Consider the following 57,671-nt stretch of genomic DNA (forward strand, 5'->3'; position numbering starts at 1 on the left):
CGTGATCACGATCATCGTGTTGTGCAGTGGACTCTATCTGTGGGCCGCCAAGCGCTGGGGCTTCCGCAGGAAGGCGTCAGGTGTCGTGGCATCGGCCGCGCCGGCAGTGGTGTCGACATGAGCTCCTCCGCTGCCTCGGCGACGCCGTCCTCCCGCGTCGCGCAACTCTCGACCTGGCAGGTGTTTCGTGCGCCGCTGCTGATCGGCCTCGTCGCCGCAGCCGGGCTCGCCTTCGGACTGTTCGGCGACGGCCTGTGGGATGGCCTGTGCTGGCTCGGGCTGTCGATTCCGATCCTGTTGTCGCTCGCCTACGGCACGAGACGGAGCCGCGGCGCGAAGGCCGGAACGCAGGGCGCTCAGGCCGGAACGCAGGATGGGCCGCTCTGAGCGCTGACGTCCGCCGCCGGTCGGCGGAAGACGCCCCGCATCATTGACCTCGATCCGGGCCGCGGGACTACGCGCTCGGCCGGCCAACGATCCCACGCATCTCTTCTCTTACGCGTCTTCTCTCGCGCGCCGCGTCATCGCGATGGCCGCACGCTGCGTCGGCGGCGCGTGATCGGTCTCGCGCAGTGAGCGCCGCCGCGAGCGGCGTCTCTCCGCCCCGGAAACAAACAGATACAACGGTCACGATGCTCTCTCCGATCTGCGCGCGGCGCGGCGGAGATGCGGCGCATTTGAACGCAAAGATTGATTCAAAAGTGGCAATGTGATTAGTTATCATCGTACGATTGATCGAAATGATTTCGATGAGTTCGAGACGATTGGTGTCCTGAGTTGTATCAGCCGACACGATCACGTCGGCCTTCCGCGCGACATGCGCTTCTTTGGAAGGCTTCAAAGAAGCGGCGGGAAAAAAATCTCGTAGTAGCGGCAATCTGTTGAGCTGACCGATTCGGCGAGACTGTCGCTCGTTAGACGGGTTCTACGTCGCGCGACGCCATCCTCAAATACCTGTGTGTTAGGACCACCGACGAGCCGAGTTGGAACTTGGAATGATCGGGGTGTCAGGATGGTTTGTCGCATTTTGGATAAAGACGTTGGATTGACGATGTCGTTGGGACTTGTGAGCTCATTGGCGCTCACGCTGAATGTCGGAGGCGTTCAACCGGCCTTCGCGCAGACCAAGCTCCCCGACGTGACCGTCGACGCGCCGAAGCCGAAAGTCCGGCAGACCGCCTCGAGACCGCAGGCGACCGCGACGCGAACCGCTCAGCAGCGCCGCGTCGCGCCGCGCAACCTGCCGCCGACCGCCCCGGTGGCCTACGTGACGCCGTCGACGGGAACAGTCGGCGCGCCGCCGTCGCCCTATGCCGGCGGCCAGGTCGCCAGCGGCGGCGGCCTCGGACTCCTCGGCAACCGCGGCATCATGAACACGCCCTTCAACCAGACGAGCTTCACCTCGCAGCTCATCCAGAACCAGCAGGCCCGCACGATTCGCGACGTGCTGATCAATGATCCCTCGGTGCGGACGATCCAGGCGGCCGGCGGCGGCGCCGACAGCCTGTTCATCCGCGGCTTCTACTATGACAGCGGCGACTACGCCTTGAACGGCCTCGCCGGCATTGCGCCGTATTATTCGACGGGCGCCAATTTCATCGAGCGGGTCGAGCTGCTCAAGGGGCCGGCGGCTCTGCTCAACGGCATGACGGTCGGCGGCACCGGCGCCTCGAGCGGCGGTGCGGTCGGTGGCAGCGTTAATCTCATCACCAAGCACGCGCCCGACACCGACATCACGCAACTCACGGCGACCTTCGCGTCGCGATCGCAGTTCGGCGAGGAGGTCGATGTCAGCCGCCGCTACGGCGAGCACAAGGAGTGGGGCGTCCGTCTCAACAGCAAGTATTCCAACGGCAATACGCCGTGGGACCGCCAGACCGACGAGTTCGGAAATGCTCACCTCGCGGTCGACTATCACGGCGAGAACGTTCGCATCGACGCCGATATCGGATATCAGGCGGACAAGCTGAATCCGCCGCTTCGCTTCTTCACGGTCGGCCCGACCACGACCAGCATCGCGTCGCCGCCGCCGTCCGGCACCAACTTCCAGATGCCGTGGGCCTATTATGCGCCGACCGATTTCTTCTCGACGGTCAAGGGCGAGGTCGATCTCAGCGATCACATCACGGCCTACGCAGGGTTCGGCTATCACGACAGCAACATCAACTATCGCTATACGTCGCCGGTTCTCGGCAATAACGGCGTTCTCACCGGAACCCCGCTTACGGGGAGCGAGACCTATGAGACGTTGGCGGGCGAAGCCGGCCTTCGGCTGACCGCCGACACCGGGCCCGTCAACCACGCCATCAATGTCGGCTACTCCGTCACCGATCGCACCTATACCCAGCGTGTGGTCACGGGGACGCTGTCGGCGGCGACGCCTTGGAATCTCTATCGTGATCCCTCGAACATCGCGCTGCCGGGATTCTCGTCGACGCTGGCAGCCAATCAGATCGTCGGCGCGAATCTCTGGAGCGTCGGCGTCTCCGACACGATGTCCATTCTCGACAAGAGGATCCAGCTGACCGTCGGTGCGCGCCGCCAGACCGCGGGGACCGAGATAACGAATTTCGTCGCGCCGGGGTCGAGCAGGCCGTTCGCGGACACCTCGGTTTGGACGCCGGCCTATGCGCTCGTCGTCAAGCCGGTCCAGCAGGTCGCGCTCTACGCCAACTATATCGAGGGTTTGCAGACCCCGGCCGTCGTCACCGGCAATTTCAGCAATGTCGGCACGGTGTTTCCACCCGGGCAGACCAAGCAGGTGGAGACCGGAATCAAGGTCGATTTCGGCCGCATCACGACGACGCTCAGCGCCTTCGACATCTCGCGCCCGAGCATCATCAGCGTCGCAACGGCAGGGGTGGCATTGCCCGCCCAGGTGCTCAACGGCTTGCAGCGAAACACCGGAGCTGAGTTCAACGTGTTCGGCGAGATCACGCCGGAGCTGCGCCTGCTCGGAGGCGCGGCCTACACCCACGGCGTGCAGGAGAAGACGCAAGGCGGCACGACGGACGGCAAGCGCGCCATCGGTGTGCCCGAACTGACGGTCAATCTCGGCGCCGAATGGGACACGCCGTTCGCACGCGACCTGACCCTGACGGGCCGGGTCGTCTACACGGCCGCGCAATATGTCAACGCAACCAATACGCTCTCGTTGCCAGATTGGACGCGAGTGGACCTGGGCGCGCGCTACAAGTTCACCTCGCCGTGGAACGGCAAGCCGATCATCGTTCGCGCCAGCGTCGAGAACGTGTTCGACAAGACCTATTGGGCGTCCGCCTATAGTGGCGTGATCACGCTGGGCGCGCCGCGCACCTACCTCGTTTCCACGACGTTCAACTTCTGAAGCGTCGACGTACATGAGGGCGACCAGGCCGCCGCACGGCAGATGTGCGGCGGCTTGGTTAGTTGGAGCGACGCGTAGAGTTGCATGTCCATTCGACGGAGAGCGTGCGGTCCGTGGCGCGCATGCCAAGGCGGGCAAGCGAATGGAGCGTGATTCAACACCGAACTACACGGCAATTGCTGTAGAGCCGCCGGAATCACCGACTTGAAGCCGATGCATCCAGATGTTGAGTCGTCACCTGCGTGTCACCTTGGAGAGATTAAAAACTTCGATCGGCGGTATCCTTTTGACTGTCATTATCAACTGCATTACTCGTAGTTCATCAACGTCGCTTGTTAGTAGGGAGTAGCCGCTCATGATGGTCTTCGACAGGGACGACGTCACCTTCACCGTCGTCGTGAATCACGAAGAGCAATATTCAATCTGGCCGACATTCAAGGACATTCCGAACGGGTGGACGGCCATAGGCGTCACCGGGAACAAGAAGGAGTGTCTGGACCATATCGAACAGGTGTGGACCGACATGCGGCCGCTCTCGCTGCGGAAATTCATGCAGGAGAACACGCAGGCCTCTGCCGAATCCTGAAGCGAGGGAGGATGGCTGCCATGCGGCTGATCTGTTTGCCCCATGCCGGCGGCAGCGCCATGGTCTACGCGCGCTGGAGGAGAGGTCTTCCGTCCTGGATCGAGGTCCTGCCGCTGGAGCTGCCAGGACGCGGGGCGCGGATGGACGAGCCGCTGCAGACGGATGCGGCCGTGCTGGCCGATCAGCTCGCGTCCGAACTGATCGGGGCGCCGTTGGCGCAGCCCTACGCTCTGTTCGGGCACAGTCTTGGCGGCTTGCTCGCCTTCGAGCTCGCGCACCGGCTGCTCGCGCGCGGTGCGCCGCGGCCGCAGATGTTGCTCGTGTCCGGAACGGAAGCGCCGGCCGTGCGCGACGGCAGCCGCTGGCGCGAGCCGCTCGGCGACGACGCGTTGCGCGACGAGCTTCTCAGGCTGAACGGCACACCGCCGGAGGCGTTCGAAAGCATGGAGATCATGCGCAGCGCGCTGCCGATCCTGCGGGCCGACTTCCTGATATGCGGGACCTACGTCTATCAGCGGCGCCAGCCGTTGCCCTGTCCGCTGCACGTGTTCGGCGGCGATCTCGACGAGACGCGCGCCGAGGCGCTGGAGGCGTGGCGGGCCGAGACCTCCGGCGCGTTCGGCCGCGACACGTTGCCGGGCGACCATTTCTTCATCCATAGCCGGCAGGCGGATCTGCTGAATCTCCTTGCCGCATTGCTGGCACGCGCGGCCCGGCCGGAGCTCGCCGTTGCTCGCGTGGGGCCTTGAGCGGCGTGCCGAAAGCGTGGCCCAGCCGGCGAGCCGGCTGGTGATGAGACTTTGATGCTGAAATCGACGGGAGACGGGGAGAGGTCATGTTCGCAACACAATCTAAAGTAGATCAAGATTCGTTGCCGTTCCTTCTGCGGGCCAGCCGCGAGCAGCAGCCGCTGATGGAGGCCGTCAGCGACGTCCGCGACATGATCGAGCGTCAGCTCTACGCCTGCGGCGGAATTCTCTTCCGTGGCTTCCATCTCGATGGCGCCGAGGCGTTCAGGAGCTTTGCCGCGAGCTTCGGCCATCCGCTGCTGTCCTACGAATTCGGCTCGACGCCGCGATCGAAGGTCAGCGCCGGCGTCTACACATCGACCGAATATCCGCCGCACCAGAGCATCCCGCTGCACAACGAGCAGGCCTATACGCGCGACTGGCCGATGAAGATCTGGTTCTATTGCGAGCAGGCGGCGCAGCAGGGTGGCGAAACGCCGGTCGCCGACAGCCGGCTCATCCACCGCGACATGCCTGCCGCGATCCGCAACCGTTTCGCCGAGCGCGGCGTCATGTATGTCCGCAACTATGGCAGCGGTCTCGACGTCGACTGGCGGCAGGTGTTCGGCACGGAGTCGAAGGCCGAGGTCGAGGCCTATTGCGCCGCGCATGCCATCGCCTGCGAATGGAAGGATGGCGACGAATTGCGGACACGGCAGGTCTGCCAGGGGACCGCGGTGCATCCCGTGACCGGGGACATGGTGTGGTTCAATCAGGCGCATCTGTTCCACGTCTCCAGCCTCGCGCCCGAGGTTCGGGAGAGTCTTCTCGACATCGTCGGCGATCCGCTCGAGTTGCCGCGCAATGCGTTCTACGGCGATGGTGCGCCGATCGAGGATGAGACGCTGGCCACGGTCCGCCGCGTGCTCGACCGGCACAAGATCGTCTTCCCGTGGCAGACCGGCGACGTCGTCATGCTCGACAACATGCTGACTGCGCACGCGCGCGAGCCGTTCAAGGGGCCGCGCAGGGTGATCGTCGCGATGGCGCAGGCCCATCGCGTGAACTGAATCCGCGCAATCGACCACCAGCCGCGATCGGACCTTCGCAAGATGCCGCCACAGACCCTCGTCGAACGACTCCGTGAGCATGCCGCCTCGCGTGCCGATCATCCGGCGCTGCGCTTCATCGAAGGCGACGACGTCGTCGACGAGCTGTCATTCGCGGCGCTGGACCGGCGCATCCGTGCCCTTGCCGCGCATTTGCAGGAGATCGCGCGTGCCGGCGAACGTGCCGTGATCCTGCTGCCGAACGGGCCCGACTATGCGGTTGCGTTCTACGCCTGTCTCTATGCCGGGGTCATTGCCGTGCCGGCCTATCCGCCGGAGGCCGGTAAGGAGCGCTACGCCAGCCGCCTCGACGGCATCCTGCGCGATGCGGCGCCACGGCTCATTCTCACCCAGGCGCGGCTTCGCGACGCCGTCACGGCCTGTGTGGGCCAGACCCGGGCCGATGTTGTTGCCGTCGACGAGGTGCCGGTCGGCGCGGCCGTCTCCTGGCGCGAGACGGAGCTGAACGGCGATGCGATCGCGTTCCTCCAATATACGTCGGGTTCGACGTCGCAGCCGAAGGGCGTCTGCGTCACCCACCGAAACCTCGTCGCCAATGAGATTGCGATGGAGGCGGTGCTCGGCGGCACCCGGGATGACGTGTTCGTCAGCTGGCTGCCGCTCTATCACGACATGGGATTGATGGGCGGATTGCTCAATCCGCTGTTCACGGGTTTCACCGCGGTGCTGATGACGCCGCGCAATTTCCTCGAGCAGCCGCGGCGATGGCTCGAGGCCATCGATCGCCACGGCGGCACCTGCAGCGGCGGGCCGGACTTCGCATTCGCGCTCTGCGCGGACCGGATCTCGGATGCGGCGATCGCGCACCTGGACCTTAGCCGCTGGCGCTTCGCGTTCTCCGGCTCGGAGTTCGTGCGGCGCGCGACGCTGGATCGCTTTGCCGCGCGCTTCCGGCCCGCGGGCCTCGATCCTCGCGTTCTGACGCCTTGCTACGGCCTTGCCGAGGCGACCTTGCTGGTGACCGCAGGCGACAGCGCGAGCCTGGCGGCTTGTCATATGCTCGATTCCGCAGCACTCGCTGGCGGCCGTGTTGCCGATACCGACGCAGGGACGGACCTGATGGTCTGCGGCACCGTGGCCGACGGTCACGCCGTCCGCATCATGAGAACCGATGCGTCCGCCCAGGCCGAGGCGAACGAAGTCGGAGAGATCTGGGTCGCGGGTCCGAGCGTCGCGCAGGGCTATTGGAACAATCCCGAGGCGACGCAGCAGACGTTCGTCCTTCGCGACGGCGCGCGCTGGTTGCGGACCGGCGACCTCGGATTCGTCCGTGACGGCGAGCTCGTCGTCACCGGGAGGCTCAAGGATCTGCTGATCGTTCGCGGCCAGAACATCTATCCATTCGACCTGGAGCAGGCTGTCGAGTCCGACGTGGCCTCGGTCCGGAAGGGGCGCGTCGCGGCCTTCCCGGTCGAGATCGATGGCGCCGAAGGCATCGGCGTGGCGGCCGAGTTCAGCAGGGCGGTGCTGCGGCGGACGCCGGCCGATGTGCTGATCAAGGCGATCGGCGATGCGGTCATGCGGCAGACGCAAGATTATCCGGCGGTGGTCGTGCTGCTGAACCCGCAGGGCATGCCGTTGACCACCAGCGGCAAGCTGCAGCGCTCCGCCTGCCGCGCCGGGTGGGCGCACGGCACGCTCGACAGTTTCAGGGTGTTCGAGCGGCGGCGTGAGGCGGCGGACCGGTCGCCGTCCTCGGAGCTTGCAACGGAAACCGAACGCCGTCTTGCGCTGATCTGGCGGGATGTGCTCCGGGTCACGGCCGTCGGCTGCGGCGACGACTTCTTCATGCTCGGCGGCAATTCGGTCGCAGCCGCCCAGGTCGCGGCGATGGTGCGCGAGCAGTTCGGAATCGAGCTCGCGCTGCGCAGCTTCTTCGATGCGCCGACGCTCGCAGCGCTTGCGGCGCTGGTCGATGCGGCCGGCACCGATGCAAGAGCGCTGGCGCCGCTGCAGCCGGCCCCGGCGGGCGTGCGCGAACTGCTGTCGCCCGCGCAAGAGCGGCTGTGGTTCCTCTGGAGCATGGACCCGGCCAGCACGGCCTACACCATCGCCTGCACGCTCCGCTTCGACGGCGCGCTCGATCAGGCGCTGCTGGTGCAGGCGCTGACCGAGATCATTGCGCGGCACGAGACGCTGCGCACCAGCTTTGCCGCGCCGGACGGTCGTGTCGTGCAGGTGATCCATGCGGCAACCGAGATTCCCGTCGCGGTCGAGGATCTACGGCGCAGGCCGGCAGCGGAGCGCGCGTCGCGGGCCGCGGCGCGGACACGCGAGGAGCTGGCGCGGCCGTTCGATCTCGTCGATGGCCCGCTGCTGCGCGCGGTGCTGATGCAGCTCGCGGACGATCGCCACGAACTGCTTTTGTCGGCGCATCACATCGTCGCCGATGGCCTCTCGCTCGACGTGCTGCTGGCTGAGATCGCTACGCTTTATGACGGGCTCCGGCGCGGAGCAGTCGCGCTGCCGCCGCCATCCGCCATCCAATATGCCGACTACGCCGCCTGGCAGCGGGAGTGGCTCGCCGGCCCCGAGGCCGCGCAGCAGCTCGCCTATTGGCGCGGGCGGCTCGGCGATGCGGATGCGCCGCTCGCCTTGCCGTTCGACCGGCCGCGACCGGCGGTGCCGAGCTATCGCGGCGACACCATCCACCTCGCGATCCCGCCCGATCTGGCGCTGAAGCTGCGCATGCTCGCCAGGGAGCATCGCGTCAGCATGTTCATGCTTTTGCTCGCCGCCTATCAGTTGCTGCTGTTCCGCTACTCCGGCCGCTCCGACCTGCGCGTCGGGGTGCCCGTCGCCGGCCGCCGGCAGGCCGAGCTGGCATCGTTGATCGGCTGCTTCGTCAATACGCTGGTGTTGCGGGCCGACGTGGCCGACGGCATGAGCTTCGCCGAACTGCTGGCGCAGGCGAAAGAGGAGGTCATCACCGGGCTCGCGCATCAGGATCTGCCGTTCGACCGTCTCGTCGATGCGCTCAAGCCGGCCCGCTCCGGCGGCCACAATCCGCTGTTCCAGGTCAAGTTCAACTACATGGCCGCGCCGGCCGGACTTGCGCTCGGCGACGGCCTGCGCGCCGAGACGCGCATCGTCGATCTCGCCGGCTCGCATTTCGATCTCGCGCTCGATATCGTCGACGGCCCGGCGGGCATGGATGCGAGCCTGAATTTTGCGACGGATCTGTTCGATGCGGCCACGGTCGAGCGGATCGGCGGCCAGCTCGTCGATTTTCTGCGGCAGATCGCGGCCGGTCCCGACCGGCCGCTGCGCGACTTCGCGATCGCGCGGGAAGTCAGGCAGACCGTCGCAGCGGAGGCGAAGAGCTTCCCCGCGACGGATATCCTCGATCTGATCGGCACTGCGTTTGCGGGCCGCGACGACCGGGTCGCGCTGCGTCAGGGACAGGACACTGTCAGCGCAGCCGGGCTGGCGCGCTGGTCGGACCACATCGCGGGCGCGCTCGTCGCGGCCGGCGTCACGCGCGAGACGCCGGTGGCGTTGTGGATCGAGCGGTCGCCGGCCTTCGTCGCGGCGCTGCTCGGCGTCCTCAAGGCGGGCGGCGCCGTCGTGCCGCTCGATCCGGCGTGGCCGGTGGCGCGCGTTGCGCGCATCCTTCGGGACGGCGAGATTGGCATCCTGATCGCAACCGGCGAGCATCTGGCTGCGGCGAGGGCGCTGGCCTGTCGTACACTCGACGGCACTGAGCGCGGCGATGCGTCCGCGTTCGATGCCCCGCGGCCCCGTCCGGCGCAGACCGCCTACATCATCTACACCTCGGGTTCGACCGGCGCGCCCAAGGGAGTTGCCGTCTCGCACGGCGCGCTCGCCAACTACGTGCAGGCGCTGCTGTCCCGACTGCAGCCGCCTGCCGGCGGCGGCATGGCGATGGTCTCGACGGTCGCCGCCGATCTCGGCCACACCGTGCTGTTCGGCGCGCTCGCGAGCGGTGTGACCTTGAACCTGCTGCCGGCCGATGCTGCGTTCGATGCGGATGCGTTTTCGCAAGCGATGCGCGATGGCGAGATCGGCGTCCTCAAGATCGTGCCGAGCCATCTGCGCGGCCTGTTGCGGGCGCGGCGCTCGGCCGACATCCTGCCACGCGACGTGCTGATCCTCGGCGGCGAGGCCTGCGATCCCGGCCTGATCGCAGAGGTCCGTCGGCTGCGGCCGCACTGCCGGATCGTCAATCACTACGGCCCGACCGAGACGACGGTCGGCGTGATGACCCATGAGTGGACGGACGCCGACGCCGAAGGTGTGGTGCCGGTCGGATTGCCGCTTGCGAACCTGCGCGCCTACGTTCTCGACGATGCGTTGAATATCGTGCCGGCCGGGGTCGCTGGTGAGCTCTACATCGGTGGCGCCGGGCTGGCGCGCGGCTATCGCGGCGCGCCTGGACAGACGGCCGAGCGCTTCGTCCCCGATCCGTTCGGAGTCTCAGGCGAACGCCTCTACCGCACCGGCGATTTGGTGCGCTGTGATCAGGCGGGTCGGGTCGTGTTCGTGGGCCGGCGCGACGATCAGGTGAAGCTGCGCGGCTACCGCGTCGAGCCCGCCGAGATCGGCCGCGCCGTCTGCTCGTTGAATGGCGTCGCCGATGCCGCCGTCGTGGTCCGCGCCGTCGACGCGGAGCGGGAACGCCAGGAGCTCGTGGCCTATTGTGTTGCCGCGACAAACGTCGTGTTGCAGCCGGAGGCGCTGCGGCACCAGCTCTCGGCGATGCTGCCGGACTACATGGTGCCCTCGCGCTTCGTCGTGCTTGAGCGGCTGCCGCTGACCGCCAACGGCAAGCTCGACCGAGCGGCGCTGCCGCAGCCGGACGAGGACGTCGTGCTGTCCTATGCCGCCCCTGTCGGCGCGGTGGAGCAGGCGATCGCGGAGGTCTGGCAGGACGTGCTCGGCCGCGAGCGGATCGGCCGCAATGACAATTTCTTCGAGCTCGGCGGCGACTCCATTCTGAGCCTCCAGATCATCGCGCGGCTGCGCAAGCGCGGCGTCAGGCTGACGCCGAAGCAGATGTTCGCGCAGCAGACGATAGCGGCGCTGGCCGGTGTGGTTGCGACCACCTCCGCACCGGCCATGACGCCGCCGGCAGCAGCACGCAACGCAATGAACGCCTGCGCTGCGGAGCTGCTGCCGATCCAATTGCGCTTCTTTGCCGACGACATTCCCAACCGCGATCACTTCAACCAGGCGGTGCTTCTGATCCCGCGGGACCGCATCGACTGGAGCGTGCTGCAGCGGGCGCTCGATGCCGTGGTGAGGCATCACGACGCGCTTCGCATGACGTACCGTCAGGTCGCGGGCGAATGGCAGGCGGCGCCGGCCGATCTGCCTGCCGAGGCTGAGCTGCTTTGGATCCGCACGGCGGCCGAGCCGGCCGACATCGGTGCGATCGCGGCGGCGGCACAGGCGAGCCTGTCATTGGCAGCGGGATCGCTGCTGCGCGCGGTCGGGTTAGACATGGCCGACGGCAGCCAGCGGCTGCTGATCGCGGTTCATCACCTCGCCGTCGACGGCGTGTCATGGCGGATCCTGCTCGAAGACATCACGATGGCCTATGAGCAACTGGCAGGGCGGGCGGCCGCCGTCACCCTGCCGTCCACGAGCTCCGCGCCGTCGTCATGGGCGCAGCGGCTGCGCGCGCATGCGGCGTCCGATCGGCTGGCTGGCGAGATGGCCTTCTGGCTGGCGTCCTCGCGCGGCCGCGCGCTGCCCTGTGACGACGATCATGGCGGCGCCGATGTCGAGGCCGAGGCCGAGGAGGTCGTGCTCAACGTCGAGGCGGAGCTGACCGAACAGCTGCTCGATGCCGCGCCTGCGGCCTATCGCACGCAGGTCAATGACCTGCTGCTGGCGGCGCTGGCGCGTGCGCTCTGGAATTGGAGCGGGATCGATGGCGTCGCGATCGAGCTCGAGGGCCACGGCCGCGAGGATGTCTTTGCGGACGTCGATCTCACGCGGACGGTGGGCTGGTTCACCACCGCATTTCCGGTCTGTCTCGACGGCGGCAGCGAGACCGACCGTGCGCTCATCGCCCGCGTCAAGGAGAGCTTGCGCGCCGTGCCCGACCGTGGGCTCGGCTATGGCGTCCTGCGCTATCTCGGCGCGAAGGAGCAGCGCGAGGCGCTATCGCAGACGCCAAGCCCGCGTATCGTCTTCAACTATCTCGGCCGCTTCGATGGGCAGCTCGGCGCGTCGGCGCCGTACCGGATCGCGCCGGAGAATCCGGGACCGATGCGGGCCGCAGACACGCCGTTGCGGGCCTGGCTCACCATCAATGGCGAGGTGCGCGAAGGACAGCTGCGTCTCGGCTTCCGCTATGGCAGCCGGCGCTATCGGCGCGCCACCGTCGAACGGCTCGCGGAGCTCTATCGCGCGGCGCTGCATGGTCTCGTCGATCACTGCCTCGGCGCTGCCGGCGGTCTGACCCCGTCCGACGTTCCGGTCGCGGGGCTCGATCAGGCGGCGCTCGACAGGCTCTGCGCGACGATCGACTGTCGCTCCGTCGAGGACATCTATCCGCTGTCGCCGATGCAGCAGGGCTTGCTGTTCCATGCGCTGCGCGATGGCGCTGATGACGTCTATGTCAACCAGCTCTCGATCGAGCTCCGCGGGGTGACGCCGTCGCAGGTGCGTGCGGCATGGCAGGCGGCGAGCGCGCGGCATGCGGCGCTGCGGACGGGGTTTGTCTGGCAGCAATTGTCCGGCGCGGCTCAGCAGATCGTGTACCGCCAGCTCGACGTGCCCGTGGTCGAGGAGGATTGGTGTGGCCGTATCGCTGATGGCGCCGCCGCGGCGGAGATCGATGCGGCGCTCGCGGAGGCGGCGGTGCACGAGCGCAAGCCTGGCTTCGACATCACGCGGCCGCCGCTGCAGCGGCTGCGGCTGATCCGGCTCGGCGAAGACAGGCTGTGGCTGATCTGGACGCATCATCACATCGTGCTTGACGGCTGGAGCTCGGCGCGGCTGCTTGCCGACGTCCTTCAGCAGATCGGCGGCCATGCGCCGTCGGCGGCGCAAGGCAGCTATCGTGACTACATCGCCTGGCTGCAGACGCGAGACCAGGCGGCAGCCGCGGATGTCTGGCGCGAGACGCTGCGCAATTTCGAGCCCACGCCGCTGGCCGGTGCCTTGCGCGCCAGCCGCGCGATCGACGCTGCGAGCGGCCATGGCCGGCTGACTTTGCGCGTGGACGGCGATCTCGCGGCTCGCCTGCGGCGGTTCGCGACACAGCAGCGCATCACGATGAACACGCTGCTGCAGGGGACCTGGGCGCAATTGCTGCGGCAGTATACCGGGCAAAGAGCGGTCTGCTTTGGCGTCACGGTCTCGGGCCGTCCGGCCGAGCTGGCAGGCGCCGAGCACATCGTCGGCCTCTTCATCAATACGCTGCCGCTGATCGACCGCGCGCATCCGCACACCGCGACCGGCGACTGGCTGCGCGCGCTGCAGGCGCACAGCGTCGCGGCGCGCGACTATGAGTGGCTGCCGCTGCACGAGATCCAGCGCCTGGCCGACAGGGCCGGGCAGCCACTGTTCGACAGCCTGATGGTGTTCGAGAACTATCCGATCGATCGGACGCTCACCGCGCGCGACGGAGCCGGGCCGCGGATCGGGCGGGTCGACCACGTGACGCCGACCAACTATCCGATCGCGGTCATCGTGTTCGACGGACCGGAGGGGCTGCGCCTCGACTTCAACTACGATCGCGCGCAATTGGACGACCATGCGGTCCGCCAGGTGAGCGCGTCGTTGCGGGACTGGCTGACGCAGATATCGGCGGATGCCACCCGTCCGGTCGGCAGCCTTCGAATGGTCGACGGTGAGACACTGGCGTGCGTCCTGCGCTGGAGCGGAGCAGCGGTCGGCGAGACCTCATGCCGGCCGCCGTTCAGCGATTTGGTGCCCGGCCTTGTGGCGCAGATCGAGACGCGCGCGAAGGCCATCCCGGACGCGGTTGCGATCGTCAGCGGCGACCGCCGGATCAGCTACGGCGAGTTGAACGCACGCGCCAACCGGCTGGCGCGGCGACTGCGCGCGCGCGGGATCGGCGCCGATGTCCTGGTCGGACTGGCGCTGGAGCGCGACGCCGAGATGATCGTGGCGCTGCTCGCCGTGCTGAAGGCCGGCGCCGCCTACCTGCCGCTCGATCCGGACTATCCCGCCGAGCGCCTCGCCCACATGCTCCGTGATAGCGGCGCGAACTTGCTGCTGACGCAGGCCCCGCTACAGGATCGGTTCACGCGCGCGCTGGCCGACGGCGGAGTGGAGGCCTGGCTGCTGGATCGTGCCGACGAGGGCGGCGACACCGACAATCTCGACCTTTCCATTCATCCTGAGAGCCTTGCCTACGTCATCTATACCTCGGGCTCGACGGGCTTGCCCAAGGGCGTGATGGTACGCCACGGCGCATTGACGAACTTCCTGGCGACCATGGCCGAGCAGCCGGGGATCACGTCCGACGATCGCGTGCTGGCGCTGACCTCGTTATCGTTCGACATCGCGGTGCTGGAGCTGTGGCTGCCGCTCACGCGGGGCGCACGCATCGTGCTGGCTGACCGCGCGTCGGCTCAGGATCCGGCGGCGCTGAAGGCGGTCGTGGCCAGGCACGCCGTAACCTTGATCCAGGCGACGCCGTCGAGCTGGCGCATGCTGCTCGATCATGACGCGGCCGCGAGGCTGCCGCTTGGCTGCCGCGCGCTCAGCGGCGGCGAGGCGCTGGCTCCCGATCTGGCGCGGCGGCTCCTCGCGCTGAGCGGCGAGGTCTGGAACCTGTATGGGCCGACCGAGACCACGGTGTGGTCTGCGCGTCACCGGCTCGACTCCGATGATCCAACGCCGGTGCTCGGCGGTCCGATCGGCAGCACGACGCTCTATGTGCTGGACGCCAATTTCAACCTGCTGCCGCCTGGCGTGGCCGGCGAGCTGTTCATCGGCGGCGAGGGATTGGCGCGCGGTTATTGGAAGCGCGCCGGGCTCAGCGCGGAGCGCTTCATTCCGGATCCGTTCGGCGGCCCCGGTGCGCGGCTGTACCGGACCGGCGATCTGGCGCGCTGGCGTGCCGATGGCGCGCTCGATTATGTCGGCCGCGCCGATCACCAGGTGAAGATCCGCGGACATCGCATCGAGCTCGGCGAGATCGAGGCGCGGCTGCGCGCGCTGCCCGGCGTCCGCGACAGCGTCGTGGTCGCGCAGGAGTTCGGCGGCGGCAGGACCCTGGTCGGCTATGTCAGCAGCGAGAGCATGCTCGATGGCGGCGAGCTTCGCGCGGCGCTCGCGGCCGTGCTGCCGGACTACATGGTGCCGTTGCGCGTCGTCGTGCTGCCGCGGCTGCCGCTGACGCCGAACGGCAAGATCGACCGCAAGGCGCTGCCGACGACGTCGCAAGGCGAGGCGCGGGACGGCTATCAGGCTCCGGTCGGCGAGATCGAGAGCACGCTGGCCGGCATCTGGGCGGAGCTGCTCGGTCTCGACCGTGTCGGGCGGGCGGATCACTTCTTCAAGCTCGGCGGCCACTCTCTGCTGGCGGTACGGCTGCTCAGCCGCGTCGCGCAGGAGTTCGGCACGTCGATGCCATTGTCCGAGCTGTTCGCTCATCCCGAATTGGCGGAGCTCGCGCGCGTCCTCTCGATCAGGCTGATCGAGCAGGAGTTCGCCGAAGGTGAGCTCGAGGACCTGATGACGGCGGAGCTATCATGAGCGGACAATCAGGACAGTCTCGACTGCGCGACCTCGATCCGGACGCATTGCGCCAGCTGGCTTCGCGCGCACGGCAGCGCGGCCGCAACGCCGGCAGACGCGACGTCAACACCATCCCGAGCATCGATCGCGGGGGTCGGCTACTGCTCTCCTTCGCGCAGCAGCAGCTCTGGCTGCTGGCACAGCTCGAGGGCGGAGGCACGAACTATCACATCGACGTCGCGCTGCGGCTGCGGGGCCGGCTCGACATCGGCGCATGGCGCCGCAGCCTCGATCGGCTGTTCTCCCGCCACGAGGCGCTGCGGACGGTCTTCGTTGCCGAGCAGGGCGAGCCGCGAGCCATGCTGTTGCCGCCGGATACCGGCCTGCCGCTGGAGATGCACGATCTTCGCAGCTGGCCGGACCGCGAGACGCGGCTGGCCGACCTGCTGAATGCGTGGACGCGCGCGCCGTTCGATCTCGCTCGGGGTCCGTTGATCCGCGGCCACCTGATCAGTCTCGGCGATGATGATCACGTCTTTCTGCTCAGCCAGCACCACATCATCTCCGACGGATGGTCGATGGGCGTCATCGTTCGCGAGCTCTCGGCGCTGTATGGCGCCTTCGCCGCAGGCGGCGACGATCCGTTGCCGCCGCTGGCGATTCAGTATCCGGACTATGCAGCATGGCAGCGCCATGCGCTCACGGCAGATCGGTTGCAGCGGCAGCTCGATCATTGGACCGCCGTGCTGCAGGACGCGCCATCCGTGCTGGCATTGCCGACGGACCGTCCGCGTCCCACGCCGCGATCCGACGCTGGCGCAGCGGTGGCTGTCGAGATCGACGACGGTCTTTCGGCCGATATCAGGCAATTGAGCGTCGCGCTCGGCGCCACCCCGTTCGTCATCGTGCTGGCGGCCTGGGCGATCGTGCTGTCGCGGCTGGCCGGCCAGCAGGATCTCGTCATCGGCACGCCGACGGCCAATCGGATGCGTTCGGAGCTCGAAGGCCTGGCCGGCTTCTTCGTCAACATGCTGGCGTTGCGGCTCGACCTCTCGCGCGGTCCCGCTGTGGCCGAACTGATCGAGCGAGTGAAGACGGCCGTTCTTGCGGCGCAGGATCATCAGGACCTGCCATTCGAGCATCTTGTCGAGGCGCTCCAGCCGCCGCGGCATCCGGAATACACGCCCGTGTTCCAGGTGGTGTTCGCATGGCAGAGCCATGATATCGGCTCATTGGCGCTGCCCGGCCTGGCGGTCGAGCGCCTTGCGACCGAGCAGCACAAGGTCAAGTTCGATCTCGAGCTCGATCTCAGTGAGAGCCGTGGCCGCATCTCCGGCAAGATCAACTACGCGACGGCGCTGTTCGACGCCGAGACCGTGCGGCGCTATCGCGGCTATCTGCTGGCTACGCTGCGCGCCATGGTCGCTGACACCAGCCAGCCGGTCGACCGCATCGAGCTGCTACCGGCCGAGGAACGCGCGCTGCTGCTGGACAGCTGGAATTGCACCCGATCGTTCACGCCGGCCGACTGCTGCATCCAGGATCTCATTGCCGAGCAGGCACGCCGCCGGCCGTCAGCGGTGGCGCTGGTCCATGACGAGGTCAGACTGACCTATCGGGAGCTCGAGCTGCGCGCCAATCGCCTCGCGCATCACCTCGTCGCGCTGGGCGCCGGTCCGGACCGGCTGATCGCGATCTGCCAGCAGCGCGGCGTCGATACGATCGTCAGCGTGCTCGCGGTGCTCAAGGCCGGGGCCGCCTATCTGCCGCTGGATCCGACCTATCCGCTGCAGCGGCTGCGCGAGATCGTGGCCGATGCCCAGCCGATGCTGCTGCTCCGTGACCGCGAGAGCGCCGGTGCGCTCGGCGACGTGGCATGCCCCGTGGTCGATGTGGAAAGCGATGCACCGGCCTGGAGCGGGCTGCCGGACAGCGCGCCGGATGTTGATGCCCGCGGCGTGACGCCGCGCAATCTCGCTTATGTCATCTACACCTCGGGCTCCACCGGGCGGCCGAAGGGGGTGATGATCGAGCACCATGGCCTGGTCAATCTCGCGCAGGCCCAGATCGGGCTGTTCGACACCGGTCCGGACAGCCGGGTCGCGCAGTTCGCCTCCTTCAGTTTCGACGCAAGCGTGTGGGACATCGTCATGGCGCTCTGCGCCGGCGCCGAGCTGCATCTGCTCGGAAGCCGCGAGCATCGCGACGCAGCCGAGCTGTTGAACTATCTCGCCGACCATCGCATCACCCACGCCACCCTGCCGCCCGCGATGCTGCAGGGCCGCTCGGACCTCGCGCGGCTCTCCGGGCTCGAGGTGCTGGTTCTTGCCGGCGAGTTGCCGAAGTCGGAGCTGTTCGAGGTTTTGCCGTCGGAGATTGCGGTCTTCAACGCCTACGGCCCGACGGAAGCGACCGTCTGCGCCACCGCGTGGCGTCGTCCAGCCGGCTTTGCCGGCGGTATCGTCCCGATCGGGCGCCCGATCGCCAATGCGCGCATCTATCTGCTCGACGCCCAGGGCATGCCGGTGCCGCGCGGTGCCGTGGGTGAGATCTGGATCGGCGGGGCAGGGGTTGCGCGCGGCTATCTGAACCGTCCGGATCTGTCGGCGCAGCGCTTTGCTGCCGATCCCTTCGGGCTGTCGGCCGACGCGCGGATGTATCGAACCGGTGACCTCGGCCGCCATCTGGCCGACGGCAATATCGAATTTCTTGGCCGCAACGACCATCAGGTGAAGATCCGCGGCTTCCGTATCGAACTCGGTGAGATCGAGCATCGGCTGAATGCGCAAACCGGCGTGCGGGACTCGGCGGCGCTGGCGCGGCGCGATGCGCAGGGCGATCTCAGGCTCGTCGCCTATGTGGTGCCGGCAGACGACACCGATGACGCCGCCGCATGGGCCGCGCAGCTGCGCGGGCAATTGCAGGCGTGCCTGCCGGATTACATGGTTCCCTCGGCGATCGTCCGCCTCGATGCGTTTCCGCTGACACCCAACGGCAAGGTCGATCGGCAGGCGCTGCCGGCGCCGGACGACGAAGCGTTCGGCCGCGGCGCCTATGATCCACCCCGGGGCGAAATCGAACAGGCCCTCGCGGCCATCTGGCGCGAGCTGCTGGGCATCGAGCGCGTCGGCCGCAACGATCATTTCTTCGAGCTCGGCGGCCATTCGCTGCTCGTCGTCCGCATGCTGGACCGGCTGAAGCGCCATGCACTGACGCTCGATGCGCACATGGTGTTCGCCAGGCCGGTGCTGCGCGATCTCGCGGCCAGCCTGCGGCCCGGCGAGGAGATTGCGATCCCCGCCAACCTGATCGCGCCGGAGAGCGCGGCCATCACGCCGGACATGCTGCCGCTGATCGCGCTGAGCCAGCCCGAGATCGACCGCGTGGTCGCCCAGGTGCCGGGCGGCGTCGCCAACGTCCAGGACATCTACGCGCTGTCGCCGTTGCAGGAAGGCATCCTGTTCCATCATCTGCTGGCGACCGAGGGCGATCCTTACGTGCTGGTCGCACAGATGGCATTCGCGGGCCGCGATCTGCTGGATCGTTATCTCGCCGCGGTTCAGGACGTGATCGACCGGCACGACGTGCTGCGGACGTCGTTCCTCTGGGATGGGTTGTCGGTTCCGGCGCAGGTGGTCTGGCGCCACGCACCGCTGAGCGTCACCGAAGTCGCGCTCGAAGGTCACGCGCCGGCTCAGGTCGAGCTGGCCCGCCGCTTCGATCCGGGATCCTGCCGGCTCGATCTGACCCGGGCGCCGTTGCTGCGTCTGGTTGTCGCCCGTGACGAGGAAAATGATCGCCTGCTGCTGCTGGTCCTGCTGCATCACATGGTCGGCGACCATACCACGCTGCAGGCGTTGCATGAGGAGGTGCAGCTGATTCTGTCGGGGCGCCGCGCTGATCTGCCTCCGCCGATTCCATTCCGCAATCTTGTCGCCGAAACGCGCAAGCCCGCCGGGCAGGATGCGCAGCAGCGTTTCTTCCGCGGCATGCTCGCCGACATCGATGCGCCCACGGCACCGTTCGGATTGATGGAGGTGCGCAGCGACGGCGACGGCGTGCGCGAGGCAAGGCTGCCCCTGCCGGCCGCGCTCGACGCGCGGCTGCGTGCACAGGCGCGGCGCCTTGGCGCGAGCCTCGCCAGCCTCTGTCATGTCGCCTGGGGGCAGGTGCTGGCGCGCAGCAGCGGGCGCGAGCAGGTCGTGTTCGGCACCGTGCTGCTCGGCCGCATGCAGGCCGGTCACGATACCGGCCGCAGCCTGGGCCTGTTCATCAACACGCTGCCGGTGCGGCTCGATCTCGACGGCACGTCGGTGGAGGACAGCGTTCGCGCGGCGCATGCGCGGCTGGCGGAGCTGATGGCGCATGAGCATGCCTCGCTGGCGATGGCCCAGCGCTGCAGCGGTGTCGCGCCGCCGACGCCGCTGTTTTCCGCGATCTTGAACTATCGGCACGGCCGGAGACAGGATGCGCAGGTGGATGCTGAGCTCCCGCAAGGCGTCGAATGGCTCGGCGGCGAGGAGCGCACCAACTATCCGCTGATGCTGGCGGTGGACGATGACGGCCATGGGCTTCACCTGACGGTCCAGGTCGCGGCGCCGGTCGCGCCCGAGCGGGTCGGCGCGATGATGCAGCAATCGCTCGATCAACTCGCGTTGGCACTGGAAGAGGCGCCCCATACGCCGGTGCGCCGGATCGACGTCGTTCCGGACGATGATCGCGCGCGGCTGCTGCAGGCCTGGAATGCGACGGCGACCAACGCTGCGAATGCGCCCCGCGTGTATCGACAGTTCGAGGCGCATGCGGCGCGAACGCCCGATGCGGTCGCGCTGGTGCATGGACCGGAGACGATCAGCTACGGTGCGCTGAATGCGCGGGCGAACCGGCTGGCGCGGCGGCTGCGGGATCGCGGCGTCGGCCCCGATGTGGTGGTCGGGCTCGCGCTGGAGCGCGGCGTCGCGATGATGGTGGCGCTGCTCGCGGTGCTCAAGGCGGGCGCGGCCTATCTGCCGCTCGATCCGGACTATCCCGCCGAGCGTCTCGCGCACATGCTGAACGACAGCGGTGCCAAGCTGCTGCTGACACAGGCCACGCTGCACGACCGGTTCGCGCCGGTGCTGGAGCGGAGCGAGGCCGAGGCTTGGCTGCTCGAGGTCGCGGCCGGCGATGGCCTCGGCCAGACCGACAATCTTTCCGTCGACGTGCACCCCGAGAACCTCGCCTACGTCATCTACACCTCCGGCTCGACCGGGCTGCCGAAGGGCGTGATGGTGCGCCATGCCGCGCTGACGAACTTCCTGGCGACGATGGCCGAACAGCCGGGCATCGCGGCCGGCGACCGCGTGCTCGCGCTGACGTCGTTGTCCTTCGACATCGCCGTTCTGGAGCTGTGGTTGCCACTCACAAATGGCGCCCAGGTCGTGCTCGCCGACCGTGCCGCGGCCCATGATCCCGAGGCCCTCAAGGCGATGGTCGCACGGCACGGCGTGACCATGATCCAGGCGACGCCATCGAGCTGGCGCATGCTGCTCGATCACGACGCGGCCAATCCTGATCCATGGCTGCCGAAGGGCTGCCGCCTGCTGAGCGGCGGGGAGGCGCTGGCCTCGGATCTGGCGCGGCGGCTGAACGCAGAGAGCAGCGAGGTCTGGAATCTGTATGGGCCGACCGAGACCACGGTGTGGTCGGCGCGCCACCGCCTCGATGGCGCGAATCCGGTGCCGCTGCTCGGCAGCCCGATCGGCAACACCGCACTGTACGTGCTCGACGGCGAGCTCAACCTCGCGCCGGTCGGCGTCACCGGCGAGCTCTTCATCGGTGGTGACGGGCTCGCGCGCGGCTATTGGAAACGCGCGGCGCTGAGTGCCGAGCGCTTCATTCCGGATCCGTTCGGCGACGACGGCGCGCGGCTGTACCGGACCGGGGACCTCGCGCGCTGGCGGGCCGATGGCGTGCTCGACTATGTCGGCCGCGCCGATCATCAGGTGAAGATCCGCGGGCATCGGATCGAGCTCGGCGAGATCGAGGCGCGGCTGCGGGAGCAGCCGGGCGTGCGCGACAGCGTCGTCGTCGCGCACGAGCTCGGCGGCAGCCGTCAGTTGGTCGGTTATGTCGGCGGCGAGGCCCCGCTCGATGGCAGTGAGCTGCGCGCCGCGCTCGCAACGGCGCTGCCGGACTACATGGTGCCCTCGCGCGTCATCGTGCTGCCGGAGCTGCCGCTGACCCCGAACGGAAAGATCGACCGCAAGGCGCTGCCGCGGCCGGATGCGACGCCTCCGGGGGCGCGGCGCGTCGATCCGCGCAATCCGACCGAGGCTGCGCTCGCGGCGATCTGGGCCGAGCTGCTGCACAGGCCGGCGGTCGGCGTCACCGATGATTTCTTCGAGCTCGGCGGCGACTCGCTGGTGGCCGTCCAGCTCGTCGGCCGCATCAAGCGCGATCTCGCGCGGGAGCTGCCGTTGAAGCGGCTGTTCGAACTGACCACGGTCGAGACCATGGCATCCGCGCTCGCCGCGGACCCGCCGCCGAGGCGCAGCGACGACATCGCCGCCATGTTCGATCTGCTTGAAGAAGTCGAGTTCGCCAATGAATGATCAGTCCGGGCTTCAGGCCCAGCAGCTCAGCGAGATCGCGCGCCGGTTGGTGCGTCTCGACGCGCCAAAGCAGCGCGCCTTCCTGACGCAGTTGGCGGCCAAGGGCATCGATCTTTCGATTCTGCCGATCGCCCGGCAGCAGCTGCAGCGCGCGCTGTTGTCGTTCGCGCAGGCCCGCCTCTGGTTCCTGTGGCGGATGGATCCGGACGGCTCCGCCTACAACATGCCGGTCGCGATCCGGCTGCGGGGCCGTCTCGATGCCGCCGCGCTTCAACGGGCGCTCGACGAGCTGGTCATGCGCCATGCCGCGCTCCGCACCACGTTCAGGCAGGACGGCGGCGAGCCGGAGCAGATCGTGGGACCGCCGGCGCCGGTCGCGCTTCGCCGCATCGAGATTGCCGGCGATGATTGCGAGCAGCAGGCGCGCCGGCTGCTGCGTGAGGAAGCGGCGCTGCCGTTCGATCTCGAATCCGGACCGCTGCTGCGCGCGGCGCTGCTGAGGCTCGACGAGCACGACCATGTTCTCTCGGTGACGCTGCACCACATCGTCGCCGATGGCTGGTCGATGCAGGTCCTCACCGAAGAGTTCTGGCAGCTCTATCGCGCAGCCGTCCGCGGCGAGACCGCCTCGCTGCCGGCGCTCGAGATCGACTACGCCGATTTCTCCGCCTGGCAGCGGCTGTGGCTCGGCGCGGTGGAGGAGGAGCGGCAGCTCCGCTACTGGACCGGCCGGCTGCACGACACGGCGATGCTGCAACTGCCGTTCGATCGGCCGCGTTCGGCCCAGACCGACCAATCCGGCGGTGCCATATGCCTGTCACTCGGCGCCGAGCTTTCCGATCGTCTGCGCGAGCTTGCGCGGCAACATCACACGACGCTGTTCGTCGTGCTGCTCGCGGCACTGAAGCTGGTGCTCTATCGCTACAGCGGCCAGGACGACATCAGCATCGGCGTTCCCCTCGCCAATCGCGATCGGCCGGAAACGCGGCGCCTGATCGGGCTGTTGGTCAACACCCAGGTGCTGCGGACGCGGATCGACAGCCTGGGGACGATCGCCGACGTCGTCGAAACGCTGCGCGCGGCTTCGCTCGAGGCCAGGGATCACCAGGACCTTCCGTTCGAACGGCTGCTCGACGTGTTGCAGCCACAGCGCAGCCTGAGCCAGACGCCGCTGTTCCAGGTGCTCTACAACCATCAGCATCGGCGCGGGCCGGCGCATGCGCCGGCTAGCTCTGAATTGCAGATCGAGACGATCGCGGCCGAGATTGAGACGGTGAAATTCGACCTCGCGCTCGACAGCGAGGAATTGCCGTCGGGGGACGTCTCGGCGCTGTTTTCCTTTGCCACCGCGTTGTTCGAGCGGTCGACCATCACGCGGCTCGCCGGCCATTGGCTGACGATCCTGCAGGAAATGGTCGCAGATCCCACGCGCCGGATCGCGGCGCTGGAGCTGTTGTCGGACCGGCAGCGCGACGACGTCAGGCAGTGGAATGCCTGCGCGCCCGCGCGCGCGGCGTTCCAGTCGGTGCACCGGATGTTCGCGCGGCACGCCAAGGACACGCCGGGCGCGACAGCCCTGGTGTTCGGAGCCGAGACGATCAGCTATCAGGCGCTCGATCGCCGCGCCAATGCCATCGCGCAGCATCTGCTGGCGCTCGGCGTTCGACCCGGCGAGCTCGTCGCGCTCTCGATGCAGCGTTCGCCCAATCTCGTCGCCGGTTTCGTTGCCGTCCTCAAGGCCGGCGCCGCCTATCTGCCGCTCGATCCCGATCATCCACCAGCGCGGCTTGCTGCAACCGTTCGCGATGCCGGCGCGCGCGTCGTGCTGGTCGATGCGGCGGGACGATCGCAATGGCCGCCGATGCCGGGCATCGCAGTCGTCGATCTCGGCGTGATCCCGGCCGAGACGACGGAGATTGATCCCGCGGTCGATGTCCATCCCGCGAGCTTCGCCTACGTGATCTATACGTCCGGCTCCACCGGTGTACCGAAGGGCGTCGCGGTCGCGCATGGACCGTTCGCGATGCATTGCGACGCCACGGCCGGTCTCTACGAGATGGACCAGCAGTCGCGCGAACTGCACTTCCTTTCTTTCACCTTCGACGGCGCGCATGAGCGGTTGTGGACCGCGCTGAGCTGCGGCGCGGCCTTGGTGATGCGCGACGCCGATCTCTGGTCGGCGGAGAAGACGCTCGAGGTGATGCGCGCGGAGCGCGTGACCAATGCCGGCTTTCCGCCGGCGTACCTGCAGCAGCTCGCCGAATTCGCGGCGTGGCGCGGCGATCCGCCGCCCGTGTCGCTGTATTCGTTCGGCGGCGAGGCGATGCCCAAATCGGGCTTCGACAAGGTCAGGCAGGCGCTGCGGCCGCGCAAGCTGATCAACGGCTACGGTCCGACGGAGACGGTGGTCACGCCGCTGGTCTGGAAGGTCGACGCCGATGCCGAGATCGACTGCGCCTATGCGCCGATCGGCCGTCCGGTCGGCCGGCGCTCGGCCTATGTTCTCGACGGCGATCTGAACATCGTTCCGGTCGGCGTCATCGGCGAGCTTCATATCGGCGGCGAGGGGCTCGCGGCCGGCTATTGGAATCGGCCGGCGCTGACGGCGGAGCGCTTCATTCCCGATCCGTTCGGCGCACCCGGCGCGCGGCTGTATCGCACGGGCGATCTGGCGCGCTGGCGTGCCGACGGCGTCATCGACTATGTCGGACGGTCCGATCATCAGCTCAAGATCCGTGGCTTCCGCATCGAGCCGGGCGAGGTCGAGGCGCGGCTGACGCGGCAGACGGGCGTTCAGTCGGCGGTGGTGGTTGCACGCGAGATCGGCGGACGCCAGCAGCTGATCGGCTATGTCCGCGGCGAGGATGGCCTCGACGAGGCAACGCTGCGCGCGGCGCTGACGGAGGAGCTGCCGGACTACATGGTTCCGGCCCGCATCGTGCCGATGTCGCAGATGCCGCTCACGGCGCATGGCAAGGTCGATCGCGACGCTCTGCCGGTGCCCGAGTCATTGTGTGCCGAGACAGACTATGTCGCGCCGCAATCGGCCGTGGAATTGGAGCTGGCGGCGATCTGGGCCGAACTGCTCGGCCATTCGCGGATCGGGCTCACCGACAATTTCTTCGAGCTCGGCGGCGATTCCATCATCTCACTGCAGGTGGTCGGACGGGCGCGGCAGCGTGGCCTGTCAATCGAGCCGCGCGATCTGTTCCGGCATCAGACGCTGCAGGAGCTGGCGCGGGTCGCACGCCGCGATCGGGCGGTCATTGTCTCCGCTGAGCCCGGCGCGCGCGACGGCGATCCGGTGCCGCTGTTGCCGATCCAGCGCCGCTTCTTTGCCGAGGACGCGGGCCAACGGCATCACTGGAACCAGGCCTTGATGCTCGTACCCTCGGCGCGGTTCGACTGGCGCGTGATGGCGCGGGCGGTCGATGCCGTGGTGGCGCATCACGATGCCCTGCGGCTGCAATTCGAGCAAAGCGACGGCACGTGGCACGCGAGATACGGCAAGATGCCGGCGAGCGCCGATCTCCTCTGGATCCGCACTGTTCAGGACGCGGCGGAGATCACCTCGGTTGCGGCGGCCGCGCAGGCGAGCCTGTCCTTGCAGGGGCCGTTGCTGCGCCTCGTCGGCATGGACGTTGCGGACGGCAGCCAGCGGCTTCTGATCGTCGTGCATCATCTCGTCGTCGATGGCGTGTCGTGGCGCGTCCTACTCGAGGACATCGCCGCGGCGTATCGACAGGCGGCGCAGGGCGCGGCCGCGATTGTTTTGCCTCCCAAGAGCCAGTCCGTGGCGTCGTGGGGCAAGAGGCTCGAAGACTACGCCGCGAGCAAGGAGCTGGCCGACCAGCTCGTCTATTGGAGACAGCGCAGCGTCGCTGACGATCTGCCGTGCGACGACGATCACGGGGAGACCGATCGCGTCGCCGACGGCGAAGACGTCGCCGTGTCGTTCGATGCCGACGTGACCGGGCAACTGCTCAAGCAGGCGCCCGCCGCCTACAGGACCCAGGTCAATGATCTGCTGCTGGCGGCGCTGGCCCGCGCGGTCAGCCGCTGGTGCGGACTCGGTGAATGCCTGGTCGAGCTCGAGGGCCATGGACGCGAGGATCTGTTCGAAGGCATCGACCTGTCGCGCACGGTCGGCTGGTTCACGACAGCATTTCCGGTTCGGCTCTCCGCTGGCGCGAGCGACGACGCCACCCTCATCAGGTCGATCAAGGAGGAATTGCGGGCCATCCCGGCGCGCGGGCTCGGCTACGGCGTGCTGCGGTATTGCGGCAGCTCCGAGCAGCGCGCCGCCCTGGCGGATGGAGCCGAGCCGCGGATCGTCTTCAACTATCTCGGCCAGTTTGGCGCCGGCTCCGACCTTGCCTTCGCGCTCGCGCCGGAAGGCGCGGGGCCGTCGCGCAGCGCCAGCGCGCCGCTCGGCCGCTGGCTCAGCATCAACGGCCAAGTGTTCGACGGCCGGCTGAAGCTGACATTCAGCTTTGGCCGCCGCCGCTATCGCCGCGCGACGATCGAGCGGCTGGCCGCGTGTTATTCCCTGGCGTTGCGCGAGCTGGTCGCGCATTGCACCGGTGGCGCACACGGCCTCACGCCGTCCGACGTTCCGCTGTCGCGCCTCGGCCAGCTGGAGCTCGATTTGCTTGGAGCTATGTGCGATTGGCGCGATGTCGAGGATATCTATCCGCTGTCGCCGATGCAGCAGGGCATGCTGTTCCACGCGCTGCGCGACGGCGAGAGCGGCAACTATGTCAGCCAGATCGCCGTCGACGTCGAAGGCGCGGACGCGGCGCGCCTGCGCGCGGCGTGGCAGGCGGTGACGGCACGACACGCGGTGCTGCGGACCGCGTTCGTGTGGAGGGAATTATCGAGCGCGCCGCAGCAGGTCGTCCATCGGCAGGTTCCTGTTCCCTTCGTCGAGGAGGATTGGCGCGACCGTGCGGACTCGATGGATCGAGCCACGCGTGACGCGGCGCTGGCCGAGGTGGCGGCGGCCGAATGGCGCGCCGGCTTCGACCTGTCACGGCCGCCGCTGCAGCGGGTCCGTCTCATCGATCTCGGCGGCGGCGTTTGCCGCCTGATCTGGACCCATCATCACATCCTGCTCGACGGCTGGAGCGCGGCGAGGCTGATCGGGGAGATCATGCAGCATGTCGGCGGCGCGTCGCTGGGCGTACCGCGCGGCCGCTATCGCGATTACATTGCCTGGCTGCAGCGACAGGATCGCGAGGCGTCGATTGCGTTCTGGTCGCGCTCGCTGTCGCAGCTCGGCGAGCCGAGCCTGCTCGCCGATGCGCTTGGCTGGCCGGCCGCACCAGCCGAAGGCCGTGCCTCGATCGACCTCGTCATCGATGCGGCGGAAACCGAGCGGCTGCAGCTCGTGGCACGACGCGAGCGGGTGACCTTGAACACGCTGCTGCAGGGAGCCTGGGGCCAACTGCTGCGGCGCTTGACCGGCCAGGATGTCGTCTGCTTCGGCGCCACGATTTCCGGCCGGCCGCCCGAGATCGCGGATGTGGAAGAGACGGTCGGCCTGTTCATCAACACCGTGCCTGTGCTCGAGGATACGAGACCGCAAACGCTGGTGGGCGACTGGCTGCGCGGCTTGCAGGATCGCAACGTCGACCTGCGCGAGCATGGCTGGATGCCGCTGCACGAGATCCAGCGTCTTGCCGGCCGGGCCGGCCGGCCGCTGTTCGACTCCATCTTCGTGTTCGAGAACTATCCGGTCGACGCGGCGCTACGCGATCAGGCCGCCGAGGGGCCGCGCGCCAGCCGCGCCGAGCAGATCTCGATCACCAACTATGCGCTGACGGTCGCGGTGTTCGCGACCGACGCCGGCATCCGGCTCGGATTCCGTTACGATCGCAGCCGGTTCGACCGACCGCAGATCGAGCGGATGCAGGCGGCGTTCGCCTGTCTGCTCGGGCGCATCACCGACGACAGCAGCCGCCCGGTCGCGGAGCTGCATGGCCTCGACGCCGACGCTTTGCAACGGGTGCTCCGCTGGAGTTCTGGGCCCGCCGCGCCGACGGCGAAAGACGGCTTCATCGACGTCGTGACGCAGATCGAACAGCAGGTCGCACGGTCGCCCGCGGCCGTCGCCCTGATCTCTGATCAGGAGGGGATCAGCTACGCCGAACTGAACGCGCGGGCCAACCGACTGGCGCGACAGATCAGGCAGGCCGGCGTCGCTCTTGATGCTCCCGTCGCCCTCGCATTCGAGCGCAGTGCCGATCTGGTCGTGGCCGTGCTGGCGGTGCTGAAGGCCGGGGCCGGCTACCTGCCGCTCGATCCGGATTATCCCAGCCAGCGGCTCGCCGCGATGCTGGGCGACAGCGGCGCGCGACTGGTGCTGACGCAGCCGCAGTTGCACGATCGGCTGATGGAGATCACGGCAGGGGCGGGCGCCGAGCTGATCGCCGTCGACGACAGCCGCGCTTCGCACGGGATCGATGCCGGCAATTCGGATCTCCGCAGTCCGATCCACGCCGAGAGCCTCGCTTATGTGATCTACACGTCCGGCTCGACCGGCATGCCGAAGGGCGTGGCCTGCACGCGTGGCGCGCTGGCGGCACGGCTGGCCTGGATGCAGCGGGAGTACGGGCTCGATCCCGGCGAAACGCTGTTGCAGAAGACGCCGTTCAGCTTCGACGTCGCGGTGTGGGAAATCCTGTGGCCGTTGACGGTCGGCGCGCGGCTTGCGATCGCAGCGCCGGGCGCCCATCGCGAGCCGAAGCGGCTGATCGATGCGGTCATTGCGCATGGCGTCACGACGCTGCATTTCGTGCCCCAGATGCTCGCGCAATTCGTGGCCGAGCCCGAGGCGCGCCGATGCGTGAGCTTGAAACGCCTGTTCTCTGGCGGCGAGGCTCTGCCGGTCCAGCTGAGGGACCAAGTCTACGCGGTATTTCCAGCGATCCGGTTCGACAACCGCTATGGACCGACCGAAGCGCTCATCAATGCCAGCTTCTGGAGCTGCCGCGAGGCGAGCGGGCCACGCGTTCCGATCGGCGTGCCGATCCCGGGTACGATCCTGCGCATTCTCGATGCCGACCTCAATCCGGTCGCCGAGGGTACGACGGGCGAGCTCTATATTGGCGGCGACGGGCTGGCGCGCGGCTATCTCGGTCGCGCGGCGCTGACGGCCGAGCGCTTCATTCCCGATCCGTTCGGACCTCCCGGCGTGCGGCTGTACCGGAGCGGCGATCTGGCGCGCTGGCGCAGCGACGGCGCCATCGACTATGTCGGCCGCACCGATCATCAGGTGAAGGTTCGCGGCTTCCGCATCGAGCTCGGCGAGATCGAGGCGCGGCTTCGGCAGCAGCAATCGGTCACTGCGGCCGTCGTCATCGCCAGGGAATTCGGGGCAGGCCGCCAACTGATCGGCTATGTCTGCGGTGACGGCACGCTCGATGCTGCGGTGCTGCGCGACGCCTTGTCCGCGACGCTGCCGGACTACATGGTGCCGGCGCGGATCGTGGTGCTCGATCGTCTTCCGCTGATGGTGAATGGCAAGGTCGATCGCAATGCGCTGCCAGCGCCGGAGGCGCCCGCATCAGTCACGCGGATTGCGCCGCGGACGGCGGCCGAGGCTGCGCTGGCGGCCATCTGGGCCGAGTTGCTGCATCAGCCCGATGTCGGCATGACCGACAATTTCTTCGAGCTCGGCGGCGATTCCATCATCTCGCTGCAGATGGTCAGTCGCGCGCGGCGAGCCGGCCTTCTGATCGAGCCGCGCGACGTCTTCAAGCATCAGACACTGGAAGCCCTGGCGCGCGACGCGCGGCAGATCGCTCGGCTGGAGACGACGGCGGAGCAGGGCCTCGTCTCCGGGCCACTGCCGTTGTTGCCGATTCAGCTCCGCTTCTTCGAGCAGGAGCTGGACGCGCCCGATCACTGGAACCAGGCCCTGCTGCTGCGGCCGCAGCAGCGGCTCGACTGGGACGTGCTGCGGCGCGCGGCGGTGGCCGTCGTCACCCATCATGATGCGCTGAGGCTGCGCTTCCAACGCATCGACGGCACTTGGCGCGCCGAGCACGCGTCGGCGCCGGCCGCCTCCGGTCTGTTCCGATCGTGCGAGCTGGCCGACGGCGAGGCGGTCACCGCGCTGGCCGCTGAGGTCCAGGCGAGCCTCTCGCTCGCGCAGGGTCGTCTGGTGCAGATGGTCGGCATCGATCTGCCGGACGGCGGGCAGCGCCTCCTGATCGTGATCCATCACCTCGTGATCGACGGCGTGTCGTGGCGTGTGCTGCTGGAGGATCTCGCGGCGGCCTATGATCAGCTCATGCGTGGGCAGGAGGCGACGCTGCCGCCCAAGACGCACGCCTATGCCCAATGGGGCGCAGCACTGCACGCGCACGCGTGCTCGGATGTGCTGGCTGCCGAGCTCGATCATTGGTCCGGTCTCCGGCAGACGGATGACCTGCCGTGCGATGTCGATCATGCGGATCGGGATACGAGCGCCGACGCTGACGACGTGCTGCTCGCGATCGACGCGGAGCTGACCGCGCGTCTGCTGGGCGCCGCGCACGGCGCGTACCGAACCCAGGTCAATGATCTGCTGCTGTCGGCGCTGGCGCGTGCGTTGTGGCAGTGGTCGGGCCGTGAGATCATGGCGATCGAGCTCGAAGGCCACGGCCGCGAGGATCTCGGCGACGGGCTCGATCTGTCGCGAACCATCGGCTGGTTCACAACCGCCTTTCCGGTGCAATTGACGGCTGGATCGCAGCCGCCCGCCGAGCTGATCAAGGCGACCAAGGAGATGCTGCGGTCCGTCCCCAACCGGGGACTTGGCTACGGCGTGCTGCGTTACCTGGGGTCTGATGCCCAGCGTGCGGCGCTGAGGACGGGCCTGCAGCCGCGCATCGGGTTCAACTATCTCGGTCAGGTCGATGGCAGCGCGGACGAGACGGCGCTGTTCTCGATCGCGCCCGAGAGCGCAGGACCTTCGCGTGCGGCGTCGAGCCCGCTCCGCCACCATATCGCGATCAATGCGAGGGTGCTCGACGGCCGTCTGCAGTTGTCGTTCGGCTTCAGCAGGAAGCGCTATCGACGCGAGACCGTGACCCGCGTCGCCGATTGTTTCGGAGCGGCGCTGCGTGAGCTGGTCGACCACTGCACGAGCGGTGTCCATGGCCTGACGCCGTCCGATGTGCCGCTGTCGAAGCTGAGCCAGGCCGAGCTCGATGCGCTGGCGCTGGATTGGCGCGAGATCGAGGATATCTATCCGCTGTCGCCGATGCAGCAAGGTATGTTGTTTCACGCGCTGCACGACGACGGCACCGGGGTCTACGTCAACCAGGTTGCAGCAGAGATCCGCGGCCTCGACGCCGGCAAGCTGCAAGCCGCTTGGCAGGCGGTCAGCCGTCGCCATGCCGTGCTTCGCACCGGCTTCCTCTGGCGTGAATTGCCCGGACCACCGCAGCAGGTCGTTTATCGCAATGCCGACGTTGCCTTCGTCGCGGAGGATTGGCGGGAACGTGCGGCGGGACTTACTCCGTCGGCGCTGGAGGCTGCGCTCACGGCGGCCGCGGACCGCGAGCGCGCCGACGGGTTTGATCTCTCGCGACCACCGCTGCAGCATGTGAGGCTGGTCCGGATCGACGACGACCGGCATTGGTTGATCTGGACCCATCATCACATTGTCATGGACGGCTGGAGCTCGGCCCGCTTCATCGCCGAGGTGATGCAGCAAGAAGGGCAGGGGACGCTGCAGGGACAGCCGCCGCGCTTCCGCGACTACATCGGATGGCTGCAGGCGCAGGACCAGGGTGCTGCGGCCGCGTTCTGGCGAGCGGCGTTGGCCGGGCTCGACGAGCCGAGCCTGCTGTCGCAATCCGCGGCTGGCGCGCGCGTCGGCCATGGCTCGCTCGCCATGGCGGTGGACGCCGATCTCAGCGAGCGGCTGCAACGCTTCGCGACCCGCGAACGGGTCACGCTGAACACGGTGGTGCAGGCGGCTTGGGCGCAACTGCTCCGTCGGTTCACCGGCCAGCCGACGGTCTGCTTCGGCGTGACGGTATCGGACCGGCCCGCCGAGCTCGCCGGCGCCGAAGAGATGGTCGGCCTCTTCATCAACACCTTGCCGGTGGTCGATACCAAGGATCCGGAGCAGCGCGTCGGCGCGTGGCTGCGGGACTTGCAGGATCGCAATCTCGGCCTGCGGGATCACGGCTGGATGCCGCTGGCCGACATCCAGCGGATCGCGGGCAGGAGCGGGCGTCCACTGTTCGACAGCATCCTCGTGTTCGAGAACTATCCGGTGGACGCGGCCTTGAAGACCCGAGATGGCCGTCTGAGCGTCAGCCGGACGAGGATCCTCGAAACCAGCAACTACCCGCTGTTCGTGAGCGTCGGTCTCGAAAGCGAGCTACGGTTGGTGTTCAATTTCCAGCAGCAACATTTCGACGACGTTCAGATCCGTCGGCTGCAGATGGCGTTCGTGCAACTGCTTGCGGCCATCACTCGCGATGCGGAGCAGGCGGTCGGCCGCATTGAGGCTGATGATCCCGCGGATCTCGCGCTGCTGGCACAGGTGAACGCGACAGCGGCCGCCGTGATATCGCCCGGTGTCGTCGCTCAGTTCGAGGCGCAGGCGGAGCGCGCACCTGATGCGATCGCGCTCGTGCACAATGAGGACACGCTCAGCTACGTCGCGCTGAATGCGCGTGCGAACCGGCTGGGCCATCGGCTCAGGGAGCACGGCGTCGGTCCCGACGTGGTGGTGGGACTGGCGCTGGAGCGCGGTGCTACGATGATGGTGGCGCTGCTCGCGGTGCTCAAGGCGGGCGGGGCCTATCTGCCGCTCGATCCCGACTATCCGGCCGAGCGTCTCGCGCACATGCTGGCCGACAGCGGCGCGAAGCTGCTGCTGACGCAGGCGACGCTCCGCGATCGGCTTGCGCCGGTGCTGGCGGACGGCCATGCCGAGGCCTGGCTGCTGGACGAGGCGGCTGGAGAAGAAGCTGTCGACGTCGGGAATCTCGACGTCGCCATCCATCCTGAGAACCTCGCTTACGTCATCTACACCTCCGGCTCGACCGGACTGCCCAAGGGCGTGATGGTGCGCCATGGCGCGGTGACGAATTTCCTGACGACCATGGCTGAGCAGCCGGGCATTGCGCGCGATGACCGCGTGCTCGGTTTGACCTCGCTGTCGTTCGACATCGCGGTGCTCGAACTCTGGTTGCCGCTGACTCATGGCGCGCAGATCGTGCTGGCGGACCGCGCCTCGGCCCATGATCCCGCGGCGTTGAAAGCGATCGTGGCCCGTCACGGCGCGACAATGATCCAGGCCACGCCGTCGAGCTGGCGCATGCTGCTCGACCATGACGACGGCGCGCATGGATGGCTGCCTCAAGGCTGCCGCCTGCTGAGCGGCGGCGAGGCGCTGGCGCCCGATCTGGCGCTCCGGCTGCTCGCGCTCGGCGGCGAGGTATGGAACCTGTTCGGGCCGACTGAAACCACGGTGTGGTCGGCACGTCATCGGCTCGATGCGCGCGATCCCGCACCCGTCCTCGGCGGCCCGATCGGCAGCACCACGCTCCACGTGCTCGACGGCGATCTCAACCGCGCCCCTGTCGGCGTGACGGGCGAGCTCTTCATCGGCGGCGAAGGCCTGGCCCGCGGCTATTGGCGCCGGGCGGCGCTCAGCGCCGAGCGCTTCGTTCCCGATCCATTCGGCGATCCCGGTGCGCGGCTGTACCGGACCGGCGATCTGGCGCGGTGGCGGGCCGATGGATTGCTCGACTATGTCGGCCGTGCGGACCATCAGGTGAAGATCCGCGGCCACCGCATCGAGCTCGGCGAGATCGAGGCGCGGCTGCGCACGCAGCCCGGCGTCCGCGACAGCGTCGTGGTGGCGCAAGAGCTCGGCGGCGGGCGGCAGCTCGTCGGCTATGTCAGCGGCGACGATGGGCTCGACGGAGCCGAGCTGCGCGCGACACTCGCGTCGGCGCTGCCGGACTACATGGTGCCGTCGCGCGTCATGGTGCTGCCGCTTCTGCCGCTGACGCCGAACGGCAAGATCGATCGCAAGGCCTTGCCATTGCCCGATAGCCGGCCCGGGCAGGGACAGCGCATCGCGCCACGCAATCCGACCGAGGCCGCACTCGCGGCGATCTGGGCCGAGCTGCTGCACCAGCCGGACGTCGGCGTCACCGACAATTTCTTCGAGCTCGGCGGCGACTCGATCATCTCGTTGCAGATGGTCAGTCGCGCACGCCGCGCCGGTCTCGAACTGGAGCCGAGAGACGTATTCCTTCTGCAGACGATCGAGCTGCTCGCGCCGGCCTGCCGAGCGGCGCGGAAAGATCAGCCCGCGATTGCGCTCGCGCGCGGCGCATTGTCCGGGCTGACCAGCGAGGAGCTCGCCCGGCTCGGCGTCGACTGGGACCATATCGAGGACGTCTACCCGCTCTCGCCGATGCAGCAGGGAATGCTGTTCCACAGCCTGCGCGATGCCGGCAGCGGCGTGTATGTCAACCAGATCAGCGTCGAGATTCGCGGTCTGGATGTCGAGCGGCTGCGCGGTGCGTGGCAGGAGGTCTCTGCCCGTCATCCGATGCTGCGCACCGGATTTCTCTGGCGCGAGCTGTCCGGCGCTCCGCTGCAGGCCGTCCATCGTGTAGCGAGCGTGCCGTTCGCGATGGAAGACTGGCGCGGGCAGGCCGTCGATGAAGCGCTTCTGTCGTCGGCGCTGGCCGCGGAGCGTGACGTCGAGTTCGATCTCGCGGTGCCGCCGCTGCAGCGTGTCCGCCTGGTGCGCCTCGACCAGGATCGTCATCGCCTGATCTGGACCTACCATCACATCCTGATGGACGGCTGGAGCTCGGCCCGCTTCATCGGCGAAATCCTGCAGCGCTATTCCGGGCGTGCGCTCGTCTCTCACTCGGCGCTCTATCGCGACTATGTTGCCTGGCTGCTCGCCCAAGACGCGCAGGCCGCCGAGCGCTTCTGGCGCGGACAGCTCACGGCCTTCCACCAGCCGACGCAACTGGCCGATGCCTTCGGAGCACGGCGCCACGATGCGCACGGGCACCAGCGCTGCTACACGCGGCTCGACGAAGACGCGACCGCGGCCTTGAAGGCGTTTGCTCGGCGCGAGCGCATCACCCTGAACACGCTCATCCAGGGCGTCTGGGCGCTGCTGCTGCAACGCTACACCGGCCAGCAGACCGTCACCTTCGGTGTCACCGTCGCCGGCCGTCCGGCTGGTCTCGACGGGGCCGAGCAGATGATCGGCCTGTTCATCAATACGCTGCCGGTGATCGAGACGCCGTCGCCGGCCACCACGATCGGCGACTGGCTGCGTGCCATGCAGGACCGTAACGCGGCGATGCGCAATTTCGAGCAGACGCCGCTCTACGACATCCAGAGCTGGGCCGGCCGCGCTGGCGAGAGCATGTTCGACAGTATCATCGTGTTCGAGAACTATCCCGTCGACCGGGGCCTGCTGCAGGGCGACGGCTCGCTTCAATTCGGCGAGCTGCGCAATGTCGACGTCACCAACTATCCGATGGACCTGTCCATCATGGTCGAGGATACGCTGCAGGTCGAGTTCACCTATATGCCGAGCCACTTCACGCCGGATCAGGCGGAGCAGGTGAGGGCGCAATTCGAACATCTGCTCGCGGCTATCATGCGAAGTCCGGAAGCCGCGCTCGGCGCAATCGATGCGGCTACCGCTCTGGATGTGCAGCGCGCTGACGCCTGCAATGGCCGGGCGGCGTCTTCCGCGACGCGTCCGCTCGTGCACGAGATGATCAGCGGTCATGCCCAGCGTGACCCGGAACGTGTCGCCCTCACGATCGGCGGCAGGAACGTGTCCTACGGCGAGCTCGATCGTCGCGCCAATCGGCTCGCGCTCCGCCTCGTCGGCGCCGGGCTCCAGCCAGACCAGCGCGTCGGCGTCGTCGTCGAGCGCAACGAAGTGACGATGGCCGCGCTGCTCGCCGTGCTGAAGGCCGGCGGAGCCTATGTGCCGCTCGATCCCGAGCTGCCGCCGGACCGCATCGCCCATCTGATGCGCGATTCCGGGATGAGCATGCTGCTGTCCGGCGTGCATGAGATCGCCGCCACCGAAGGCGTCCAGGCCGTCGATCTGGCCTCGTTCGATTTCGACAGCGGTCCGCACCATGCGCCGGATCCGGGCCTGCATCCGGAGAATCTGGCTTATGTGATCTACACGTCCGGCTCGACCGGGCGGCCGAAAGGCGTCGCGGTCGCGCATGGACCGCTGGCGATGCATTGCCGGGCGACCGCTGCGCTCTACGAGCTCGACGAGCACGCAACCGAGCTGCATTTCCTGTCGCTGGCCTTCGACGGCGCGCATGAACGGTGGCTTACGGTGCTGTCGCAGGGCGCACGGCTGGTCATGCGCGATGCGGAGCTGTGGACGCCGGAGCAGACAGTTGCAGAGCTTCATGCGCAGCGCGTCACCCATATCGGCCTGCCGCCGGCCTATCTGCAGCAGGTCGCCGAATGGGTGGAGCAGACCGGCAATCCGCCGCCGGTGCGGTTGTATTCGTTCGGTGGCGAGGCCATGCCGAAGGCCGGCTTCGACAAGGTGAGGCGGGCGCTGAAGCCGCGGATCCTGATCAACGGCTATGGTCCGACCGAGACCGTCGTGACACCGCTGGTGTGGAAGGTCGATGGCAACACGGCATGCGACAAGGCCTATGCGCCGATCGGCATTCCCGTCGGCCGCCGCACCGCCTACATCCTCGATGGCGCGCTGAATCTCGTTCCGGCAGGCGCAGCCGGCGAGCTCTATGTCGGCGGCTTCGGGCTCGCGCGCGGCTACCTCGCCAAGCCAGGCATGACGGCGGAACGCTTCGTGCCGGATCCATTTTCGACGGAGGAGGGCGCACGTCTCTATCGCACCGGCGACCTGGCCCGATGGGATGCGAGCGGCACGATCGAGTATCTCGGGCGCAGCGACGACCAGGTCAAGGTCAGCGGCTTCCGGATCGAGCTTGGCGAAATCCAATCGGCTCTGCTGAGCGACCCCGCAGTCGCACAGGCTGCCGTGCTCGCGGTGGCGGGTGCGGGAGGAAGTCAGCTCGTGGCCTATGTGGCGCCACGGGCGCCGGGTGACGCCGCCGCTGCAGCGGCCGAGCGCCTGTCGGCGGCGCTGACCGCCGCGCTGCGCCGGACATTGCCGGCCTACATGGTTCCGGCCCGTATCATCGTGCTCGAGCGCCTGCCCACGCTGTCGAGCGGCAAGGTCGATCGCAAGGCGTTGCCCGCGCCCGATATTGCAGCCGGACGCGCGTTCGTCGCGCCGGGAAATCCGGCCGAGGCCGCGATGGCAAAGCTGTGGGCGGAGGTTCTCGGCGTCGCGCAAGTCGGCGTCACCGACAACTTCTTCGAGCTCGGCGGCAACTCGATTCTCAGCCTCAAGGTGATCGCGCGGCTTCGCCGCGACCCGGTCCTCGATGGCGAGATCAAGCTGCGGGATCTCTTGCAGAAGCCGACCATTCGCGCCTTGCTCGGCCCGCCCGCAGCATCATCCACGCGGCCGTCGGCGCTGCTGCCCCTGAGTTCGCCGGTCGACGGCGCGGCGCCGGTGTTCTGCCTTCACGGCGGCTTCGGCACGGTGTTCGACTATGCGCCGCTGGCGCGGCGCATAGAGGGAGAACGGCAACTGATCGGTCTGCAGTGCCGGACGCTGATCGAGCCATCCTTCGTCGATCGCTCGCTGGCGGCGATGGCCGTGGACTATACCGACGAGATCGTACGGACGCAGAGCAAAGGGCCGTATTGTCTGATCGGATGGTCACTCGGCGGGCTGCTCGCGGGTCTGGTTGCCGCCGAACTGCAAAGGCGCGGCGCGCGGGTCGAGCGCCTGGCGCTGATCGACAGCTTCGTTCCGCATGGTGGCCAGCAGCCGTCGCGACATTGGACTGACGACTTGCTCGCGCTGCTCTCGGTCACGGCGCCGGGCGTGCAGTTGTCAGCGATCGCGTCGCAGGTGACGGCGATCCGCTCCGCCGATGCGCCGGCGACGGACGAGGTGATCCGGGGCCTCGTCGCCGATGCGATCGGCATGGCACCGCTGCAGCCGCGCGACGGCCTTCTCGGCATCGACGACATCGTCGCGGCCTTCAGAGTCGGACGCCATCTCGCGCAACTGGCGCAAACGGCCGAATGGCCGGCTGATCTCGCTGTTGCGCCCGGCTGCTGGTGGACCTCGGGCCGGCTTCGACAGCGCGATCGGCTCGTGGCGCGGCTGCCGCAGGCGGCAGACCTCGGCGTGGTCGGCGACGATCACTTCGGGATCCTGAGCAACGAATCCTTCCTGACGGCGCTGGGCGCGTGGCTGGAGCCGGACAAGGCGGCGCAGACATCGCCGGCGCTGCAGTCCGAACCGGCTGAATGAGGTGGTCATGAGCCTTCACCCTGATATCGCCGCGTTGCTCGAGATGATCCAGCTCGGAACCGAAACCGGCGCGCGCATCCCGTTTCCGCAACTCACGCCGGCGCAGGCGCGCGCCGATTTCGACGCCTCCTCGCCGCTGCTGGATGTCGATCCACCGCCGCTGGCGTTCGAGAGGCAGCTTGCGCTGCCGATGCGCGACGGGACGGAGATTGCAGGGCGGCTCTATGCAGCGCGGCCGTTGGATGTCGCCGATCCGATGCCCGTGCTGCTCTACATGCATGGCGGCGGCTTCGTCGTCGGCAGCCTCGACTCGCACCAGCCGCTGTGCCGCGGCCTCGCGGTTGACAGCGGCGCGGCGGTGCTGTCGATCGACTATCGGCTGGCGCCGGAGCATCGGTTTCCGACGGCGTTCGAGGATTGCGTCGATGCGCTCACCTGGATCGGGGGCGAGGGGCCGGCGCTTGGCTTCGACCCGCGGCGAGTCGCGATCGGCGGCGACAGCGCGGGCGGAACGCTGGCCGCGGCGCTGGCAATCGCCGCGCGCGACGACCGGGCCTTGCCGCAGCCGATCCTTCAGGTCCTCGCTTATCCCGGGCTCAGCCCGCAGCAGATCTCGGACTCCTACGAGAACTACGGCTCGGGCTATCTGCTCGAGCGCGAGACCGTCGACTGGTTCTTCGACCACTATCTGCCCGAAGGCACTGATCGCCACGACTGGCGATTTGCGCCGCTGGCGGCCTCCGACCTCACGCGCGTCGCGCCCGCGCTGATCGTGCTGCCCGAGTTCGATCCGCTGGTCGACGAGGGGCAGGCCTATGCCGCACGCTTGCGCGAGGCCGGCGTCGCTGTGGACTTGAAGGTCTATCCCGGCATGGTCCACGAGTTCCTGCGCATGGGCAACGTCGTGCCCGACGCCCTCCAGGCCCGCGCCGACATCGGCGACAAGCTCGCCGCTGTCTTCGCCACACGAATGGGAGCCGGCGACCGATGATGACGCCATCCAATCCGGCAATTGCCAACGTCGGAAGCCTGCTGCGGCCGTATTGGCTGCTGCTGGCGGCAGCCATCCTGCTCGGCCTGCTCGGCGGCGCCAGCGTTGCGGGTCTGCTCGCCGTGGTGAACCGCGGCCTTTACGCAGGCGCAGGCGACGTCGGCGGCCTGATTGCCTCGTTCGCGGGTCTCTGCATCCTGATCGTGATCGGGTCGGTTGGCTCTGACATCAGCGCCAATATCGTCGGGCAGCGGATCGTGGCCTCGTTGCGCAAGTCGCTGGCCGCTAAGATCCTGATGGCGCCGATCGACCAGCTCGAAGCCTATCGGTCGCACCGCCTCATCCCGGTCCTGACCAAGGACGTCGATGCCATCAGCGATTTCGCCTTCTTCTTTCCCGCCTTCCTGGTGTCCGGCGTCATCGTCGCCGGCTGCCTGATCTACCTCGCGGTGCTGTCGTGGCCGTTGTTCCTGGTCACGGCAATCTTGATCGCGCTCGGGTCGTTCGTCCATTACCTCGCCCGCAAGCGCGGAATGACGGGCTTCAATCTCGCGCGCCAATACGAAGACGATCTGCAGAAGCACTACCGCGCGATCTCCGACGGTGCCAAGGAGCTCCGTCTTCATCGCCAGCGCCGGCGCCATGTCCATGTCGATCTGATCGGACGGACGGTCGACCGGATCGGCGACGTGCAGATCAAGGCGATCAATCTGCTGGTGACGGCGCGTGCGCTCGGGACGGTTCTGCTGTTTCTGGTGATCGGGACCGCGCTGGTGCTGCGTCCACTGCTGTGGCCCGACAGCCCGGCCTCGGTGTCCAGCGGCTTCGTGCTGGTGCTGCTGTTCATGCGCGGACCGATCGACCAGTTGATCGGCATGCTGCCGTCGCTCGGCCGCGCCCAGGTTGCGATGCGCCGGATCGCCGAGTTGTCGGAGCGTTTCACCGCCGCAGAGGCTGAACTGCTCGATGATCCCCGGGATCGGACCGCTGAGCAGATCGAATCCATCGAGCTGCGCGGCGTCTCCTACGCATTCCCTGCGTCGTCATCCGAACGCCCTTTTGTCATCGGACCGATCGACCTTCGCATTCGCCGCGGCGAGATCGTCTTCATCGTCGGTGAGAACGGCAGCGGCAAGACGACGCTGATCAAGCTGCTGCTCGGGCTCTATGTGCCGGACCGCGGCGTGCTGCTGCGCGACGGCAATCCCGTCGTCAGCGAGACCCGCGATGACTACCGGCAGCTCTTCACCACGATATTCTCGGACTATTTCCTGTTCGACACCCTGGCGCAGCAGAGCAACCAGCCGCCTGACCTCGCACATCGCTATCTCGACCGACTCGAGCTCGCTCACAAGGTCTCGATCGATGGCGGCGCGTTCTCCACCACCGACCTGTCGACGGGCCAGCGCAAGCGGCTCGCCCTGATCGATGCCTGGATCGAGGGACGGCCGGTGCTGGTGTTCGACGAATGGGCGGCCGATCAGGATCCAGTGTTCCGCCAAATCTTCTACACCGAGCTGCTCGCCGACCTCAAACGTCTCGGCAAGACGATCATTGTGATCTCGCACGACGATCGCTACTTCCACTGCGCCGATCGGATCGTGCGTCTGCGCGACGGTCGGATTGACGCCAGCGACGCCGCGGAACGCCGCGAGCCGGCACAAAGGCAGCGCACGCTTACGACTGTTCTGCATGAACCCGCTGCATCGCTTGGAGCATCGAAGCCGTGAGCCGCATCTTTGTAGTTAATCTAAAAACAGCGCTACGGACTTTGTTGTCTTCGTCGTGCCGGCCGATCTACATCCTGAGCGGGAGTGGACAGAGATGACGCCCGTGCAGATCAATGAGAGGGAGGGAGTTCGCATGAGCGCGACCGCGAGCGTTACGGGCAGTATCCGGACATTCCCTGTCGCAACCGACGCGACAATGTCGGTCGTTCGCGACGATGACGGGCTTCGGGTGATCGCGGACGGCGCGCCACTGCTGGCGCTTCGGCCGGATGGCGAACTGACGCGTCTGATCGTGCACGACGGGGTCGATGATTGGCGCCGGCTGTCGCGCGGAGCCGCGGCAATGGCCGAAGCGGTCTTTGCCTGGACGCCGTCGCTGCAGAGGCTCGACCTTGCACTCGACGACAACCCGGCAGCAGCATCGGCCCTTGCGAACGATGGCCTCGCGGTGGTGACCGACGGCAGGCTGGCGCTGTATTCGGACATGGTGATGCAGTTTCGCGAGAACTGGCTGACGGACGCCGCGCGCCCGGCGTTTCCACAGTCCTACGCGATGACCGACGGCAGGCGCCATCCGCGGCGGCCGCCCAAGCCGGTCGGCACCGTCTACGCCCGTTTCATTCCCTGGCTGTCCGACGTCGTCAGCTTTCGCGTCATCGACATCGCTCACGATCTCCCGTTGGTCCACCGCTGGCTCAACGATCCGCGGGTGGACTCGTTCTGGAACGAAGCGGGGGACATCGACAAGCACCGGCAATATCTGTCACGGATCATGTCGGACCCGCACATGGTGCCGCTGATCGGCTGCTTCGGAGATCAGCCGTTCGGCTATTTCGAGCTCTACTGGGCGAAGGAAAATCGTATCGCACCGTTCTACGACGCGGCGGACTATGATCGCGGCTGGCACGTGATCGTCGGCGAGGACGGCTTCCGGGGCCGCCGCTTCATCACGGCCTGGCTTCCCTCACTCATGCACTACATGTTCCTCGACGACTGTCGCACCGAACGTGTCGTCGGCGAGCCGGCGGCGGCACATTCCCAGCAGCTTCGCAACCTGGATCTGGCGGGGTTTGCCCGGCTCAAGAATTTCGACTTCCCACACAAGCGGGCAACCCTGGTCATGTTGCTGCGCGAGCGCTTCTTCGGCGACCGGCTGTGGCAGCCGGCGGCCAAGGAAGCACCCACAGAAGCCTAGCGCGGACGGAGCATCACCATGTCGTATCATCCTGCCCCTGACTATGATATCGTCGGCGTCGGCTTCGGGCCATCGAACCTCGCACTGGCGATCGCGCTCGACGATTGCTTCAGACAGCAGCGTCTGAAATGCCGGTCCTTGTTCCTGGAAAAGCAGCAGGACTTCAAATGGCATGGCGGAATGCTGCTGCCCGCCAGCAACATGCAGATCTCCTTCCTCAAGGACCTGGTATCGCTGCGCGATCCGACCAGTCCGTTCACCTTCGTCAACTACCTGCATAAATCCGGCCGGCTGCTCGACTTCACCAACTGCAAGACGTTCTATCCGAGCCGGATCGAGTTCAACGACTATCTCCGATGGGTCGCAGGCCAGTTCAGCACCACGGTTGCCTACGGAGAAACGGTCGAGTCTGTCGAGCCCGTGCATAGCGGTCAATCCGTCACCGCGCTTCGTGTGCTCACGCGCATGGCTGACGGAAAGGAGCGATCACGCGTGACGCGTCACCTCGTGGCGGCCGTCGGCGGTGTGCCGCACATCCCTTCCATATTTCAACCGATCGCGAGGGATCCGCGGGTCGTGCACACCAGCGGCTATCTGAGTTCCTCGCTTGCGGCAGGATCGGATGGCCGGCCGCCGCGGGTGGCAGTCATCGGCGGTGGGCAAAGTGCGGCTGAGGTCACGCTCGATCTGAGCGAGCGGCTTCCGGACGCCCAGATTGATCTGGTCTTCCGTGGGCACGCGCTCAAGCCGGCGGACAGCAGCCCGTTCGTGAACGAGATCTTCAATCCGGACTACACCGATTATTTTCATTCGCGGTCCGATCGGCAGCGCGAGACGATCGTCCGCAGCTTCCGCAATACCAATTATGCGGTGGTCGACCCCGATCTGCTCGATCAGCTCTACCGGATGACGTACCAGCAGCGGGTTGCCGGCGCTCGGAAACTGGCTCTCCATCCGCGCAGCGAGATCGTCGCAGCCTATGACTCCCCTGAGGGGATGGTGCTCGAGATCGTCAACAAGGACGAAGAGGTTCGCCGCCGGGCCGCGTACGATGCTGTCGTGCTCGCCACCGGCTACGAGCGATCTCCGATCCCGGCGTGTCTTGGTCCGATCAGCCGCTACATCGAATCGGCGTCGCTCGACCGCGACTATCGTCTGCAGACGAGCCCGGCGTTTCGTCCGCAGGTCTACGTGCAGGGCTGCGCCGAAACCTCGCACGGCCTCAGCGACACACTCTTGTCGGTGCTGCCGATGCGGGCACAGGAGATCACACAGTCGCTGGTGTCGGCAACAGCGAGAGAACAGGACGCGGCGCCGTCTCACGACCAGGCTGAGCGCGTGTATTCGTGATGGACGGCCGAATGCAAGCCGCGAGGAGCGCGCCGCGCGCGGCGTCATGAAATGAGACGAAACGATCGGGCCTTCCCTGGCGTGTCGCGGTCGAATTGTCATCGGGGGGCGCCGTGCCTGCAATTGCTGGATTGCCGACATCTCGGGTCGGCCGGCGGGCGCGGTGGAGTGCAGGAATGGAAATGGGTGAGCCGCATCTGCCTGAGCGGGCCGTAACCTTGCTGGTGTCGAGTGAATACGCGCGGCTCGTCGGGCGGACCATGTCGGAACGGCTCGACTACATCGTCGACATCGCCTCGCTGCATACGCGCGACGAGTTGGTGCGGCGGCTGGACCTCGGCCGCGTGGTCGTGCGGCAGGTCGAGAAATGGCTCGCGTTCCATGGGCGCCGTTTGCGGCGTCCGAATGAAAGCATCGATATCGTCATGTGCGGATTGGAGTTTCGGAAGCGGCGTGTCCGGCGCTCCCGGGTGGCGGTACGAACGCGACGATTGAACGGCAGGACGCTCCCCAGGGAGCCAGGCCGAGGCGGCTGAACGGCTCGGGCTCTGCCTGAGCGGCGAGCCCACCGGAGGCTCCCATCGAGGCACTAACGGGACCGCGATGCACACGGAATGCACCGCGGGCCCTATCGCGTCGCATCATGGAAAATGAGACTCGTCGTCAAGGTCGAGGCCGGGCGGGTTGCGCGGGGGCTCGGCTCATCCGCTAGCCTCCGCGGTCGATGGGGGCTCACCGTCGCTCGTCAGAGATGGCGCGAGGCGACGGGAAGGTCCACTGCCAACATGGCCAAGAAAACAGTGGCCGGCACACGCTCGTGTGCCCCAGCAATGGGCGACAAGGGAGGAGTTCGATGCACATGCGAAGTGTAGGTATCGCCGTGTTCACGGCGCTTTTGCTGTCCAGCACAGCGTTCGCGCAGGAGAAGATCAAGGTCGGCGTCACCGCGACGCTGGAGGGCACCTATACCGTGCTCGGCGAGGACGGAATGCGCGGACATGTCACCGCGCTGAACGTGTTGGGTAAGAAGGTCGGCGACAAGGAGCTGGAATTCGTCGTCGCGTCGACCGACGCCACGCCGGACTCGGCCGTCCGTGCCGTGCGCAAGCTGATCGAGCAGGACAAGGTGCAGATCCTGCTGTCGCCGCTGTCGGGCGACGAGGGCATCGCCGTCAAGAACTTCGCCAAGACGCACCCCGAGCTGACCTTCGTCAACGCCGCGTCCGGTGCGCAGGAGACCACCTATGTCGATCCTGCGCCGAACTTCTTCCGCTTCAACATGGATGGCGCCCAATGGCAGGTCGGCCTCGGCAAATACGCCTATGAGACCAAGGGCTACCGCAAGATCGCGACCGTCGGCGAGGACTATTCCTTCATCTACACCCAGGTGTTCGGCCTGGCGCTGGAGTTCTGCGGCCTGGGCGGCAAGATCACCAGCCGGCAATGGGTCCCGCTCGGCACCAAGGATTTCGCGTCGGTGATCGCGGCGCTGCCCGATGATGTCGATGCGATCTATCTCGGCCTCGGCGGCGCCGATGCCGTCAACTTCCTCAACCAGTATCAACAGGCCGGCGGCAAGGCGCACCTGATGGGCGGCTCGATCATGATCGACCAGACCATCCTGTCGTCCAAGGGAAATGCCAAAAACGCCCTGATCGGTACGATTGCTGCATCGGGTCAGGCCGATACCTGGGAGGATCCGCGCTGGCAGAAGTTCGTGAAGGCCTATCAGGACTCGTTCCCGCCGGAGAAGCGCTTCCCGAGTCCGTCGCTGCTGGCGACCAACTATTATGGCTCGACCATGGCGTTGATCCTGGCGCTGCGCGAGGTCAATGGCGATCTGTCGAACAACCAGGCCAAGCTCAAGGCGGCGCTGGCGAAGATCGAGATCGATGCCCCCAACGGCAAGATCAAGCTCGACGCCAACCGCCAGGCCATCGGCACCAACTTCGTCACCGAGGTGGTCGACGACGGCAAGGGCGCGCTGTTCAGCAAGGTCGTGAAGGTGATCCCCGACGTCAACCAGACGCTGGGATACGACGCCGCGACCTTCGCCAAGATCGGCCTGCCGAGCCGCACCGTGCCTGAATGTAAGAAGTACTGACCTTTCGACAGGGAGCGGCGCGGCTCGAGCAGGCTCGGGCCGCGTCGTCGCGTCCCTTGCTTTCTGACATGCAATGATCGACGCTGACGAATAATAAAAGCCATTTCGGTGAGGAAGTGATGAGTAGGGCGCTCGCCGTCTTTCATGCTCGCTTCGGCCGTGCGACGGTTTATCAGCTCAATCGGCCATTCAATGTGCATGCCCATCGCGAGGGACATCTGATCTTTCACGTTGGTGGGACGCCGGCCGACATCGACGTCTGCGACCAGCACTATCAGATCGGCGAGGACTGGATCGTCGCGGTCAATCCGTGGGAACCGCACAATTTCCTGCCGAACGACATCGACAACGGCGCCATCTTTTTTGTGCTCTACGTCAATGCGGAGTGGTTCACGCCCTCGGCTGCGCGCGAACAGGGCCTGCGGTTTGGCCGTACCTGCTTCCGGCGGACTGCCGCGCTCGATCGCTGTATTCGCCGCACCGCAGCGTTGGTATGTGGCGCGCCATCGCTCGGCTGTCTCGACGGCGAGCTGAGGCAGCTCATCGACAGTTGCTACGAGGAAAGCTGGCGCATCTCGGAGCAGATGCCCGAACGGCCATGCGCGGAAGTGACGGACTTTCGTGTTCGCAAGTGCATCAAGCTGATGTCGGACAGTCCGTGCGCCGAGATCGAGCTCGATCACATCGCCCGCGAATCGGGACTGTCACGGCCTCATTTCTATCGGCTATTCCGCAGCCAGACCGGTGTGACGCCCAATCTCTATCTGAATACGCTGCTGATGGAGCGAGCGCTCGATGCCGTCGTGGCAACGGAAGCGCCGATCGCCGATATCGGCTTCGATCTCGGATTCACCTCGCAGAGCGGCTTCACGCGCTTCTTCGCCGGCAATGTCGGCATGGCGCCGACCGACTATCGCCGCGCTGCAAAAGTGCTGCGCGCCTGACCTGCTGCTGCGCGTCGCGCGAAAAGAGACTGTCGATCAAGTGCGCACTCTCGTCTGCCGCTACACTCTGGGCAACGTGATCCGCAGAAGGATCCGACGAGGGAGGACGAGCGATGGCCGGCAGACCCGGCGATCTTCGGCTGAATGCGCCTTTCCGCTGTGACGACGGATCCGTCCCTCGTATCCTGAGGGAGGGGTGATGAGCCGCTTCATCGAGCGTCACCCGATCTGGTCCCTCATCATTCTCCTCGCCTTGGCGCTGCTGGCGTGGCTGATCTTCGCCGTGTGGCCGCCGGGGCTCGAGGAGGCGATCGGCCGCAAGAAGGTGTTCCTGAGTGCGGTTTTCAACGGCATCACGCTGGGCGGACTGTATTTCCTTGTCGCGAGCGGATTCACGTTGATCTTCGGCCTGATGCGCAACGTCAATCTTGCGCACGGCTCGCTCTATCTGCTTGGCGGCTATGTGGGCTACGGCGTGTCCGCCGCGACGGGGTCGTGGATCCTCGCCTTCGTCGCCGCCTTCATCGTCGTCGCGGCCATCGGTGTTCTCCTGCAACTGCTCGTCTTCCGCCGCATGGAGGGGCAGGACCTGCGCCAGACCATGGTGACGATCGGCCTCTCGATTGTGTTCGCCGATCTGATGCTGTGGGCGTTCGGCGGCGACTTCTATCAGATCCAGACGCCGGCCTGGCTGATCGGGCCGGTGCAGCTGCCGCTGATGACGGCGATGAAATCGTCGGGCGAGGCGGTGTTCCTGCAATATCCGCTGGTGCGGCTGGTGATCTTCTGCGGCTCGGTCGTGATCGGCATTGCGATGTGGCTCGCGCTCAACCGCACCCGCGTCGGCATGATCGTGCGGGCCGGCGTGGATGATCGCGAGATACTGGCGGCAACCGGCGTGCAGATCCAGCTCGTCTTCGTGCTGGTGTTCGCGCTGGGCGCGGGGCTGGCCGGCATTGCCGGCGTGGTCGGCGGAACCTTCCAGTCTATCTCACCCGGCGAGGACACGCGCTTTCTGCTGGCCTCGCTGGTCGTCGTCATCGTCGGCGGTATGGGATCGATCCCGGGAGCCGCGCTCGGCGCGCTGATCATTGGGCTCGCCGAGCAGCTCGGCTCGGTCTACATCCCAACCTATGCGATCGTCGTGACCTTCCTGATCATGGTGCTGGTGCTCGCGCTGCGGCCCCAGGGCCTGCTGGCGAGGCGATGAGATGTCGCTGATCCAGGAGGCACGCGCGCGGGAGAGCATGCTGGCAGGCGGCGCCGCACGGCAGCCGGTCGCATGGTCGGCCACCGAGCAGCCCTGGGCCTGGGCGGTCGCCGCGCTGCTGCTGATCATGCCGCTGATCGCCAACGGCTTCTTCCTGATCGAGATCTTCGGCACGACCCTGATCCTCGGCACCATCGCGCTGAGCCTGATGTTCCTCGCCGGCTATGGCGGCATGGTCAGTCTGATGCAGCTGACGATCGCGGGCTTTGCCGGCTACATGGTTGCCGTGTTCGGCGTCAGCGGCAACGCCAATATCAGCCTCGGCTGGCCGTGGTGGTTGGCGACGCCGGTGGCGCTGGTGCTCGCGGTGCTGTTCGGCACGCTGGGTGGTGCGCTGGCGGTGCGCACCGAGGGCATCTACACCATCATGATCACGCTCGCGATCGGCGCGGCGTTCTATTATTTCACCAACCAGAACTGGGCGATCTTCAACGGCCACACCGGCATCAACACGATCGCCACGCCGCATGTTCTCGGCGTCGATTGGCGCACGGATATCGCGTTCTATTACCTGACGCTTGCGGTGGCCGCGCTGTGCTATTTCGCTGTGCTCTATCTGTCGCGCGCGCCGTTCGGCCTGGCGCTGCAGGGCGTGCGCGACAATCCCAGGCGCATGGCCGCGCTCGGCTTCAACGTCAATGCGCATCGCATCGCCGCCTATGCGTTCGCGGCCCTGATCGCCGGCATGGGTGGCGTGCTGCAGGTCTGGAACTATCGGCAGATCTCGCCCGGATCGGTCGCGGTCGAGCGCTGCATCGACATTCTCATCGTCGCCGTCGTCGGCGGAATCACCCGGCCGGTCGGGCCGTATATCGGCGCGTTCATCTTCGTCATCCTGCGCACCTTCGCGCTCGACTTCCTGGTCAAGGTCGGGCTCGACGGCAACCGGTTCCGGCTGCTGATCGGGCTCGGCTTCCTCGCCATCGTGTTCTGGTCCTCCGACGGCGTCATCGGTCTCTATGAGCGGTGGCGCAAACGCGGCCAGCGCACGGAGGAGCGGCCCCGTCCGGGAGGTCACGGCCATGGATAGGGTCGCGGACCGGCTCTCAGCGCTCGGCTCGACCGCAGCCCTCGAATTGCGCGGCGTGACGCGGATGTTCGGTGCGCTCGCCGCGCTGACCGACATCACGATCACGGTGCGGCCTGGCGAGCGGCGCGCGGTGCTCGGTTCGAACGGCGCCGGCAAGACCACCTTGTTCAACTGCGTGACCGGCGACTTCCTGCCGACGTCAGGCACGATCCGTTTCTTCGGCGAGGACATCACCGCCTTTCCGCCCTACGAGCGGATCCGCCGCGGGCTGCGCCGCACCTACCAGATCTCGGCACTGTTCCTCGGTCTGTCGGTTCGCGACAATGTCTATCTGGCATGCCGTGGCGTCTCGCGCGCGCGCTTCTCGATGCTGCGTCCCAGCGCCAATGACGCCCTGATGCAGGCGGCCGAGCGCCTGATCGAGGCCGTGCATCTGACGTCGGTGCGTGATCAACTGGTTTCGGAGCTCGCCCATGGCCAGCAGCGGCAGCTCGAGATTGCGCTGGCGCTGGCCGGCGCGCCCCGATTCATCCTGTTCGACGAGCCGGCGGCGGGTCTGTCGCCGACCGAGCGGCGCGAGCTGGTCGAGATCCTGACGTCGCTGCCGCCGCACATCGGTTACATCATCATAGAGCACGACATGGACGTGGCGCTGCGCGTCGTCGAGAGCGTGACGATGATGCACAACGGCCGCATCTTCAAGGAGGGCGCACCGCAGGAGATCGAATCCGATCCGGAGGTGCAGGAGCTCTATCTCGGAGGAGGCCATGAATGATATCCGCCGCTCCGCGCCTGCGCTCGAGGTCCGCGGCCTCGACGTCTACTACGGCCATTCGCATGCGCTGCAGGGCGTCGACCTCCGGCTCGACAGCGGAGTGTTCTCGCTGGTCGGCCGCAACGGCATGGGCAAGACGACGCTGTGCAAGGCCATCATGGGCCTGCTGCGGCCGTCCGGAGGGACGGTGCGGCTGCGGGGAGAGGATATCACGGGCCTCAATCCCGCGCGCATCGCGCGGCTCGGCGTCGGCTACGTGCCGCAGGGGCGGCGTCTGTGGCGCTCGCTCAGCGTCGACGAGCATCTGCGGCTCGCGGCCGGCCAGCGCCGCGGCGCCTGGACTGTCGAGCGCGTCTACGAGACGTTTCCACGGCTCGCCGAGCGCCGCAACAATGGCGGCGGGCAGTTGTCCGGCGGCGAGCAGCAGATGCTGGCGATTTCGCGCGCGCTGCTGACCAATCCGCAGCTGCTGATCATGGATGAGCCGACGGAGGGCTTGGCGCCGGTGATCGTCGCCCAGGTCGAGGAGATGCTGATCCGGCTCGGCCAGGACGGCGACATGGCGGTGCTCGTGATCGAGCAGAACATCGGCGTTGCAACCGCAATCTCGGCCCGCGTCGCGATCATGGTCAATGGCCGCATCAACCGCATCATCGACTCGGCCCGGCTCGCCGCCGACCGCGAGCTGCAGCAGCGCCTGCTCGGCGTCGGCCAGCATGCCGGCGACGAGACGGATCTCGGCACGGGGCAGGACGGCGACGCGCCCGCCGCACGTGCGGCGGTGCCAACGACGCCGAAAGCTGCGCCCGTCAAGGTTTACGTCTCCAATCCCGTGCTGCCGACGCGCTGGTCGCAGCCGGTGCCGATCGCGCAGATCGAGGCCAAGGCGCGCACGCTCTCCACCAGCGTCAGCCGGCTTGACGAGGCCGCGCGCCAGGGCCGTGAGCGCGCCGTGCCGATCGCGTCAGGTCCGCCCGCGGTGATCGTCGCCGGCACGCTCGACACCAAGGGTGACGAACTGCGCTTCATTCGCGATCTCGTCGCGAGCCACGGGCTGCGCACCCGGCTGGTCGACGTCTCCACCAGCGGACGCCATACGAGCTGCGACGTCTCGGCCCAGGAGATCGCGCTCAATCATCCGCGCGGCGGCTCCGCCGTGTTCGGCACCGATCGCGGTGCATCCGTCACCGCGATGGCCGACGCGTTCGCGCGCTGGCTGCGCCGGCAGGACAATGTCGCAGGTATCATCTCGGCGGGCGGCTCCGGTGGAACGTCGCTGGTCGCACCTGGCATGCGCGAGCTCCCCGTCGGCGTGCCCAAGCTGATCATCTCCTCGGTCGCCTCGGGAGACGTCGGCGCCTATGTCGGGCCGGCCGACATCGCGATGATGTACTCGGTCACCGACGTCCAAGGACTCAATTCGATTTCGCTGATGGTGCTGAGCAATGGCGCGCATGCGCTTGCCGGCATGGTGATGGCGCGCGAGCAACGGTCCGCTGTCGCTGATCGCACCCGACCGCAACGTCCCGCGATCGGCATCACCATGTTCGGCGTGACCACGCCGGCGGTGCAGAAGCTCACCGCCGAGCTGCGCGACGACTACGAGTGCCTCGTCTTCCACGCCACCGGCGTCGGCGGCCGCTCGATGGAGAAGCTGGTCGATTCCGGCATGCTCGCCGGCGTCATCGATCTCACCACGACTGAGGTCTGCGACCTGCTGATGGGCGGCGTGTTTCCGGCAACCGAGGATCGCTTCGGCGCGGTCATCCGCACCCGCGTGCCCTATGTCGGCTCGGTCGGCGCGCTCGACATGGTCAATTTCGGCGCGCCCGAGACCATTCCGGAGCGCTATCGCGGCCGCAAGTTTCACGTCCACAACCCGCAGGTCACGCTGATGCGGACGACGGCGGCGGAGAACGCGCAGATGGGGCGCTGGATCGGCGAGCGGCTCAACCGCATGGACGGGCCGGTCAGGTTCTTCCTGCCCGAGAAGGGCGTGTCGGCCCTCGATGCACAGGGACAGCCGTTCTTCGATCGCGAGGCGGACGAGGCGCTGTTTCGCAGCCTCGAACAGACGGTGCGGCAGACGTCGAGCCGGCGCCTGATCCGCGTGCCGCATCACATCAACGACAATGAGTTCGCAGCAGCGATCGTCGGTGCCGTCAGGCCGTTGCTCGGGCGGCTGCCGGCGCGGCGCAGACAGGCGAGGTGATGGTGATGCCGAGATATGAGCGCGCACCGCTGCTGAAGAAGTTTCGCGACATGGTGCGCCGTGGCGTGCCGATCATCGGCGGCGGCGCCGGCACCGGCCTGTCTGCCAAATGCGAGGAGGCCGGCGGCATCGACCTGATCGTGATCTACAATTCCGGCCGCTATCGCATGGCCGGCCGCGGTTCGCTCGCCGGCCTGATGGCCTATGGCGACGCCAATGCCATCGTGGTCGAGATGGCCAGCGAGGTGCTGCCGGTGGTGAAGTCGACCCCGGTGCTCGCGGGCGTCAACGGCACCGACCCGTTCCGCGACATGGATGTGTTCCTCGACGAGCTGAAGTCGCTCGGCTTCTCCGGTGTGCAGAACTTCCCAACCGTCGGCCTGATCGACGGCACTTTCCGCGCCAACCTCGAGGAGACGGGCATTTCCTACGCGCTGGAGATCGACATGATCGGGCGCGCGCACGACAAGGACCTGCTGACGACGCCTTACGTCTTCAATGAAGCCCAGGCCGCGGGCATGGCGATCGCGGGCGCGGACATCATCGTCTGCCATCTCGGTCTGACAACCGGCGGCTCGATCGGCGCGCAGACCGCGCCCAAGCTCGAAGACTGCCCCGGCCTGATCGACAGCTGGGCCTCGGCCGCGCTCAGCGTCAACCCGGAGATTCTGGTTCTGGCCCATGGCGGCCCGATCGCGGAGCCGTCCGACGCCGACTTCATCATGAAGCACACCAAGAACTGCCACGGCTTCTACGGCGCCTCCTCAATGGAGCGGCTGCCGGTGGAGCGGGCGCTGACGGAGCAGGTACGACATTTCAAGGCAATCAGCGCGCGGCCACGCCGCGTCTGAGGTGACAACACGAGATCCGGCAGCCCTGGCGCCTGGCGCCACGCTCGCCGGACGGAGACTGAGGGAGGAATGAGATGTCCGGGGTTCTGATCGGTGAGCTGATCCTTTGGCTGATCATCGCGATCATCGTCATCGTGGTCGCAGTCTACATCGTCAACTGGCTGTATCATCGTTCGTCGAAGGAGGTCTCCTTCGTCCGAACCGGTTTCATGGGTGAGCGCGTCGTCATCAATGGCGGCGCCTTCGTGATGCCGTTCATTCACGACTATACGCCGGTCAACATGAACGTGCTGCCGATGGGAATCACGCGCGCGAAGCAGGACGCCGTGATCACGCGTGACCGCATGCGGGTCGACGTCGAAGCCGACTTCTACGTGCGTGTGCAGCCGACCAGGGAAGCGGTGTCGATTGCGGCCGCGACGCTCGGCCGGCGCACGCTCGAACCGGAAAAACTGCACGCGTTGCTCTCCGGCAAGTTCATCTCCGCCCTGCGCGCGGTCGCGGCCGAGATGACGATGGAGCAGATGCACGAGGAGCGCGGCGACTACGTGTCCCGCGTGAAGGCGGCCGCCTCCGAGGCGCTGGCGCAGAATGGCCTGGAGCTGGAATCGGTCGCGATCACCGATCTCGACCAGACCGACCTCGAATTCTTCAACCCCTCGAACCGGTTCGATGCCGAGGGCCTGACGCGGCTGATGGAGGACATCGAGAGCAAGCGCAAGCTGCGCAACGACATCGAGCAGGACTCGATGATCAAGATTCGCACCCGCAACCTCGAAGCCGAGCGCGAGGCGCTCGATATCGAGCGCGAGAGCGAGACGGCGCGGCTGGAGCAGGAGCGCGACATCGAGATGCGCCGCGCCCTGCAGCGGACGGAAGTGGCGCGCGAGCGGGCGCTGCGCGAGACCGAGGCCGAGCAGGCACAGATCATGGCGCGCGAGGCGATCGAGAAGGCGCGGATCGCGAACGAGCTGACGATTGCCGAGGCCCGAATCGCGGCCGAGCGCGACACGCGGCAGCGCGAGATCGAGCGGACGCGTGCCGTCGAAGAGAGGGAGCTGCTGGCGCGCGAGGATATCGAGAAGGCTCGTATCGCCAATCAGCGGGCCATCGATGCCGCGCGGATCGAATCCGAGCGCGAGGTGCGCCAACGCGATATCGAGCGGACCCGCACCATCGAGGAAGCAGAGATCGCGGCGCGCGAGGCGGTCGAGAAGGCGCGGATCCAGCAGGATCGCGTCGTCTCCGATGCGCGCATCGCCAATGACGAGGAGACACGCCGCCGCGAGATCGAACGCACCCGCGCGGTCGAGCAGGCGGAGATCGCCGCGCGCGAGGCGACCGAGAAGGCGCGCATCGCGCAGACCATGACCGTCAATCTGGAGCGCATCAGCTCCGACGAGCGCACCCGCGCCACCGAGATTGCCCAGGTGCGCAACATCCAGGAGGCCGAGATCGAGGCGCAGAAGGCGGTCGAGGCCGCCCGGATCGCGCGCGAGCAGGCATTGTCGGCAGAACGGATCGCTGCCGAGCACGCCACGCGCAAGCTGGAGATCGAGCGCAACCAGGGCGTCGAGATCGCCGGCATCGCCGCGCGCGAGGCGACGGAAGCCAGCCGCATCGCGCAGGAGGAGCGGGTGCGTGCGCTGGAGATCGCGCGCATCCGGACCATCGAGGAGGCGGACATCGCCTCGCGCGAGGCGATCGAAGCGGCCCGCATCGCCCAGGAGCTGGCTGTAACAGCCAAGCGGATCCAGTCGGAGAAGGAGACGCGCAGCCTGGAGATCGAGCGCACGGAGGCCGTCGAGGCCGCCGATCTGAAGCGTCGGGAGGCGGTCGAGCGGCGTCGCATCGAGGTCGAGCTGGCGCTGGAGGCCGAGCGCATCGCCTCGTCGCGGACGCGCGAGGTGCTCAACATCGACCAGAAGAAGGCGATCGAGCTCGCCGACGAAACCCGCGTGATCGAGCTCGCTGCCAAGCGCGCCGAGCGCATCGATGCGGATCGCCAGGTCAAGGAAGCCGAGATCGTTGCGCGCAAGCAGGTCGAGACCGCCGATGTCTCGCGCGAGCAGGCGCTGGAGGCTGTCCGGCTGGAGCGTCGCCGGGCGATCGAGCAGCTCGAGGTCGCGCGCGTCCAGTCGCTGCAGGAGGCCGAGATCGCGGCCCGTGAGGAGGTCGAACGCGCCCGCATCGCCTCCGATCGCGGTCTCGACGAGGCCCGCATCGGCCGCGAGCGCGAGCTGCGCAAGCTCGAAGTCAATCGCGAGAAGGACGTCGAGACTGCGCTGATGGAGAAGGCGATCGCGCTGTATCAGAAGTCGCTGGAGGAATCCGCGGCCAAGGTCGCGGCCGAGGAGGCGCGCACGCGCGCAACGGAAGCGGCAGAGAAAGTGGTCACCGCGCGCGAGAGCGAGATCGCCCGCCGCCGTAAGACCGTCGAGGTGCTGCTCGCCGAGAAGCAGGCCGAAGAGACGCGGATCGCGGCCGAGGCCGAGCGGGTTCGTGCCGCGGTCGAAGCCGAAGCGCAGAAGCTGCTCAACGAGGCCGAGAACGTCCTGACCGATCAGGCGCGCTACTCGCTGTTCCGGCGCAAGCTGCTCGACCGCATCGAGGGCATCGTGCGTGAGAGTGTCAAGCCGATGGAGAAGATCGAGGGCATCCGCATCCTGCAGGTCGACGGCTTGAACGGCAATGGCGGCAACGGCAATGGCGGCCGCAGCGCGACCGACGAGGTGATCGACTCCGCGCTGCGCTACCGCGTGCAGGCGCCGCTGATCGACTCCATCCTCTCCGACATCGGAGTCGAGGGCGGCAGCCTCGCCAAGATGCCCGGCCTGATCCGCGAAGCCAGGGACATGCAGGGCATCCGGAAAGAGACGTCCGCGCGCAAGGATGCAGGCGGCGGAGGTGGAGCAAATGATGCCAGCCCATCCGAGCCGCCAGCCGACCGCGGTCCGCGCAAGAAGGGGTGAGGCACCATGGCGAGAGTCTACGTCTCCACCGTCGTCAATGCCCGCAACGACCGGGTGTGGGCGCGGGTGCGCGATTTCAACGGCCTGCCGAACTGGCATCCGGCGATTGCCGAGAGCCGCATCGAGGGCGGCGAGCCCGCCGACAAGATCGGCTGTGTCAGGGATTTCAGGCTGCGCAATGGCGACCGCATCCGCGAGAAGCTGCTCGGCCTGTCCGACTACGACATGTTCTGCACCTATTCGATTTTGGAATCGCCGATGGGCGTGTCGAACTACGTCGCGACCTTGCGCCTGACGCCGGTTACCGACGGCGACAAGACCTTCCTGGAATGGACCGCCGAGTTCGACTGCGCCCCGGAGCGCGAGGCCGACCTGGCCGGCTCGATCGGCGGCGGCGTGTTCCAGGGCGGCTTCGATGCGCTCAAGCGGGCGTTCGGAGGCTGACGCCGTGCCGCACGTCGTCAAGAGCACCATCATCGACGCGCCGACTGACCGGGTGTGGGAGGTGCTGCGCGACTTCAACGGTCATGATCGCTGGCACCCGGCGGTGGCGACCTCGGCGATCGAGCGCTCGCAGACGTCCGACAAGATCGGCTGCGTCAGGCGCTTCCGGCTCAAGGACGGGTCGGAGTTGCGCGAGCAACTGCTGGCGCTGTCCGATCTCGAACAGAGCTTCAGCTACTGCCTGCTCGACACGCCGATCCAGCTGTTCAACTACGTCGCCCATGTCCGGCTGCTGCCGGTCACCGATGGTGATCGCACCTTCTGGCACTGGGAGAGCCGCTTCACGACGCGGCCCGAGCAGGCCGAGGCTCTGACGCGCATGGTGGCGGAAGACATCTACCAGGCCGGCTTCGAGGCGATCCGATCGCATCTGAAGCAGGCGGCATGAGCAAGAGGTGAACCGATGCCGGTCACGGTGAAGACGTTTCAGGCCGCGAGCGACGCGGCGTCGGCGCTGTCGTCCGATCGCGCAGCCCGCTATCTCGGCGGCGGCACGCTGGTGATGCGCGATCTGAACGAAGGCGACGTCTCGATTGCGACCGTGGTCCGCGCGACCGACCGCGCGCTGCAGAGCATCGATGCGGCGGGCGCGCGCATCCGCATCGGCGCCGCGGTCACTTTTGCCCGCGTGCTGGCCGAGCGCGAGCTTGCGTTCCTGCATCCGGCGGCGCGCTCGATTGGCGGGCCGGCGGTCCGCAACATGGGCACCGTCGGCGGCAATTTGTTCGCGCCTGCGCCATTCGGCGATTTCACCGTGGCGCTGCTGGCGCTGGACGGCATGGTCTCGGTGCAGGGCGGCTTCGGCGTCAGGGACATGCCGCTGGAAGAGTTTCTGCAGTCGCGCGATCGCCAGGCTGGTGCGCTGGTCGTTGCGGTCTCCTGCATTCGGCCGGCATCGGTGGATGCGTTCCGGTATCGCAAGATCGCCCGCATCAAGCCGAAGGGCGGATCTGTGATCACGATCGCGGCGCATGTTCCCCTCGGCGGCGGTCGCGTGACGGGGGCCCGGATCGCGCTGGGATCGATGGCCCCGACCGCCATCCGCGCCAAGGCGGCCGAGCGCGCGCTCGAAGGCCGTCCGCTCGATGCCACCGCGATCAGCGCGGCGGCTGCGGCGGCGGGCGAGGGGACGGCTCCCACGGACAATTCGCTGGCCAGCGCGTGGTACCGCCGCGAGGTCGTGGGCGTGCATCTGCGGCGGCTGTTGTCGGGGCAGGAGAGCTAGGCCATGACAAAGACTCCCCTTCAATTCCGGCACAACGGCCGCGACGTCGCGCTGTTCG

At 67.4% G+C, this 57,671-nt stretch carries 27 protein-coding genes (2 of these 27 cut by a window edge); 26 read left to right on the forward strand and 1 reads right to left on the reverse strand.

Features of this window, described 5'->3' with window-relative positions:
* Positions 1-121: the end of a PepSY-associated TM helix domain-containing protein gene (locus tag ACQR2C_RS11135; RefSeq protein ID WP_316237946.1), read on the forward strand. Its footprint begins 1,010 nt before the window's first position; 121 of the gene's 1,131 nt are visible here — the last part of the coding sequence; its start codon lies beyond the left edge, outside the window; its stop codon occupies positions 119-121.
* A complete protein-coding gene (locus ACQR2C_RS11140; RefSeq protein WP_316180537.1) occupies positions 118-387 on the forward strand; it encodes a hypothetical protein in 270 nt (89 codons plus the stop codon). Before ACQR2C_RS11135 ends, ACQR2C_RS11140 begins: the two co-directional genes overlap by 4 nt.
* 67 nt (positions 388-454) lie before the next feature.
* Here the strand turns inward: ACQR2C_RS11140 and ACQR2C_RS11145 are convergent, their stop codons facing one another.
* A complete protein-coding gene (locus ACQR2C_RS11145) occupies positions 455-799 on the reverse strand; it encodes a hypothetical protein (RefSeq protein WP_316180539.1) in 345 nt (114 codons plus the stop codon).
* Positions 800-1,051: 252 nt separating this feature from the next.
* On the opposite strand from ACQR2C_RS11145, the gene ACQR2C_RS11150 reads away from it, so the two are divergent.
* From ACQR2C_RS11150 to ACQR2C_RS11265, 24 genes are all read left to right on the forward strand, one after another.
* The gene (locus ACQR2C_RS11150; protein ID WP_434881123.1) at positions 1,052-3,346 is read left to right on the forward strand and encodes a TonB-dependent siderophore receptor; all 2,295 of its coding nucleotides are present in this window, start codon (positions 1,052-1,054) and stop codon (positions 3,344-3,346) included.
* A gap of 355 nt (positions 3,347-3,701) precedes the next feature.
* A complete protein-coding gene (locus tag ACQR2C_RS11155) occupies positions 3,702-3,932 on the forward strand; it encodes an MbtH family protein (RefSeq protein ID WP_315802938.1) in 231 nt (76 codons plus the stop codon).
* Between the two features lie 20 nt (positions 3,933-3,952).
* The gene (locus ACQR2C_RS11160) at positions 3,953-4,681 is read left to right on the forward strand and encodes a thioesterase II family protein (RefSeq protein ID WP_434881124.1); all 729 of its coding nucleotides are present in this window, start codon (positions 3,953-3,955) and stop codon (positions 4,679-4,681) included.
* A 122-nt stretch (positions 4,682-4,803) separates the two neighbouring features.
* Complete coding sequence (locus ACQR2C_RS11165; RefSeq protein ID WP_316180544.1) at positions 4,804-5,730, forward strand: TauD/TfdA family dioxygenase; 927 nt, start codon at positions 4,804-4,806, stop codon at positions 5,728-5,730.
* A 42-nt stretch (positions 5,731-5,772) separates the two neighbouring features.
* Positions 5,773-15,492 carry an amino acid adenylation domain-containing protein gene (locus ACQR2C_RS11170; RefSeq protein WP_434881125.1) on the forward strand — a complete coding sequence of 3,240 codons (9,720 nt, stop codon included), beginning with the start codon at positions 5,773-5,775 and terminating at the stop codon, positions 15,490-15,492.
* Positions 15,489-22,067 (forward strand): amino acid adenylation domain-containing protein, encoded by a 6,579-nt coding sequence (locus ACQR2C_RS11175; protein ID WP_434881126.1) that lies wholly within the window; start codon positions 15,489-15,491, stop codon positions 22,065-22,067. Before ACQR2C_RS11170 ends, ACQR2C_RS11175 begins: the two co-directional genes overlap by 4 nt.
* The gene (locus ACQR2C_RS11180; protein WP_434881127.1) at positions 22,060-38,460 is read left to right on the forward strand and encodes a non-ribosomal peptide synthase/polyketide synthase; all 16,401 of its coding nucleotides are present in this window, start codon (positions 22,060-22,062) and stop codon (positions 38,458-38,460) included. Before ACQR2C_RS11175 ends, ACQR2C_RS11180 begins: the two co-directional genes overlap by 8 nt.
* 7 nt (positions 38,461-38,467) lie before the next feature.
* Complete coding sequence (locus ACQR2C_RS11185) at positions 38,468-39,451, forward strand: alpha/beta hydrolase fold domain-containing protein (protein WP_434881128.1); 984 nt, start codon at positions 38,468-38,470, stop codon at positions 39,449-39,451.
* The gene (locus tag ACQR2C_RS11190) at positions 39,448-41,181 is read left to right on the forward strand and encodes a cyclic peptide export ABC transporter (RefSeq protein WP_434881129.1); all 1,734 of its coding nucleotides are present in this window, start codon (positions 39,448-39,450) and stop codon (positions 41,179-41,181) included. Before ACQR2C_RS11185 ends, ACQR2C_RS11190 begins: the two co-directional genes overlap by 4 nt.
* Before the next feature lie 133 nt (positions 41,182-41,314).
* Positions 41,315-42,376 (forward strand): GNAT family N-acetyltransferase, encoded by a 1,062-nt coding sequence (locus ACQR2C_RS11195; protein ID WP_434881130.1) that lies wholly within the window; start codon positions 41,315-41,317, stop codon positions 42,374-42,376.
* A gap of 18 nt (positions 42,377-42,394) precedes the next feature.
* Positions 42,395-43,726, forward strand: coding sequence for a lysine N(6)-hydroxylase/L-ornithine N(5)-oxygenase family protein (locus ACQR2C_RS11200; RefSeq protein WP_434881131.1), 1,332 nt, complete (start codon positions 42,395-42,397; stop codon positions 43,724-43,726).
* 182 nt (positions 43,727-43,908) lie between these two features.
* Positions 43,909-44,262, forward strand: coding sequence for a hypothetical protein (locus tag ACQR2C_RS11205; protein WP_315803163.1), 354 nt, complete (start codon positions 43,909-43,911; stop codon positions 44,260-44,262).
* Positions 44,263-44,579: 317 nt separating this feature from the next.
* Positions 44,580-45,830, forward strand: coding sequence for an ABC transporter substrate-binding protein (locus ACQR2C_RS11210; protein WP_315802947.1), 1,251 nt, complete (start codon positions 44,580-44,582; stop codon positions 45,828-45,830).
* 119 nt (positions 45,831-45,949) lie between these two features.
* Positions 45,950-46,774 carry an AraC family transcriptional regulator gene (locus ACQR2C_RS11215; protein WP_316237908.1) on the forward strand — a complete coding sequence of 275 codons (825 nt, stop codon included), beginning with the start codon at positions 45,950-45,952 and terminating at the stop codon, positions 46,772-46,774.
* 199 nt (positions 46,775-46,973) lie between these two features.
* On the forward strand, positions 46,974-47,984 hold the full coding sequence (locus ACQR2C_RS11220; RefSeq protein ID WP_315802949.1) for a branched-chain amino acid ABC transporter permease: 1,011 nt from the start codon (positions 46,974-46,976) through the stop codon (positions 47,982-47,984).
* 1 nt (position 47,985) lies between these two features.
* Positions 47,986-49,074 (forward strand): branched-chain amino acid ABC transporter permease, encoded by a 1,089-nt coding sequence (locus ACQR2C_RS11225; protein ID WP_409997935.1) that lies wholly within the window; start codon positions 47,986-47,988, stop codon positions 49,072-49,074.
* Entirely contained in the window at positions 49,067-49,849 is a 783-nt protein-coding gene (locus tag ACQR2C_RS11230; protein ID WP_315717437.1) for an ABC transporter ATP-binding protein, read from the forward strand. The genes ACQR2C_RS11225 and ACQR2C_RS11230 overlap by 8 nt, the downstream gene beginning before the upstream one ends.
* A complete protein-coding gene (locus ACQR2C_RS11235) occupies positions 49,842-52,061 on the forward strand; it encodes an ABC transporter permease (RefSeq protein ID WP_434838932.1) in 2,220 nt (739 codons plus the stop codon). Before ACQR2C_RS11230 ends, ACQR2C_RS11235 begins: the two co-directional genes overlap by 8 nt.
* A gap of 5 nt (positions 52,062-52,066) precedes the next feature.
* Complete coding sequence (locus tag ACQR2C_RS11240; RefSeq protein ID WP_315802951.1) at positions 52,067-52,912, forward strand: phosphoenolpyruvate hydrolase family protein; 846 nt, start codon at positions 52,067-52,069, stop codon at positions 52,910-52,912.
* A gap of 74 nt (positions 52,913-52,986) precedes the next feature.
* The gene (locus ACQR2C_RS11245) at positions 52,987-55,884 is read left to right on the forward strand and encodes a flotillin domain-containing protein (protein WP_434873055.1); all 2,898 of its coding nucleotides are present in this window, start codon (positions 52,987-52,989) and stop codon (positions 55,882-55,884) included.
* Between the two features lie 6 nt (positions 55,885-55,890).
* Positions 55,891-56,328 (forward strand): SRPBCC family protein, encoded by a 438-nt coding sequence (locus ACQR2C_RS11250; RefSeq protein ID WP_315802953.1) that lies wholly within the window; start codon positions 55,891-55,893, stop codon positions 56,326-56,328.
* Between the two features lie 4 nt (positions 56,329-56,332).
* Positions 56,333-56,776 (forward strand): SRPBCC family protein, encoded by a 444-nt coding sequence (locus ACQR2C_RS11255; RefSeq protein ID WP_315802954.1) that lies wholly within the window; start codon positions 56,333-56,335, stop codon positions 56,774-56,776.
* A gap of 15 nt (positions 56,777-56,791) precedes the next feature.
* On the forward strand, positions 56,792-57,613 hold the full coding sequence (locus tag ACQR2C_RS11260; protein WP_434881132.1) for an FAD binding domain-containing protein: 822 nt from the start codon (positions 56,792-56,794) through the stop codon (positions 57,611-57,613).
* Between the two features lie 3 nt (positions 57,614-57,616).
* Positions 57,617-57,671 carry the beginning of a (2Fe-2S)-binding protein gene (locus tag ACQR2C_RS11265; protein WP_434881133.1) on the forward strand. Its footprint extends 425 nt past the window's final position, so the window shows 55 of its 480 coding nt (coding positions 1-55); it begins with the start codon at positions 57,617-57,619; its stop codon lies off the right edge, out of view.

The sequence above is a fragment of the Bradyrhizobium sp. HKCCYLRH3061 genome (assembly GCF_051168015.1).
Classification (GTDB): Bacteria; Pseudomonadota; Alphaproteobacteria; order Rhizobiales; family Xanthobacteraceae; genus Bradyrhizobium.

What these genes read in the sequence shown, in the direction of transcription:
- ACQR2C_RS11205 (WP_315803163.1), top strand. Translation starts at nt 43,909, where the DNA reads ATGGGTGAGCCGCATCTGCCTGAGCGGGCCGTAACCTTGCTGGTGTCG.
- ACQR2C_RS11240 (WP_315802951.1), top strand. Translation starts at nt 52,067, where the DNA reads ATGCCGAGATATGAGCGCGCACCGCTGCTGAAGAAGTTTCGCGACATG.
- ACQR2C_RS11210 (WP_315802947.1), top strand. Translation starts at nt 44,580, where the DNA reads ATGCACATGCGAAGTGTAGGTATCGCCGTGTTCACGGCGCTTTTGCTG.
- ACQR2C_RS11235 (WP_434838932.1), top strand. Translation starts at nt 49,842, where the DNA reads ATGAATGATATCCGCCGCTCCGCGCCTGCGCTCGAGGTCCGCGGCCTC.
- ACQR2C_RS11160 (WP_434881124.1), top strand. Translation starts at nt 3,953, where the DNA reads ATGCGGCTGATCTGTTTGCCCCATGCCGGCGGCAGCGCCATGGTCTAC.
- ACQR2C_RS11260 (WP_434881132.1), top strand. Translation starts at nt 56,792, where the DNA reads ATGCCGGTCACGGTGAAGACGTTTCAGGCCGCGAGCGACGCGGCGTCG.
- ACQR2C_RS11170 (WP_434881125.1), top strand. Translation starts at nt 5,773, where the DNA reads ATGCCGCCACAGACCCTCGTCGAACGACTCCGTGAGCATGCCGCCTCG.
- ACQR2C_RS11140 (WP_316180537.1), top strand. Translation starts at nt 118, where the DNA reads ATGAGCTCCTCCGCTGCCTCGGCGACGCCGTCCTCCCGCGTCGCGCAA.
- ACQR2C_RS11200 (WP_434881131.1), top strand. Translation starts at nt 42,395, where the DNA reads ATGTCGTATCATCCTGCCCCTGACTATGATATCGTCGGCGTCGGCTTC.
- ACQR2C_RS11190 (WP_434881129.1), top strand. Translation starts at nt 39,448, where the DNA reads ATGATGACGCCATCCAATCCGGCAATTGCCAACGTCGGAAGCCTGCTG.
- ACQR2C_RS11180 (WP_434881127.1), top strand. Translation starts at nt 22,060, where the DNA reads ATGAATGATCAGTCCGGGCTTCAGGCCCAGCAGCTCAGCGAGATCGCG.
- ACQR2C_RS11215 (WP_316237908.1), top strand. Translation starts at nt 45,950, where the DNA reads ATGAGTAGGGCGCTCGCCGTCTTTCATGCTCGCTTCGGCCGTGCGACG.
- ACQR2C_RS11185 (WP_434881128.1), top strand. Translation starts at nt 38,468, where the DNA reads ATGAGCCTTCACCCTGATATCGCCGCGTTGCTCGAGATGATCCAGCTC.
- ACQR2C_RS11245 (WP_434873055.1), top strand. Translation starts at nt 52,987, where the DNA reads ATGTCCGGGGTTCTGATCGGTGAGCTGATCCTTTGGCTGATCATCGCG.
- ACQR2C_RS11250 (WP_315802953.1), top strand. Translation starts at nt 55,891, where the DNA reads ATGGCGAGAGTCTACGTCTCCACCGTCGTCAATGCCCGCAACGACCGG.
- ACQR2C_RS11230 (WP_315717437.1), top strand. Translation starts at nt 49,067, where the DNA reads ATGGATAGGGTCGCGGACCGGCTCTCAGCGCTCGGCTCGACCGCAGCC.
- ACQR2C_RS11175 (WP_434881126.1), top strand. Translation starts at nt 15,489, where the DNA reads ATGAGCGGACAATCAGGACAGTCTCGACTGCGCGACCTCGATCCGGAC.
- ACQR2C_RS11150 (WP_434881123.1), top strand. Translation starts at nt 1,052, where the DNA reads ATGTCGTTGGGACTTGTGAGCTCATTGGCGCTCACGCTGAATGTCGGA.
- ACQR2C_RS11195 (WP_434881130.1), top strand. Translation starts at nt 41,315, where the DNA reads ATGAGCGCGACCGCGAGCGTTACGGGCAGTATCCGGACATTCCCTGTC.
- ACQR2C_RS11220 (WP_315802949.1), top strand. Translation starts at nt 46,974, where the DNA reads ATGAGCCGCTTCATCGAGCGTCACCCGATCTGGTCCCTCATCATTCTC.
- ACQR2C_RS11155 (WP_315802938.1), top strand. Translation starts at nt 3,702, where the DNA reads ATGATGGTCTTCGACAGGGACGACGTCACCTTCACCGTCGTCGTGAAT.
- ACQR2C_RS11225 (WP_409997935.1), top strand. Translation starts at nt 47,986, where the DNA reads ATGTCGCTGATCCAGGAGGCACGCGCGCGGGAGAGCATGCTGGCAGGC.